46 protein-coding genes (2 of these 46 running past the window's edge) are annotated in these 57,671 nt (G+C 51.4%); 19 read left to right on the top strand and 27 right to left on the bottom strand.

From position 1 onward, the window contains the following. On the bottom strand, positions 1–279 hold the 5' end (the start) of the coding sequence (locus DT73_RS19005; RefSeq protein WP_036113291.1) for a TetR/AcrR family transcriptional regulator. Its footprint begins 300 nt before the window's first position; only the first 279 of its 579 coding nucleotides appear in the window; it begins with the start codon at positions 277–279; its stop codon lies beyond the left edge, outside the window. A 322-nt stretch (positions 280–601) separates the two neighbouring features. On the opposite strand from DT73_RS19005, the gene DT73_RS19000 reads away from it, so the two are divergent. Both DT73_RS19000 and DT73_RS18995 read left to right on the top strand, forming a co-directional pair. Beyond that, positions 602–1,396: an SDR family oxidoreductase gene (locus tag DT73_RS19000; protein WP_036113289.1), complete on the top strand. Its 795-nt coding sequence runs from the start codon at positions 602–604 to the stop codon at positions 1,394–1,396. 69 nt (positions 1,397–1,465) lie between these two features. Next, complete coding sequence (locus DT73_RS18995; RefSeq protein WP_036113287.1) at positions 1,466–2,575, top strand: NADH:flavin oxidoreductase; 1,110 nt, start codon at positions 1,466–1,468, stop codon at positions 2,573–2,575. A gap of 124 nt (positions 2,576–2,699) precedes the next feature. On the opposite strand, the gene DT73_RS18990 is transcribed toward DT73_RS18995, so the two are convergent. Next, positions 2,700–3,287, bottom strand: coding sequence for an RNA polymerase sigma factor (locus tag DT73_RS18990; RefSeq protein ID WP_369792647.1), 588 nt, complete (start codon positions 3,285–3,287; stop codon positions 2,700–2,702). Positions 3,288–3,292: 5 nt separating this feature from the next. Continuing rightward, on the bottom strand, positions 3,293–3,727 hold the full coding sequence (locus DT73_RS18985; RefSeq protein ID WP_036113281.1) for a hypothetical protein: 435 nt from the start codon (positions 3,725–3,727) through the stop codon (positions 3,293–3,295). Between the two features lie 281 nt (positions 3,728–4,008). Between DT73_RS18985 and DT73_RS18980 the strand changes: the two genes are divergently transcribed. Further along, positions 4,009–5,112 (top strand): Fic family protein, encoded by a 1,104-nt coding sequence (locus tag DT73_RS18980; protein ID WP_036113278.1) that lies wholly within the window; start codon positions 4,009–4,011, stop codon positions 5,110–5,112. Position 5,113: 1 nt separating this feature from the next. Here the strand turns inward: DT73_RS18980 and DT73_RS18975 are convergent, their stop codons facing one another. Together DT73_RS18975 and DT73_RS18970 are read right to left on the bottom strand one after the other, a co-directional pair. After that, positions 5,114–6,037 (bottom strand): DNA-binding response regulator, encoded by a 924-nt coding sequence (locus DT73_RS18975; RefSeq protein ID WP_036113275.1) that lies wholly within the window; start codon positions 6,035–6,037, stop codon positions 5,114–5,116. Beyond that, positions 6,034–9,375, bottom strand: a complete 3,342-nt coding sequence (locus tag DT73_RS18970; protein ID WP_036113271.1) for an ATP-binding protein — start codon at positions 9,373–9,375, stop codon at positions 6,034–6,036. Before DT73_RS18970 ends, DT73_RS18975 begins: the two co-directional genes overlap by 4 nt. A 172-nt stretch (positions 9,376–9,547) precedes the next feature. On the opposite strand from DT73_RS18970, the gene urtA reads away from it, so the two are divergent. The 7 genes from urtA to DT73_RS18935 all read left to right on the top strand — a co-directional run bounded on the left by urtA (position 9,548) and on the right by DT73_RS18935 (position 16,497). Next, positions 9,548–10,825 carry an urea ABC transporter substrate-binding protein gene (urtA, locus tag DT73_RS18965; RefSeq protein WP_036113268.1) on the top strand — a complete coding sequence of 426 codons (1,278 nt, stop codon included), beginning with the start codon at positions 9,548–9,550 and terminating at the stop codon, positions 10,823–10,825. Positions 10,826–10,878: 53 nt separating this feature from the next. Further along, positions 10,879–11,811, top strand: a complete 933-nt coding sequence (gene urtB, locus DT73_RS18960; RefSeq protein WP_036113265.1) for an urea ABC transporter permease subunit UrtB — start codon at positions 10,879–10,881, stop codon at positions 11,809–11,811. 4 nt (positions 11,812–11,815) lie between these two features. Further along, positions 11,816–12,931 (top strand): urea ABC transporter permease subunit UrtC, encoded by a 1,116-nt coding sequence (urtC, locus tag DT73_RS18955; RefSeq protein ID WP_051691472.1) that lies wholly within the window; start codon positions 11,816–11,818, stop codon positions 12,929–12,931. After that, positions 12,928–13,677 (top strand): urea ABC transporter ATP-binding protein UrtD, encoded by a 750-nt coding sequence (gene urtD / locus DT73_RS18950; RefSeq protein ID WP_036113263.1) that lies wholly within the window; start codon positions 12,928–12,930, stop codon positions 13,675–13,677. Before urtC ends, urtD begins: the two co-directional genes overlap by 4 nt. Positions 13,678–13,689: 12 nt before the next feature. Next, complete coding sequence (urtE, locus tag DT73_RS18945) at positions 13,690–14,379, top strand: urea ABC transporter ATP-binding subunit UrtE (RefSeq protein ID WP_036113260.1); 690 nt, start codon at positions 13,690–13,692, stop codon at positions 14,377–14,379. A 37-nt stretch (positions 14,380–14,416) separates the two neighbouring features. Further along, the gene (locus tag DT73_RS18940; protein ID WP_036113257.1) at positions 14,417–15,430 is read left to right on the top strand and encodes a formamidase; all 1,014 of its coding nucleotides are present in this window, start codon (positions 14,417–14,419) and stop codon (positions 15,428–15,430) included. Between the two features lie 152 nt (positions 15,431–15,582). Beyond that, positions 15,583–16,497, top strand: coding sequence for a LysR family transcriptional regulator (locus DT73_RS18935; RefSeq protein ID WP_036113254.1), 915 nt, complete (start codon positions 15,583–15,585; stop codon positions 16,495–16,497). A 112-nt stretch (positions 16,498–16,609) separates the two neighbouring features. Here DT73_RS18935 and DT73_RS18930 read toward each other — a convergent pair whose 3' ends face one another. Further along, positions 16,610–16,942, bottom strand: coding sequence for a helix-turn-helix domain-containing protein (locus DT73_RS18930; protein ID WP_036113252.1), 333 nt, complete (start codon positions 16,940–16,942; stop codon positions 16,610–16,612). A gap of 529 nt (positions 16,943–17,471) precedes the next feature. After that, complete coding sequence (locus DT73_RS18925) at positions 17,472–18,812, bottom strand: carbohydrate porin (RefSeq protein WP_036113248.1); 1,341 nt, start codon at positions 18,810–18,812, stop codon at positions 17,472–17,474. Positions 18,813–19,177: 365 nt separating this feature from the next. Between DT73_RS18925 and DT73_RS18915 the strand changes: the two genes are divergently transcribed. The 3 genes from DT73_RS18915 to DT73_RS18905 all read left to right on the top strand — a co-directional run bounded on the left by DT73_RS18915 (position 19,178) and on the right by DT73_RS18905 (position 21,991). Continuing rightward, positions 19,178–20,509, top strand: coding sequence for a glycoside hydrolase family 28 protein (locus DT73_RS18915; protein ID WP_036113242.1), 1,332 nt, complete (start codon positions 19,178–19,180; stop codon positions 20,507–20,509). A gap of 295 nt (positions 20,510–20,804) precedes the next feature. After that, positions 20,805–21,158, top strand: coding sequence for a helix-turn-helix domain-containing protein (locus DT73_RS18910; protein WP_036113239.1), 354 nt, complete (start codon positions 20,805–20,807; stop codon positions 21,156–21,158). Between the two features lie 29 nt (positions 21,159–21,187). Next, the gene (locus tag DT73_RS18905) at positions 21,188–21,991 is read left to right on the top strand and encodes an SDR family oxidoreductase (RefSeq protein WP_036113236.1); all 804 of its coding nucleotides are present in this window, start codon (positions 21,188–21,190) and stop codon (positions 21,989–21,991) included. Between the two features lie 26 nt (positions 21,992–22,017). On the opposite strand, the gene DT73_RS18900 is transcribed toward DT73_RS18905, so the two are convergent. From DT73_RS18900 to DT73_RS18890, 3 genes are all read right to left on the bottom strand, one after another. Beyond that, positions 22,018–22,704, bottom strand: coding sequence for a DUF4405 domain-containing protein (locus DT73_RS18900; protein WP_036113656.1), 687 nt, complete (start codon positions 22,702–22,704; stop codon positions 22,018–22,020). Between the two features lie 13 nt (positions 22,705–22,717). Further along, positions 22,718–23,362 carry a flavodoxin gene (locus DT73_RS18895; protein WP_036113233.1) on the bottom strand — a complete coding sequence of 215 codons (645 nt, stop codon included), beginning with the start codon at positions 23,360–23,362 and terminating at the stop codon, positions 22,718–22,720. A gap of 184 nt (positions 23,363–23,546) precedes the next feature. Beyond that, positions 23,547–24,323, bottom strand: a complete 777-nt coding sequence (locus tag DT73_RS18890; protein WP_036113230.1) for a DeoR/GlpR family DNA-binding transcription regulator — start codon at positions 24,321–24,323, stop codon at positions 23,547–23,549. Between the two features lie 586 nt (positions 24,324–24,909). Here DT73_RS18890 and DT73_RS18885 point away from each other — a divergent pair. Next, positions 24,910–26,247 carry an aspartate aminotransferase family protein gene (locus DT73_RS18885; RefSeq protein WP_036113227.1) on the top strand — a complete coding sequence of 446 codons (1,338 nt, stop codon included), beginning with the start codon at positions 24,910–24,912 and terminating at the stop codon, positions 26,245–26,247. Between the two features lie 76 nt (positions 26,248–26,323). Here the strand turns inward: DT73_RS18885 and DT73_RS18880 are convergent, their stop codons facing one another. The 4 genes from DT73_RS18880 to DT73_RS18865 all read right to left on the bottom strand — a co-directional run bounded on the left by DT73_RS18880 (position 26,324) and on the right by DT73_RS18865 (position 30,911). Beyond that, entirely contained in the window at positions 26,324–26,860 is a 537-nt protein-coding gene (locus tag DT73_RS18880; RefSeq protein ID WP_342768390.1) for an NUDIX hydrolase, read from the bottom strand. Between the two features lie 135 nt (positions 26,861–26,995). Beyond that, entirely contained in the window at positions 26,996–27,838 is an 843-nt protein-coding gene (locus DT73_RS18875) for an MBL fold metallo-hydrolase (RefSeq protein ID WP_036113224.1), read from the bottom strand. Between the two features lie 239 nt (positions 27,839–28,077). After that, complete coding sequence (locus tag DT73_RS18870; RefSeq protein ID WP_036113220.1) at positions 28,078–29,556, bottom strand: MFS transporter; 1,479 nt, start codon at positions 29,554–29,556, stop codon at positions 28,078–28,080. A 182-nt stretch (positions 29,557–29,738) separates the two neighbouring features. Then, complete coding sequence (locus DT73_RS18865; RefSeq protein WP_036113217.1) at positions 29,739–30,911, bottom strand: serine hydrolase; 1,173 nt, start codon at positions 30,909–30,911, stop codon at positions 29,739–29,741. A 275-nt stretch (positions 30,912–31,186) separates the two neighbouring features. On the opposite strand from DT73_RS18865, the gene DT73_RS18860 reads away from it, so the two are divergent. Next, entirely contained in the window at positions 31,187–31,894 is a 708-nt protein-coding gene (locus DT73_RS18860) for an SDR family oxidoreductase (RefSeq protein ID WP_036113215.1), read from the top strand. A 32-nt stretch (positions 31,895–31,926) separates the two neighbouring features. Here the strand turns inward: DT73_RS18860 and DT73_RS18855 are convergent, their stop codons facing one another. From DT73_RS18855 to DT73_RS18820, 8 genes are all read right to left on the bottom strand, one after another. Then, positions 31,927–33,144, bottom strand: coding sequence for an EAL and HDOD domain-containing protein (locus tag DT73_RS18855; RefSeq protein ID WP_036113212.1), 1,218 nt, complete (start codon positions 33,142–33,144; stop codon positions 31,927–31,929). A gap of 246 nt (positions 33,145–33,390) precedes the next feature. Then, positions 33,391–36,027 carry a nitrate reductase gene (locus tag DT73_RS18850; protein ID WP_036113208.1) on the bottom strand — a complete coding sequence of 879 codons (2,637 nt, stop codon included), beginning with the start codon at positions 36,025–36,027 and terminating at the stop codon, positions 33,391–33,393. Then, positions 36,024–40,124 carry a nitrite reductase large subunit NirB gene (gene nirB / locus DT73_RS18845; protein ID WP_084172326.1) on the bottom strand — a complete coding sequence of 1,367 codons (4,101 nt, stop codon included), beginning with the start codon at positions 40,122–40,124 and terminating at the stop codon, positions 36,024–36,026. Before nirB ends, DT73_RS18850 begins: the two co-directional genes overlap by 4 nt. 10 nt (positions 40,125–40,134) lie before the next feature. Next, positions 40,135–40,923 carry an ABC transporter ATP-binding protein gene (locus DT73_RS18840; RefSeq protein ID WP_036113205.1) on the bottom strand — a complete coding sequence of 263 codons (789 nt, stop codon included), beginning with the start codon at positions 40,921–40,923 and terminating at the stop codon, positions 40,135–40,137. Then, on the bottom strand, positions 40,920–41,825 hold the full coding sequence (gene ntrB / locus DT73_RS18835; protein ID WP_084172325.1) for a nitrate ABC transporter permease: 906 nt from the start codon (positions 41,823–41,825) through the stop codon (positions 40,920–40,922). The genes DT73_RS18840 and ntrB overlap by 4 nt, the downstream gene beginning before the upstream one ends. A 10-nt stretch (positions 41,826–41,835) precedes the next feature. After that, entirely contained in the window at positions 41,836–43,086 is a 1,251-nt protein-coding gene (locus tag DT73_RS18830) for an ABC transporter substrate-binding protein (RefSeq protein ID WP_036113202.1), read from the bottom strand. A 257-nt stretch (positions 43,087–43,343) separates the two neighbouring features. Then, complete coding sequence (locus DT73_RS18825; protein ID WP_036113200.1) at positions 43,344–44,597, bottom strand: nitrate regulatory protein; 1,254 nt, start codon at positions 44,595–44,597, stop codon at positions 43,344–43,346. A 196-nt stretch (positions 44,598–44,793) separates the two neighbouring features. Beyond that, complete coding sequence (locus tag DT73_RS18820; RefSeq protein WP_036113198.1) at positions 44,794–46,314, bottom strand: aldehyde dehydrogenase family protein; 1,521 nt, start codon at positions 46,312–46,314, stop codon at positions 44,794–44,796. A 273-nt stretch (positions 46,315–46,587) separates the two neighbouring features. Between DT73_RS18820 and DT73_RS18815 the strand changes: the two genes are divergently transcribed. Both DT73_RS18815 and DT73_RS18810 read left to right on the top strand, forming a co-directional pair. Further along, positions 46,588–48,390, top strand: coding sequence for a sigma-54-dependent Fis family transcriptional regulator (locus DT73_RS18815; RefSeq protein ID WP_036113195.1), 1,803 nt, complete (start codon positions 46,588–46,590; stop codon positions 48,388–48,390). Between the two features lie 330 nt (positions 48,391–48,720). Then, positions 48,721–50,031 (top strand): PAS domain-containing methyl-accepting chemotaxis protein, encoded by a 1,311-nt coding sequence (locus tag DT73_RS18810; protein ID WP_051691471.1) that lies wholly within the window; start codon positions 48,721–48,723, stop codon positions 50,029–50,031. A gap of 269 nt (positions 50,032–50,300) precedes the next feature. Here the strand turns inward: DT73_RS18810 and DT73_RS18805 are convergent, their stop codons facing one another. Together DT73_RS18805 and DT73_RS18800 are read right to left on the bottom strand one after the other, a co-directional pair. Beyond that, the gene (locus DT73_RS18805) at positions 50,301–51,209 is read right to left on the bottom strand and encodes a LysR family transcriptional regulator (RefSeq protein WP_036113191.1); all 909 of its coding nucleotides are present in this window, start codon (positions 51,207–51,209) and stop codon (positions 50,301–50,303) included. Positions 51,210–51,322: 113 nt separating this feature from the next. After that, on the bottom strand, positions 51,323–52,879 hold the full coding sequence (locus DT73_RS18800; RefSeq protein WP_051691470.1) for an MFS transporter: 1,557 nt from the start codon (positions 52,877–52,879) through the stop codon (positions 51,323–51,325). 218 nt (positions 52,880–53,097) lie between these two features. On the opposite strand from DT73_RS18800, the gene DT73_RS18795 reads away from it, so the two are divergent. Both DT73_RS18795 and DT73_RS18790 read left to right on the top strand, forming a co-directional pair. Beyond that, a complete protein-coding gene (locus DT73_RS18795; protein WP_036113188.1) occupies positions 53,098–54,030 on the top strand; it encodes a LysR family transcriptional regulator in 933 nt (310 codons plus the stop codon). After that, complete coding sequence (locus DT73_RS18790; RefSeq protein ID WP_036113184.1) at positions 54,030–55,151, top strand: hypothetical protein; 1,122 nt, start codon at positions 54,030–54,032, stop codon at positions 55,149–55,151. The genes DT73_RS18795 and DT73_RS18790 overlap by 1 nt, the downstream gene beginning before the upstream one ends. A gap of 75 nt (positions 55,152–55,226) precedes the next feature. Here DT73_RS18790 and mdcH read toward each other — a convergent pair whose 3' ends face one another. The 3 genes in view from mdcH to DT73_RS18775 are tightly spaced (at most 2 nt apart) and all read right to left on the bottom strand, a layout consistent with a single transcriptional unit that may run on beyond the window. Continuing rightward, positions 55,227–56,141: a malonate decarboxylase subunit epsilon gene (gene mdcH / locus DT73_RS18785; protein WP_036113181.1), complete on the bottom strand. Its 915-nt coding sequence runs from the start codon at positions 56,139–56,141 to the stop codon at positions 55,227–55,229. Further along, a complete protein-coding gene (locus tag DT73_RS18780) occupies positions 56,141–56,761 on the bottom strand; it encodes a malonate decarboxylase holo-ACP synthase (RefSeq protein ID WP_036113179.1) in 621 nt (206 codons plus the stop codon). Before DT73_RS18780 ends, mdcH begins: the two co-directional genes overlap by 1 nt. Before the next feature lie 2 nt (positions 56,762–56,763). Further along, positions 56,764–57,671 carry the 3' portion of an AEC family transporter gene (locus DT73_RS18775; RefSeq protein ID WP_036113176.1) on the bottom strand. The gene runs 52 nt beyond the window's last position, so 908 of the gene's 960 nt are visible here — the last part of the coding sequence; the start codon falls outside the window, past its right edge; the stop codon is at positions 56,764–56,766.

Below are 57,671 nucleotides of genomic sequence, written 5' to 3'. Positions count from 1 at the left end.
TTCGGAAGACAGGTAGTAATCCACAAACTCATCAAACGTGGTAATGCCGCTTGCTGAGAATGTAGCGCCAGACTCTTCAAAAGCCCGCTGGCAGGCTACGGCTTCAAGCTCATCTTTAGAACTGAAATGGCCATAAAACCCACCGTGAGTCAGACCAACCGCCGCCATGATGTCATTGACACTGACGCCGTCCAGCCCATGTTTTCGGAACAGTTCTGCTGAAGTCTTAATAATGTTTTCGCGATTGAGCTCCATCTGCTCTTTTGATACCCGCCCCATTTTTCCCCCATGATTAATCAAACAATTCAGGCACCTCAGTGCCTGTGAATACAGTGTTACCTTTTTGCACCTGCAATACTGGGTGCAAATATATCCGGCGCCAGTGCTGTTTCCATGAAGCTCTGCAATTGGTTGTGCGGCGTACCGTAATCAATTGCGCAGACATTCTCAAGCCGTTTAACCCACCTGCCAGGCGAAGGTTCAATGGCTGGTAACGCGTAATGTATAGATTATACACATTTACTAAAATAAATGATGGTTGACATTTATTATACATGACATGCATCATTTAAAAAATGTGAATGCAACTGAGGAACATGAGATGGCAGAGAATTCATCGGTGCTGATAACCGGGGCGTCAGCGGGTATTGGCGCAGTCTATGCAGATCGCTTTGCCCGCAGAGGGCACAATTTGATTCTGGTTGCCCGTGATACAGCGCGGCTGAATACGCTGGCAGAAAAGCTGCATACCCAGTACGGCATTCTTGCCGAGGTATTGCCGGCAGACCTGACCTCCCCCGTAGAGGTGGCAACCGTCGCACGGCGACTACGGGAAGATGCCAGAATAGGTGTGCTGGTCAATAATGCGGGAATGAGTCTTTCGGGCACCTTTCTTACCCAAAGTGAGGCCGATATCAACCGTATGGTTGCCGTTAATCTCAGTGCTGTACTTACATTGGCGCATGCGGCGGCTGTAGGGTTTGCAGCCAAAGGCCTGGGCAGCATTATTAACCTGTCGTCTGTAGTTGGGCTGGCACCGGAATTAGGTATGTCAGTGTACGGTGCCACCAAGGCGTTTGTGCTCTACTTGTCGCAGGGACTGGATCTGGAACTCAGCCCGCAAGGAGTCTACGTACAGGCTGTTCTGCCTGCGGCTACACGCACAGAAATCTGGGAACGCTCAGGTGTTGATATAAATACAGTGACCGGTGTGATGGATGCCGGTGATATGGTAGATGCAGCACTTGTGGGGTATGACCGCCGTGAGTCCGTCACTATTCCTTCGCTGCACCCTGAAGAACTGTGGGCACACCATGAGCAGGCACGACAGGCGATGCTGGCTGAATTTCGTCACGAGCATCCGGCTTCCCGCTACCTGAAGAATAATGGTGATTAATTTATTGCCGTTGCAGGCAATACCGTTATAACAACTCTGTTGTGAAACAACTTTAAAAGGATTGTACCGATGTCCGATAACGTACTCTTTTCCCCTTTCACGCTGAAAGGCCTGACTTTGCCAAACCGTATTGTAATGGCACCGATGACCCGTGGCATGGCACCGGAAGGTATTCCGGGGCAGCCTAACGCCAGTTACTACCGCCGCCGTGCGGAAGGCGAAGCGGGCCTGATCCTGACCGAAGGTACTGTGGTCAACCGCCCTGCGTCACGCAACATGCCTGGCATCCCGTTCTTCTACGGCGAACAGGCTTTGGCTGGCTGGAAGCAGGTGGCAGACGCTGTACACGCGGCAGGCGGCAGAATTGGCCCACAAATCTGGCACACCGGGTCCACACGAGCCAGCGGAGAGTGGGAGCCAGAGGCACCAGTTGAAAGCCCTTCAGGCCTGGTTGGTCCGGGCGAGCCGCGAGGTGTCGCCATGACAGAAGAAGATATTGCCGATACCGTGGCCGCTTTTGCCCACGCGGCGGCAGACGCAAAGCGCCTGGGTTTTGACGTTGTGGAACTGCACGGCGCGCATGGTTACCTTATTGACCAGTTTTTCTGGCAGGGTACTAACTTGCGCACGGATGCCTTCGGCGGTAAAACCATTGCCGAGCGCTCCCGCTTTGCGGCTGATATCGTGCGTGCGGTGCGGGCAGCAGTTGGCCCCGACTTCCCGCTTATTCTTCGCGTCAGTCAGTGGAAACAGCAGGACTATTCAGCTCGTCTGGCTGAAACGCCTCAGCAAATGACGGAATGGCTGGTGCCGCTGGTTGAAGCTGGTGTAGACATCCTGCACTGCTCACAACGCCGGTTCTGGGAGCCTGAATTCCCGGAAATTGATGGCAGCGAGGGGCTTAACTTTGCAGGCTGGGCGAAAAAACTCACTGGTGCAGCCACTATCAGCGTGGGTTCGGTGGGGCTGTCTGGTGATTTCTTTGGTGCCTTTGGCGGCCAGGGCTCAGAAACGGCCGGGCTGGATAACCTGTACACCCGAATGGAGCGCGGGGAGTTTGACTTAATAGCGGTTGGGCGTGCGTTACTGTCAGACCCTCAGTGGGCGCACAAAGTGCGTTCAAACCGTACAGCCGAGCTGCTCGGTTTCCGGGCTGAAGACCTTGCTGCGCTGAAATAAGCCGCAGCGTTTACCGGTTCAATTAATACCTGCCGGCTCTGGCCGGCATTATATTAATTCCCGGTTACCCTATAAATGTAATATGCTTTATGTGCCTGTTTTGAGTGACCATTGCACTGGTCACTCAACTTTTTTTGCCCCTGTTCTCTCGCGAATCGGCAGACAAATCACCCCAAAATTCCTGCAGGCGAATACGCAAGTAAAGCACGGCTTTATGTTTTCTCGATAACAGGGCCTGGACACTGACACCTGTTTCTTCTGCCAGAGCCTGGTAGCTGTAACCGCCGAGCTCAGTCTTTTCAAATACCTCGCGTTGAATTTGCGGGAGCTCATCCAGGGCGGCCGCCAGTTCATCCCACAATAATGCTTTCAGGTATTCATCTTCCGGGGTTTGCGGCACACCAAACAATGTTTCTGCCAGTTCATCTTCCGCAAATTCACTTTCATCCCCCTGAATTGCCAGCCCGGAAAAAGGGAGTTCGCGTTTTTTGCGCCCCTGGTCGGTCATTTCATTACGGGCTGCGCGAAACAACCAGGCGGCGACATTCTCGACGGGTTGTTCCACACGAATCAACTGATACGCGATTTCCTGCCAGATATCTTCTACGTCGGCAGCCCCGCGAAGGCGGCCACGAATAAAAGCCTGTAACCGCCCACGGCAAGCCATGAGCGCGGCAACCAAACGTGATGTTGACCCACTACCGCCCTTCACTTCACTCATTGTTTATCCGTGGGTTTTTCAGCTTCAGTACCCTGACTGGTGCTTTCTGGAGTATTGCTCCCCTCGGGGGCTTGCCGTTGGCAGCGGCTGGCCCACTTGCCTTCAAACCAGGAACGGCGCTGGCGGATAAACTCATCACGTTGTTCCGGGGTCATTTGCATCCAGCGCTCATGCATGCGCCGATGCATACCAAACATACCTGGGCGCATTCCCAGCCCGCCAAACAATATCCGGCATAAAACCAATAAGCCCAGCGCCTGCCAGAACCCAATACTTTTCACACCAATAATTGCCGGTAATAAGGCATTCCACAGCGACATAACCATCAGCCCCAGCACGATAACCACAATAGCACCAATGATTAATGGTTTTGCTAAGCGGTGGTGCCTTCTTCTGCCAAAACCCCGGTCATACATTTCAAAGTCTCTCATCTTAAGCCTCATGTGTTAGGTGAACGTTCTGTTAGTGAGGTAGACGAATGAGCCGCCAGAATATTGCTAAAAAAAATTAATCGCCGTGTTTTGGTGTACGGATTTGGTCTGTGATGCCTCTTTTATAACCCTCATTCATGAATCCTGATTATAATTTATGCAACTGCCCAGGGTGTTTTTTGCCCGTTTTATTCGCTATTCCTGCTCATGAGTCAATTACGCTTTATATTCTACTCAGTCTGTGAGTAGAATAATGGTGTTATTTGCCTCAGGAGAACACTATGTGGATATGGCAACAACCTTTGTGGCCTGAATTTACCTGGGATCCGGCCCCGCTGGCGCCATTGCTGCGCGATACTCGTTTTTTACAGGGCAAGCTTTATGGCAGCAGCCAGGTACTGAATTCAGCGCAAACCACGCTGGATACCCTGCTGGCGAATATCCTTTATTCCAGTGATATTGAAGGTGAACGTTTACACGCCGGTTCAGTGCGGTCTTCGCTGGCAACTCACCTGGGCGTGGATGATGAATTAACCTGGCCGGTTGATAAACGCACTGAAGGCCTGGTGGAATCGGCACTGGACGCCATCAACAATCTCGATGAGCCCTTAACGGCGCAGCGCTTGCTGCACTGGCACTCGCTGTTGTTTCCGCCTGAAGAGAAGTTATTTAATGCGATTAAAGGTGGGCAGTTTCGTACTGGCCCGGTGCAGGTGGTTTCCGGGCGAATAGATAAACCGGTCATCCATTTTGAAGGGCCGGATGCCATGCGGGTTCCGGGTGAAATGGAGGCTTTTCTGCACTGGTTCAACACCAGCAGGCACGATGCCCAGGCTGACCCTATCTTGCGGGCAGGTATTGCGCATTTGTGGTTTTTAACCATCCACCCTTTTGAAGATGGCAACGGCAGGATCGGGCGTTTGATCATGGATCTCGCACTGGCTCAGGCCGAGCATAACACGGTGCGTTTATATGCTATGTCGCGCACGATTAATACACACCGTAAAGAGTATTACGCAGTAATAGAACAAACTCAGCGTGGCGATATGGTGTTAACGCCGTGGCTTAACTGGTTTGTGTGTATGTTGCGCGCCTCAATTGAGGAAACTCTGGGGCTGATTGACCAAACCCTGTTTAAAACCCATTACTGGCAGCGTTTTAACCAGGCGGCGCTGAATCATGAGCAGATCAAAGTGATCAACCGAATGCTGGATGGTGATTTCCAGGATGGCATCAACAATAGCCAGTATAAAGCCGTTGCCCGTGTCAGCCGCGCCACGGCAACCCGCCACCTGGCGCACCTGGTTGAGCAGGGTTTTTTGGTGGGGAATGAAGGCGGCGGCAGAAGCACCCGCTATTCTTTGCCTGGTAAGGCGAGTGTTTGAATCACAGCGCACTGCCCTTCCCTGCCAGTGCATTAAGGGCGATGGCCGCCGCCGCTGTGCGGTTGTCTACTGCCAGTTTCGGAAACACCAGTTCCAGGTGTTTATTTATGGTCCGGGGGCTTAAGTGCAGGATATCGCCAATCTCACGGTTGGTTTTCCCCCGGGCAATCCATAGCAACACTTCGGCCTCCCTGGGCGTCAGGCTCAGGTTGGCCCGCAGTGTATCTACCGCACTGTCCTCTTCCCGTGGGTTGATTTCTTCTATGCGCAGCAGGCATTCACCTTCACCGCTCTGGCGAGAAAAATAGAATTTCAGTGGGATATCCAGCCGTGACAGGTCCAGAGCCTGGCGAACGCCCTCGCCACTGTTCAGCCACATCAGCATACGGTTGATAAACTTACGCGTGGGCAGAAAATTTTCATCACAACAGGTGCGCATTAACTGCCAGGCATTGGGTGTCGCCCACAGCAACTGCCCCTGCTGATTCACCACGCACATAGTTTGCCCGACAAAATCCATTGCGCTGTAGGCACTGGTGGTCAGGCGCGAATTACGCAAGTGGGTGCGCATTCTTACCAACAGCTCTTCCATGCGAATCGGTTTCACCACGTAATCTACCACTCCGGCATCAAAGGCACTGACCACGTTATCGGTATCACTCAAACCAGTCATAAAAATAATCGGGGTGTTCCAGAGCGCCGGGCTTTCACGCAGGCGCTTGCTGGTTTCAAAACCGTCCAGATGCGGCATTACGGCATCCAGCAAAATAATATCGGGGGTAATTTGCCGGGTAATAGACAGTGCCTGGCTGCCTTCCAGTGCCACCAGCACGGTAAAACCGGCTTCATCCAGTGTGTCATTAAGCATACTGACGGTATTAATATCATCATCAACAATCAGTACGGTAGGTTTCCCGGAGCTCATGAAGTGCCTCCCAGTTGTTCAAGATAAGACACGATCTCTTCAAATCTGAAACGGTCAGTCAGCTCACTCAGCTTTGCGCTGTCTGCGTCGCTGATAGCTTTATTTGAGGTGTGCCGGCTGAGTAACTCACGAAACCCGCGCACATAGCCTAACAGAGCCAGGTCCTGAAGTTCGCGAATTTGTACGCTGGTCAGGCCGGTTGCCTTTGCTGGTTGCACCGGGCTGGCTGCTAAACGGTGCTCACTGCCCCAGGTTAGCTGCAGGGCTTCGCCTATCGACTCCAGTAACAAAGGCACCTGAACAGGCTTCACCAGGTAGCGCAGGTCTTTCTCCTGCTCACCGTTATGTGATTTGCCCTCGCCAGCTTCGGCCGAAATCATAATCACCGGCCGGGTATTTCCGTTACACTGTAACTTTTGGCGCAATTCCCAGCCCGACATCACTGGCATGGCGACATCGAGCAGAAATAAATCCACCGGGTTATCTGCGGCGATAACCAAAGCCTGGGCTGCACTGTCAGCAGACAACACAATAAAGCCAATTGGGGTAAGCAGGTCATCCATTAACTGGCGGTGAGCCGGGTCATCATCCACCACCAGCACGGTCTGCCTGCGCCCCTGGTAACCTACCACTTTCTTCGGTTCAGCCGGTTGATAACTGGCACCACTGTAGCCGGGGAGCATCAGCGTTAATTTAAAGGTGGAGCCAGTTCCCTGAACACTTTCCACCTGCAAATCGCCCCCCATCACATAAGTTAACAGACGGGTAATTGTCAGCCCCAACCCGGTACCGGTACGTCGGCTGTCCTGTGATACACGTTCGAAGGGATTAAAAATGCGCTCCAGGTTTTCCTGGTTAATCCCAATGCCTGTGTCATGAACTGAGAAAAAAGCCAGTTCGCTGCGGTACTGGAAATCAAGGGTTACCCCGCCTTTGTCGGTAAACTTTATTGCGTTGGACAGCAGGTTGATGAGGATCTGGCGCAGACGTTTTTCATCCGTCATCACGGCATCAGGGAGCCAGTGCGGTGGGTTATAATTAAATGTCAGGCCTTTATCGATAGCCTGTTGTTCGAACATCGCCACCAGTTGTTGCACCAGGTCCCCAACCCGGACTTCTTCCCGGTAAATTTCCAGTTTGCCTGCTTCGATTTTAGAAATATCCAGCAGCCCTTCTATCAGATTCGCCAGGTGTTCTCCGCTACGGCGCATAATACTGATACCCCGCTGGCGTGCTGGCGGAATATCATCAGCACGCTCCAGAAGTTGTGCATAGCCCAGCATGGCATTAAGCGGAGTGCGCAGTTCATGGGTGATACCGGTGAGGTAGCGGCTCTTCGCCAGGTTAGCGTCATCGGCGGCTTCTTTCGCCTGTTGCAATTGCCGGTCGGTCGCTTCGTGGGCGATTATCTCTTTCATTAGCCGGTCGCTCTGCAAACGCAGCTCATCCTGGGCTATTTGCCGGCTCTTATTGGTAAGGACAAACAGCCAGGTGGTGACGCCGGTGACAATCAGCAGAATAAAAAACACTTTCCATAACGTCGCCGCCAGTAAATATTGTTCACTCCCGAAGTCACCGCGCATCTGAGCAAACACCAGCATCAGTAACAAGCCAATAACTGAACTGAAAAGCAGCAGAATACTTAAAAAGCTCCAGACCCGTGGGTCAACACGCAGCTTGCGCCCGCGGAGCATTTTCTTCAGCAGGTTTGCGGCCTGCTCATGGTAACGGGCGTGCGGTTTGCAGGCGTCATTACACTGAACATCAAGGGAGCAACATAGCGAGCAAATGCTTCCCTGGTAAAACGGGCAAAAACTCATCTCCTGCTTTTCAAAATGGTTACCACACACGCAACATTCTGTCGAAATTGCCTGCACCGGGTTACGGGCAAGGTAGAATCGCCCCTGGGTCAGCCAGGCAATCAGCGGCGCGGTACAAAACGCCAGCATCAGTGAAAGCAGAGAAGCAAATACCTGTAGCGGTTGCCCAAACCACCCCATCCAGGCCGATAAACCAAATGCCATGGCAAGCCCCATGGCACCAATCCCCACCGGGTTGATGTCGTAGAGATAAGCCCGGCGGAACTCTATCTTTTCCGGGCGCAGTCTTAACCATTTATTGACAGTAAGGTCTGCAACCACACTGCCGAGCCAGGCAGTGGCTGCCACGGCATACACACCCAGAATATCTTCAAATACCCGGTATACACCTAACTCCATCAGCAACAGCGCAATGCCCACATTAAAGAACAACCAGACCACTCGCCCCGGGTGGCGGTGGGTCAGGCGTAAAAAGAAATTCGACCAGGCGATAGAACCCGCATAAGCATTGGTCACATTAATTTTGAGCTGCGAAAGCACCACGAAAATGCCGGTCAGTGCCAGCAAACCAGAAGAAGAGTGAGTGACATAGCTGAATGCGACCAGGTACATATGAGTAGGTTCACTGGCCAGTTCCGCACCCAGCCCATAATTAAAGGCCAGCACAGCAAGAAACGAACCCAGCAGGATTTTTATCGCACCAATCACAATCCATCCGGGGCCTGCGGCTATCACGGCGGCATACCATTTCCAGCGTGGCCCCTGCCCGTTATCAGGCAGAAACCGTACCTGGTCTACCTGCTCACCCACCTGGCTTACCAGTGAAAGTAACACCGAACACACCGCACCCAGGCGCAGCAAATCGAACTGACCATCTGCAGGCACCAGAAAACCGGGGAAATGTACCCATGCGGTAAAAGAGTGGTTATCGCGCAGCAGGATAAAAATAAAGGGCAATAGTTGCAGCGCCAGCCAGCAGAACTGGGTAAATTGCTGAAACCGCGAGATAAAGGTGAAGCCCCAGGTAACCAGCGGGATAACCACCAGCGAGCTGATTAAATAGCCGAGGTGAAGTGGCAGGCCAAACAGCATATTCAGCGCCATCGCCATGATGGCCGCTTCCAGCGCAAAGAAAATAAACGTGAACGTCGCGTATATCAGCGATGTGACTGTCGAGCCCAGGTAACCAAAACCGGCACCACGGGTCAGTAAGTCAATATCCAGCCCATGGCGGGCGGCATTGACTGCAATCGGCAGTGACAGCAAAAAGATGATAACACTCACCAACCCTACCGCTGCAATCACATAACTGAAGCCATAGGTCAGTGTCAGCGCCCCGCCAATGGCCTCCAGAGCCAGAAAAGTAATCGCGCTTAACGCAGTCATCACCACACGTTTTGCCTGCCAGCGCCGGGAAGACTCAGGCGTATAGCGTAATGCAAAGTCTTCCAGCGTCTGGTTGGTTACCCATTGATTATATTGCCTTCGTGCTTTGAACGCTTTCTGCTGTACCGTCATCCGGACTCCACTGTTTCTCTATGCCGCGCCCGTGAGAATGCCGCCAGACAGCCGCCAGGCCAATACGTCAAATGACGTAATTACTGCGTTACCTCGCGCATTGTTGATTGCCCCACCAGACCGTCATGATGGCCACATCCGAGGGTAAACGTAACTGATGATGAGGGCTACCATGAACCAACAAGTCTTTCCCCCGCAGTACCACCAGCGGGTGAACCGCACGAGCCTGTCCGGGCGCTTCACGCGTAAACTTAAAATGCTGGCAGCCGCAAGCCTGATGCTGGCAGTACATTCAGCAATGGCTGCGCCAGCAACGGCAGACGTTAACACCACCGGGCTGGCGGTAACCGATAACACGGTAAAAGTGGGTATCCTGCACTCATCTACCGGCACCATGGCAATCAGTGAAACAGGTTCTGTCCAGGCAGAAAAACTGGCGATAGAACAGATTAACGCTGCAGGCGGTGTTCTGGGGCGGAAAATAGAATACGTGCAGGAAGATGGTGCCAGCGACTGGCCTACCTTTGCTGAAAAAGCCCGTAAGTTGTTAGTCAGCGACAAAGTTGCCGCTATTTTTGGTGGCTGGACTTCGGCGTCCCGTAAGGCCATGTTGCCCGTGCTTGAACAGTACAACGGCATGCTTTACTACCCTACTTTTTATGAAGGGCTGGAAGAATCCCCCAATGTTATTTACACCGGCCAGGAAGCAACCCAGCAAATTATTTCCGGGCTCGACTGGGTAGTAAAAAACAAACACGCGAAAACTTTTTATCTGCTCGGTTCAGACTATATCTGGCCGCGAACCGCTAACAAAATCGCCCGGCATCATATTGAAAAACTGGGGCTGAAAGTGGTGGGTGAAGATTACTACCCGCTGGGCAATACCCAGTTCAACTCGGTTATCAACAAAATCAAGCTGAAAAAGCCAGACGTGATTTACGCGATTGTGGTTGGCGGGTCGAACGTTGCTTTCTACAAACAGCTTAAAGCAGCGGGTATCGATTTAACCAAAGAGAAACCCCTGCTGTTGACCATCTCAGTTACCGAAGATGAAATCCGCGGAATTGGCGGTGAAAACATCGCCGGTGCCTACGCCTCCATGAAGTATTTCCAGAGTATGGATAACCCGGCCAACAAAGCCTTTGTTGCTGCCTTTAAGAAACGCTGGGGCAAAGACATCGTGATAGGCGATGTAACGCAGGCTGCATACCTGGGCCCATGGTTATGGAAAGCCGCGGTAGAAAAAGCGGGTTCTTTTGATGTGGACAAAGTGCGTAAAGCTTCCCCGGGCATTGAGCTGAAAGATGCGCCAGAAGGTTATGTCCGGGTCCATGAAAACCACCATTTGTGGTCGAAAACGGTGATTGGCCGGGCAAGAACGGATGGCCAGTACGATGTGGTTTACCAGACCCCGAACCTGATTGAACCCAATCCTTTCCCGAAAGACTGACTCCACTCCCACGGGCAACCGTGGGATACCTTCCACTTGCCGAGGAACTCATCATGTTCAGTGGTTACAGCTTTGCTGATCTGACCTCAATATTTGTTATGCAGGGATTTGCCGGGCTCAGTCTGTTTGCCGTATTTGTGCTGATGTCCCTGGGGCTTGCCATTATCTTTGGCCAAATGGGTGTCATTAATATGGCGCATGGGGAATTTATGATCCTCGGAGCCTATGTTACCTGGCTAACCGGGCGTTTTTTCAGTAGCCACTTACCGGCGCTGTTTGGCGGTTACTTTTTTGTCGCCATTGTACTGGCTTTCATTTGCTCGGCACTGCTGGGCGCACTGGTCGAAAAAGTATTGATTCGCCACCTCTATAAACGCCCACTGGATACGCTGCTGGCAACCTGGGGCCTGAGCCTGATACTGCAACAGTGCTACCGCTCATTATTCGGTCCGCGCGAAGTTGGCGTTGACCTGCCTGACTGGATGATGGGGTCATACCATTTCGCAGACAACATCGATATCCCAATTAATGGCGTGTTTGTGCTGGCGCTCACGCTGGTTATCACCTGCATCACCGGCTGGATAATTTACCGCTCAGCCTGGGGAATCAAAGTCCGGGCCGTGGTACTGAACCGGCCAATGGCAAGTGCCGTGGGTATCAATACCTCAAGAGTGGACAACCGCACTTTTGCCCTGGGCTGTGGGATCGCCGGGATCGCCGGTAGTGCCTTCACCATGATTGGTTCAACCGGGCCAACTGCCGGGCAACAGTACATTGTCGATACCTTCCTGGTAGTTGTGTTTGGCGGGGCGCAAAGCCTGCTGGGTACGCTTGCCTCTGCGTTTTCTATCTCGCAGTCACAATCTACCCTGGAGTTCTTCCTGAGTGGTTCTATGGCGAAGGTGATCACGCTGTTGATAGTGGTGGGCATTTTGTTACTGCGCCCTCAGGGTTTGTTTGCCAGCCGTATCCGCCGCCAGGAGTAACATTATGAATCGTTTACGCAGTTTTCCTTTGACTGGGATCGTTATTCTGGCTGGCCTGTTGTTGGTTGCCATGCCCGCCGCTCTGGATATTTTCCGCCTTAACCTGATGGGAAAATACCTGACTTACGCATTTGTGGCTGTCGGGCTGGTGTTGTGCTGGGGTTACAGCGGCATACTCAGCCTGGGGCAAGGTATTTTCTTTGGGCTGGGCGGTTATGCCATGGCGATGTTCCTGAAGCTGGAAGCCTCTACGGTGGCCGACACCAAAATGCAGACCACGCCAGGTATTCCGGATTTTATGGACTGGAACCAGCTGACTGCCCTGCCTTCTTTTTGGCAGCCGTTTCACTCTTTTCCCTTAACCGTGCTGGCTATTCTGCTGGTTCCCACGCTGTTTGCCTGGGTGCTTGGCACGGCCATGTTTAAACGCCGGGTTGGCGGGGTTTACTTCGCTATTATTACCCAGGCTATCTCAGCTATTTTAACCATTCTGATTATCGGCCAGCAGGGATACACCGGCGGAATTAACGGCATAACCGACCTGCGTACATTACTGGGCTGGGATATTCGTACCGATTCTGCCCATTACATCCTGTATTACGCCAATGCCTGTTTGCTGATGCTGGTTGTGCTTGCCGGGTATTTTGTGGTTAACAGCAAGCTTGGGCGGTTGATGGTGGCCATTCGTGACAGGGAGGACCGCGTGCGCTTTTCCGGGTATGACGTCGCCAATATCAAAACCGTTGTGTTTTGCATCAGTGCCCTGTTCTCGGCCATTGGTGGTGCAATGTTCACGCTCCAGGTTGGGTTTATGTCGCCGGGTTTTATTGGCACCGTAGCCTCTATTGAAATGGTGGTGTTCTGTGCGGTTGGTGGGCGGGGTTCATTACTGGGCGCAGTCTACGGCGCATTGCTGGTTAATGTAGCCAAAAGCAGTATTTCCGAATCGTTTCCTGAACTATGGACTATTGCCATGGGCTGCCTGTTTATTGCCGTGGTTTTAGTCTTTCCCAAAGGGCTTGCCGGATTATGGCAGCAATATATCCAGCCTCACCTGTCATTCAGGGCACGCAAAAGCGAATGGCTGAAAGCCAAAACAGATTCGGAGGCGGCAAAATGATTAAGCCCATTAAAGAAATTATTCTCGCGGTAGAAGGTTTAACCGTTTCGTTCAATGGGTTTAAAGCTGTCGATGACTTTTCTATGTATATCGATGAAGGGCAAATATACGTAATTATTGGGCCAAATGGCGCGGGGAAAACAACCGTTCTTGATTTAATCTGCGGTAAAACCCGCCTGACCAGCGGCAGCATTAAATTTGATGGCAAAGAATTAAGCCGTATGAAAGAAAATAAAATCGTTCATGCCGGTGTGGGGCGGAAATTTCAGAACCCGTCTATTTATGAAAACCTGACCGTATTCGAAAACCTTGAATTGTCGTACCCGAAAGCACGTACTGCCACTGGTGCCCTGTTTTTTAAACGTACCGAAGAAATAGTTCGGGCAGTGGAAAATGTCGCCCAGGAAATATTCCTGGATGAGTTTCTGCATATCCAGGCGGACTTACTGAGCCACGGGCAAAAACAGTGGCTGGAAATAGGCATGTTGCTGATTCAAAACCCCCGGTTGTTGATGCTGGATGAACCGGTCGCGGGGATGTCTGTCACGGAACGCCAGAAAACGGCTCAGTTACTGCGGCGCATTGCTGGTGGGCGTTCGGTACTGGTGATTGAGCACGACATGCAGTTTGTCGAAGACATCGCCGACCACGTCACCGTGATGCATCAGGGCAAAGTGCTGTCAGAAGGCAGTATCAGCAAAGTAAAAAATGACCCACGGGTGATTGATGTCTATCTCGGCCATTAATAAGGAAAAAATATGCTGACACTTTCTGATTACAGCGTGGCATATGGGCAAAGCCAGGTGATTAATGGCATGAGCCTGAGCCTGCAACCCGGAGAAATTGTGGCGGTTGTTGGCCGCAATGGTATGGGCAAAACCACATTAATGAAGTCACTGATTGGCATGATCCCGGCCAGTCGTGGTGATCTCCAGTTTGACGGACAGTCGCTGGTGGCTGTTCCCGGCTATGAGCGGGTGCAACGCGGTATGGGGTTTGTTCCCCAGGGGCGGATGGTATTTTCTTCAATGACTGTCGAAGAAAATATTAAAACCGGCATTCATAGCGGTAAATCACTGACCATTCCCGAATATTTGTATGAATACTTCCCGGTATTACGTGAATTTCGTAAGCGCATGGCCGGGAATTTATCCGGCGGGCAACAACAGCAATTAGTTTTAGCCAGAGCACTGGCTGGCAAACCTAAGCTCCTGTTACTTGACGAACCAACGGAAGGAATTCAGCCGTCAATTATTAAAGAAATAGCAAAAATATTACGCCAAATCCGTGATGCGGAAGGACTAACCATATTGGTTTCTGAACAGGTGTTAAGTTTTGTTATGGATGTGGCAGACAGAATTATTGTTATCGAAAAAGGAAATATTGTTCATCAGGAAGACCGCCTGAGTGCGGACGTGAAGAAAATAGCATCATACCTTGCTGTTTAATGTATTACCCACCCACTATTAATGAGAGAGGTCGATTATGGCTAGCACCGGAAGTGTAAGTTCATGGGATGAAGCATTATTAATTGCGGCGATTCAGTACCCTGTGCCGGTAATTAAAGGGCCTGAAGATATCCAGGTTCAGGTGGATAAAATATGTAAAGCCGTTGATACCACTAAAGCGGGTTATCCGGGCCTCGATGTGATTGTCTTCCCCGAATATTCCACTCAGGGGCTGAACACCAAAATCTGGACTTATGATGAAATGCTGTTGACCCTGCAAAGCCCGGAAATTGACCAGTTCAAACAGGCTTGTGTGCGAAATAAAGTGTGGGGTGTGTTTTCACTGATGGAGAAAAACGAAGACCCGGATTTACCCCCTTACAACACAGCCATTATTATTAATGACCAGGGCGACATTGCCCTGCACTACCGCAAATTGCAGCCCTGGGTTCCCATTGAACCCTGGATGCCTGGTAATATGGGAATGCCAGTGTGCGACGGACCAAAGGGTTCAAAACTGGCGGTGTGCATTTGCCATGACGGTATGTTCCCTGAACTGGCGCGCGAAGCGGCCTATAAAGGCTGCAATGTCTATATTCGTATTTCAGGCTATTCTACCCAGGTCAATGACCAGTGGATCTGGACCAACCGCACCAATGCATGGCAAAACCTGATGTACACTGTATCTGTTAACCTGGCAGGCTACGATGAAGTGTTCTACTACTTTGGTGAAGGTACGGTGTGTAATTACGACGGTAATGTCATTCAGCAAGGGCACCGTAACCCATGGGAAATTGTCACCGCAGAACTGTTTCCCCGCCTGGTAGATAAAGCGCGTGAAAACTGGGCACTGGAAAATAATATATTCAACCTTGGGTGCCGTGGTTATGTTGGTAAGCCCGGTGGTGCACGGGAAAATTACCTGACATGGGTGCGGGATCTGGCCAATGGCGAATATAAACTGCCATGGGATGAGAAAATCAAAATTCGTGATGGCTGGGAGTATTACCCTGATGGTGTAAAACTGGGGCCATTACCTGAAAGTAAGTAACCTGGTATTTTCTCTCTGCTGTGTTGTTCAGTATTAAAATGCCCCTGCGGGGGCATTTCCCATTTGTGCGATTAACACATTGCGCTTAACCGTTGGCATTATTTGTCAGGTAAACTGTGACAGTTTTATGAATTGCAAATGGAATACCTCAAATGGATCGACTATCCAGCATGGCAATATATGTCAAGACCGTTGAACAAGGGTCTTTTGCCGCGGCTGCCGATATGCTGAATATGTCCTCTCAACTGGTTGGGAAACATGTTGCAGCTCTGGAGAATCACCTGGGTGTCAGGCTGATTAATCGCACCACTCGCCAGCACAGCCTCACAGAGGCGGGGCAAAATTTTTATGAGCGCGCCAAAATTATTCTGGCCGAAGTTGAAGCTGCGGAATCATTCGCAGAAGAAACCCGCATGGAGCCACGGGGGCGTTTGAAAATAAACGCACCACATACTTTTGGTATCAACGCCCTTTCACCGTTATTACCTGAATATATGGCACGTTACCCGGAAGTGTCGGTCGAACTGACGCTCACTAACCGGATGATAGACCTGATTGATGAAGGTTATGATGCCGTTTTTCATGTGGGTGAACTTGAAGACAGCAGCCTGATGGCGCGGGTACTGGCTCCTTACCGGTTAATTACTTGTGCTTCACCCCACTATCTGGATAAAGCCGCGCCTCTGAATCACCCTGCAGATTTACAGCACCATGAATGCCTGGTATTCGCGCATACCTCCCTGCGGACCCAGTGGGAATTTGAAGGGCCCAATGGGCTGATAAAGCAGCCCATTTCCGGGCGCCTCATGATGGACAACGGCGAAGCACTGGTGAGTGCCGCTCTGGCTGGGTTTGGGGTAACTACCCAGCCATCTGAGCTGGTATTACCCTATATTCGCTCCGGCAAGCTTATCAGTGTGTTGCCGGATTACAGTGTGCCGGAGCGCCCTTTATATATTGTATATGCTCAGGACCGGCGCCTTACTCCCAAATTGCGTAGCTTCCTTGATTTTGCTGTTCAACATTTTGGCGAAGACAGTAACCTGTCAGGTGTGCCGCTGGCGTAGCCCCCGGGTGGCTGTACCAATAAAAAACCACTGTATCAGGCAATACAGTGGTGGCCCAGGAGGAGGCAAAACCAGATAACACATATGAGTGGCTGAGAGTATTGAGTAACGTTTATTTTCGTTGTTCTTTGCGCCAGCGTCCGGGCGGCACATTGAAATAGTGTGAAAAAATACGGGTGAAGGTCTGTTGGCTACTGAAACCATACTTAGTGGAGATGGTTAAAATAGAGACTTCATCGTTGGCCAAATCGTTAGCTGCTTCTTGTATCTTCTTCTTACGAATATAATCCCCTACTGTCATCCCTGTTTCTTCCCGGAACAGTCGCTGAATGTGCCAGCGTGAATATCCTGATATTTCCATGACATCAGTTATATTGATGGGATCATGGATATTTTCATCAATCCATTTAACTAAATCGCGAATAACATTTTTATGCAGTAACATACGTCGTACTCTAAAGATAAACCAAAGAAGATATACCTGTGGTCATTAACACAAATCTGCCAGAGTTTTCGGCAGCAGCAGAACACATGGAGCCAGTGCTCTTTACATGACCAGTGTGCGTAACACTTTTACGCAGGTATAAGGCAATCACCCATGGTTTTATCAACCCATCAGGTGCCATGGGAGGCAGAGGTTCTTGAAAATCAATTGAATTTGCGCTGGGTTATAATTTCATGCAGGTTGTGACCTGTCTCTTTAATGCGCAATTATTATAAAAGAGTAAATTCTGTAACGTAAATTCTACCCAAATTCACATTGTGGATAAATGGAGGTTTTATTTCGATACTCAAAACAAATTGTTTTGAATCTCTTTGGGCTAAGAAGATTCCTGGTTAAGAAATCAATAAAGAAATATTTTTTCAGGAATAAAACAGTAATTGGTTGTTAATGGCACATATTGCATAGACAATTCTGACAATGTGTATGTAAAAAAGGCCTGCATATAAGCAGGCCCTGGAATAATAAATAATCAGAAGCTGAGGTTAGCACTAATACCGCCAACAAAGGCATCATCCACTTTGCTCACAGCGCCTGGTGCGGCAATGTATTGCAGATTGGGGCGGATTTGCAGCCAGTTTGTTGCCTGGACGTTATAATAAATTTCGTAATTATATTCAGACCCTTTTTGGATCGGTAAATAGGTCGGGCTGTTATACGACGTTTCACCATTGTAGTGGTTGGTGTCACGCAGCATTCTGGTGTAGGACGAGTTGATATGAATACGCCCGGCACCAATACCAATTTCATCCTGCGGGCGGGCGTCAAACGGCCCTTTCCACGTCAAAGCAACAGACTGGTAGTTATCAGTTTTGGACGTTTTATGGTCATTCATTACTGCCTGAACAGTTAATGTGATACCCCGGTCTGCAGAACCACCCTGTGCGGTCAATTGTTGTTGGGCAAGGATGTAGCCGCCATATGCATGGGCTGTATCATTGTAACCACCCTCACGCCATGAGCCATACACATCGTCACTGGCTGAAGAGTAGTAGTAACCAATACGGTAATTACCCGGTAATTTGTCAGCGCCAAGTTTAGGCTGCCAGCCCAATTCTACCGGGACCAGGTTGCCTTCTGTTGGGCTGAACTCAAACCGGAAGCCATCGCCTTTGTCATAGTTATACGGGTTCTGGTTATAGAAACCGACCTGCATAAAGATTTCCGGGGTAAAGTTCAGACGAACACGGGCACCCCATTGTGATACTGGCCAGTTGTACCAGTGGTCACCACGCCAGTTCCCTGCCTGACCACTCCCAAACGCCAGGTTTTGGAATTTACTGTCGAAGTTGTCAAAATCTTCCCCAACAGTCAGCCGCCCGGCTTTAACATCCAGGGTGTGGTCAAAGAAGCCTTTACGCAACCAGAATTGAGTTAAACGCCATGTCTGGCCACGACCATACACTTCCTGTACAGAAGACAGTGTTCCGGTACGCGGGTCGCCAACTTCATCTGATAAGTTCTGCCCGTCACGGTTGGTAATAGTTAACTGGAATTCAGTGTCGTTCCAGTCGAGGAGTTTTTGCAGATCCAGGTTAACCCCAAACGCCCACTGGTCACTGTAACGTGCGGTGGTCGATGTGTTATAGCCGCCTGCCAGGTTAGATGCACTTTCCATGGTGTAGCCAACATTGAAGTTCACACCATCCTGCTGTAGGTCTGTACGTAACCCGTTCCAGTCCCCGAGCATCCAGGGTGAATCGACGCTGAATGCATCGGCTGCCTGAGCAATTAATGGTTGTGCGGAGAAGAGGAAAATGCCGGGTATGACTGCTTTTAAAGAGCAGCGCGCCACTATCTTGAATTTTTTCATGGTATTTATTCTTGTTAAAATCACTAAAGGAGAACTGAGTGTAATTAGCAAGCAGGCTAATTATTTATTATTTTGTGCCGTGAAATATATCTGTATTCAGAAAAATGATCTGCTCCACAAAATAAGAAACTGAGGTGAGATTTTTCGCAAAACTCGCATGTTTCATGCTTACTCAACAGAAAGTGTTGTTTTGCCATACCCTGCTGCACCATAGAAAAATCGCACTTCTGAGTTATTCCAGGCCATATTAAACAGGCAAATGCCTGTATCAGCAGTGGATGCACTGTGCACCTGCACAGTAGTGCAGTTTGTATCCAGCAGGTAAAGTGATTTGTTATACATTTGTGTTAAGGACAAACGAACGGATGAAAAAAACATTACTGGCGGTTATCTGTTGCGCGGCTCTCACCCCTGTTCTCTCTTATGCTGCCCGGTCTGCAACCTGTTCACCGGTAACATTTGGTGGTAAAGGTGACGGAAAAACCCTGAATACTCAGGCCATTCAGCGGGCACTTCAGCAGTGCCATGACCTTGGCGGCGGCACGGTTTCATTAACACCGGGTATCTGGCTGAGCGGCCCTTTACAGTTACTCAGTAATACCACTCTGGATATCCCCAAAGGGGCTGTGCTGCAGGCCAGTAACCAGGAAGGTAAGTTTGTCCCGGCATTTATTGGCCATCCGGCAAAGGTGAACGAAGCGTTTATTTTTGCCAGCCATGCCAACCACGTTAACCTGACTGGCGGCGGAACACTCAATGGCGATGGTGAGCAGACCTGGTGGCCAGATGCTCTGGCAATGCGGGCGCAGGTGCGCAGCGGTAATAAAAAAGCCTTCACAGACCGTTTCCCGGGGATCCCTGTCGCCAATGGTTTCCCCCGGCCGTGGTTTGTTGAATTTAATGATGTAACACAGGGCCGGATTGATGGCCTGCACCTGACCAATTCACCCATGTGGAATATCGTAATCCGCAATAGTGCCAATATTGCCATTCATAAAGTGAATATTACCAACCCGGTAACCTCCCCCAATACCGACGGAATTGATATTGTTTCATCACATGACGTGACGGTGTCACATGCTGATATCCGCACCGGGGATGACAATATCGCCATCAAGTCCGGGTTGGTGCCTGGCAGCGCCGCATCCGCCAGCAACATCACGGTCTCAGACTCCGTGATGCGTGACGGGCACGGTATCTCTGTGGGCAGCGAAACGGCCAATGGTATTGGGAAAGTCACAGTGCAGCGTATCACCTTCCTCAAGACTGAAAATGGCATCCGCATTAAATCCGCACGGGATCGCGGGAATCAAATCGGGCCACTGGTTGCCAGCCAACTGACCATGACGAATGTTGCCACTCCCATTCTGGTGACTGACAGTTATGGCGGCCAGTCCGGAGCTCTGGGGCATCAGGAAATAGCGCCGATTGCATCTGCCCCGCGGACGGCCACCACGCCGAAGATTGATGGTGTACAGATTACAGAACTCAAAGCTACCGGGGCGCAGACCGCTATGATCCTCAGTGGGTTGCCTGAGTCTATTGTGAACGGTATACGGTTCGACAAGATTCAGATTGAATCACAAACCGGTATTCTCACCCGTTATGTGAATGGCGACCTGCGTCGCGTCCGGGTGATGGCGGCAAACGGTAAACCGCTGGAAAAAGGCCCGGCTGTTTCTCTGGAAATGCGCTAAACCGCCTTAAAGGCCTGTTGATTACTGGCGCTTGTAGCCAGTACAACAGGCTCCAGTGAGTGCTTCTCGCCTGATTATGCTCTTTCTATACCAACAGAATAACCTTATGACTGAGTTTCATTAATCAATACACTCTTCCAGACTTTCATGGCTATATAACGCATTTAAACTCTAAAAATTAATCAGATTAATGAGCGCAGTTCATATCAACAAGCAGGTTGAATACCTTAATCCCCGCCACAGACCTCTGTAGTATTTACCAGGTAAGCCAATATGTAACTACAGGTAATACGCAATGTTAAAACTGGAAAACCTGATACAGGAACTCACAACCTGGATAGATGAACATATCCATGAACCACTAAAAATTGATGACGTTGCCGTCCGGGCCGGGTATTCAAAATGGCACTTGCAACGTGTGTTCTTTGAAGTGCAGAACATCCATCTTGGGCACTATATCCGTGACAGAAAACTGGCCTGTGCAGCGCAGGATCTGCTCAATACACAAGAGTCGGTGATTGATGTCTCATTGAAGTATGGTTTCGATTCTCAACAGTCATTTACCCGTACTTTTTCGCGTAAATACAGCCTTCCCCCTTCCAGATACCGCAGGCAGCAACTATCTGAAGCCCGTGGCTGGCAGCAATGATAATTCTTAATACCAGGCAAGACAGAAAAATGACATCACAACTAAGAACAGTATTAATCATTGGTGCCACTGGCAGTATTGGCAGGCATGTTGTCGCCCAGGCGCTGGGTAAAGGCCTGGAGGTGAGAGCCTTAACTCGTAACCCGGCAAAGGCCACAAGGCAACTTCCTGCTGGTGTACGCATTTTTTTTGGCGATGTAACCCGGCCTGAAACGTTGCATGAAGCTGTTCAGGGCGTTGACGCACTGGTATTCACACATGGTTCTGATGGTATGGGTAAAACGGGTGCCCGCGAAGTGGATTATGGCGCAGTAAAAAATACGTTATCTGTACTGGCGCACCCGGTGCGTATTGCGTTAATGACAGCAATTGGTGTGACTGAACGACTCGGCAGTTATAACCAGCGTACAGAAGCTCATGACTGGAAACGGCGAGCAGAACGGCTGGTGCGTGCCAGCTGGCTGCCCTACACTATTGTGCGGCCCGGGTGGTTCGACTATAACGACCGTTCAACGCTGCGCATGTGTTTTTTACAGGGAGACACTCGTCACAGCGGTACCCCTGCTGATGGAGTGATTTCCCGCAGGCAAATTGCACAAGTGTTACTGGCAAGCCTTGAGAACGAATCTGCCATTAATAAAACGTTTGAACTGGTGGCCGAACAAGGTGCTGCACAGACAGATCTTACGCCCCTGTTCAGTGCACTGGTTGCCGATGGTAAGACCAAAAACGACGGTGTTTTTGATTGCGAAAATATGCCCATTGCGCAAGAGCCGCAGTATGTAGTTGATGATCTCACATCTGTTACCCACTGGGTTGCTACTGCGGGTTGACGAAACAGGCTAAAGCCGTATACGCCTTATTCTGTTTTTATTGGCTGCCGCCAGAGCAACAAGCTGACTAAATAGCTGGTTGCCACGGCGGCCAGTACAATAACCGCCAGGTAGTCAAGGTAAAACAACCAGGCGGGTTCGCCATAGTCGAAAAAAGCAAAATCTACAGCCATTAATAAATATGGCAGCATGTTTCGTGCCCAGAACACCACACCACCATAAATAGCAATGCAAATAAAACAGGCGGGGAAAAAATACCCGGCGATAAATCCTGCTGGGGAAAGCCGGAACAAATAACAAAAATACTTCGCCAGCATTTTCCAGTGCATACCTAAATGAACACCAATGATAATTTGCCCCCAGTGAACACTGGTCATATGGACTTTGCGTGCCAGGTCGGTATTACTGTGGAATACCCAGTCAGGTATCACATGCCGTGACAACACCAAACCGGAAATAATTGCAGTGACAAACACGATAACTGTTACCAGATTGACACCTGTTTTCAGAATGCGAAACAGTGAGTACTCGCCCTGGGTTAATGCGCTGAACCAATGAAGATTAAGCGCATTATGCAGCATAACAAGTAATAAAATGGTAACACCCAGCCATTCATGGATAACTTCACCCCATAAGTGAAACCCCATTAATGTTAGTAGCATCACCAGCAAAACCACATCCTGAACCACCTGGAAATGGTACTTTTTTCTCATGCCCGCCATGGGATTAATACCCCATATTCAGTTGGTTAACCCATTGTTTGACTTGTTGAATGGTTTGTTCATCTGCCACTTCAGTCCGGTACACAGCCAACCCCTGGGTTATTACATTTGCATTCGGTTGCAGGCGTTTTATTTCCTGAATTGACCCGGTAAAGCGGCTCCCGCCATGACTGGTGAAAGGAATAAGGGTTTTACCGCTAAATTGGTTTTGTTCAAACAGGCTGTACATAACCATTGGCATCTTGTACCACCAAATCGGGTAGCCAACGAAAATAGTCTGGTAGCCGGATAAATCAGGTAAAGCTGTTTTAATGATCGGTCGGGCATTTTCGCGTGATTCTTTCTGAGCAGCATCAAGTAATGGCTGGTGTTCACGTGGGTAAGGCGTAGTGGTTTCTATTCGAAATAAATCACCGCCAGTCTGTTGTTGAATGAGGGTCGCCAGGTATTCTGTACTCCCCATTTGCTGGTTATTTTTCTCAATAACACTGGCTCCGGAAAAACCATCAACATCACCTGGTGCTACTGTTTCCGGCTGCGAAAAATAAATAATCAGTGTTTTCTGACCGGCAGAAAAAGCCGGAAATGTAACCGCCATGAACAGTACTAAAATGGCGGAAATAAGTGCCTGGTAGCTATATTTTTTCATCCTTTCTCTCCCCTTGTCGCGGCATAATCAGATCCCTGAATTTGGGCATGTTTTGCGCAGGAGGAAACAGTTTAGGGCGTCGTGCCTGACAAAAGGCTGACACCCGGATAACAATTTAGTCAGCCGGGGTAATAAATAAGGCGATGGATCAATAAAATCAGCAGGTAGCCTGGTTGGGCAAGATTCAGACAGCAATAGCCTCTTCACAACTGGCCTGCAGTGCCGCCCAGTCATCACGCGAAGACGCCGCTTCATCAGAAATAATCATATCGATATCCGCGATACGGGCATAAACCATTCGGCTGGTGACACCTATTTTACTGTGGTCTGCCAGAATGATGCGCTTGTTAGCATTACAGATCATCGCTTCGGCAATTGCCGCTTCGTGGTGAGTGAAACTACTTGCACCTGATTTACTGGAAATACCAACGGGCGACAGCAATGCCACATCAGCCCGGAAGCGCTGCAGTTCACGAATGGTCATCACACCGCAGGTTGCCTGGGTGACCGGGCCCATCTCCCCACCCAGTAAAATGACTTCATGGTTGAGTGAACGGGCATAGTCAGATTCGGTCAGCCGGGAAGCTACACTAAGGCTGTTGGTAATAATTGTCATGCCCGGCATGGAAACCAGTTCATCAGCGACAACAGATGTAGTGCTGCCAGCGTCAATAAAAACGGTTTGCCCAGCGCGAAGTTGCTGTACTGCGGCACGGGCAATAGCCAGTTTCTCTTTGCCGCGCACTGTTGCCCGCACAGACAATGGTGGCTCAGGTTCAGCCCCGAGCGCGACAACGCCGCCATGAACCCGGCGCAACTCACCTAAGTTTTCCAGCTTAACAATATCGCGCCGCACGGTTTCCCGCGAGACATTCAGGTGCTGAATCAGTTGCTCTGTGGAAATACGGTTAAGGGTCGAGAGTAAGGCCCGGATACGGTGTAAGCGAGTTTCTTCTAACATATTATTCCTTAATGATTTCCGGCATGAGGCAGACAACCTTTATTCGCCGGGAAACCAGGCCAGTAAACAGAGCACCTGGCCTGGTCGTGCCATTATGTGCAAATAACAGGTAACAAGAGCAATTTTTCTGCCAAAAAATAAACTATATAAAAACAATCAGATAGGTTGCTCTTTAACATCATACCTGCGGCAATCTGAGAATAACACCCTGTGTAATTGTATTTTATCAGCCCGGTGTGCACATTTGTGTAGTTTACCGCACCAGCCTGCCAGCCATCATCATATTTAGCAATACGGGTAATTAAATCTTCATGGCTAATTTTTACTGGAATATTAATCGCTTGCGCCTGATGAAAAGCGGTTGAATGGCCTGGATGTGTGGTTTGGTACCCAGGCCAGGGCTGAATAGTGCATTCTGCTCTGGCATCGACTGAGTTAAAAAACCTTTATTATCATTCAACTAAATAGCATAAGGATTTTGTATGGATTCTTTTGCTGTGCTTTTGTGTGCTTTTGTGTATTTTATTGCAAAAGGCACGGTAAGGTTGCCGGTCAACAACACAGACATGATAAATGAGAGGCTTTCATGGCGACGCGCTCCACCATTATGGATACCAACAGCTTTCGTGCAGAACATGCGGCAGCACTGGATGAACAAACACGTACGTTAACTGAAAAACGCGCGCGTTTACTGGGTGATTCTTACCGCCTGTTCTATCGTAACCCAGTACATCTGGTGCGTGGTGAGCAGCAATATTTGTGGGACGCGCAGGGTAACAAATACCTGGATGTCTATAACAACGTAGCCAGTATTGGTCATTGCCACCCTGCAGTTATTGACGCTGTACAACAGCAGATGAGCCAGCTTAATACCCACACCCGCTACCTGCATGAACGTATTCTGGATTACACCGAATCATTGTTGAAGTACGTTCCGGGTGAAGTCAGCAAAGCCATGTATATGTGTACCGGTTCAGAAGCCAATGACCTGGCCATTCGTGTTGCCCGTGCCTGGAGCGGCGGAACCGGGATTATTGTTACCCGTGAAGCCTACCATGGCACCAGTGAACTGACTTCTGGCGCTTCTCCAGCGCTGGGCAGCGGTCAACCGCTGGCGGCGACAACTCGCCTGGTTCCTGCTCCCGACCGCTACCGTGTGGATACCCCGGATATTGGTGCCTGGTTTGCCGCGCAAATTCAGGAACAAATTGATGATATGGCCGCACACGGTATCAAATTCGCCGGTTTGCTGGTGGACTCAATTTTCTCATCAGATGGTGTATTGCCGGGCCCTGCTGGTTACCTGAAGCCAGCGCTGGATGTTGTGCATCGCAATGGCGGGATCTTTATTGCCGATGAAGTGCAGCCGGGCTTTGCCCGTACCGGCGAAAGTTTCTGGGGTTTTGCCCGCCACGACATTGTGCCGGATGTTATCACCATGGGTAAACCTATGGGCAACGGTATCCCGGTTTCGGCAATGCTGGCAAAACCTGAAGTGCTGGCGGCGTTTAGCGACACCATCCCTTATTTCAACACATTTGGTGGTAACCCGGTGTCAATTGCTGCCGCTCAGGCTGTACTGAAAGTGATTGAAGATGAAAAACTGCAACAGCACAGCCTTACCGTGGGCACGCAGTTGCAAAAAGAGCTGGCTGCACTGGCAGCTCAGCATGATTGTGTGGGTGATTTTCGCGGTGCCGGGTTGTTCATTGGTTTCGAACTGGTTACGGATAAAGCCAGTAAAAACCCGGACAAACAGCGTGCGCTGGATGTGATTGAACGCTTGCGTGAAGACCATGTGCTGACTTCAGTTGCCGGGCCACATGGTAACGTTCTGAAGTTACGCCCGACTCTGGCTTTCCAGGCTCATGATATTGACTGGCTGGTAGGTTCACTGGATAAAGCGCTACGCGCTGGCCGTTAATTCAGTTCTTTACTGGCTGTCTGACAAAAAATCCGCCCCGTACTGGCGGATTTTTTTATGTTATATGGCGCTGGCGCTATACCAGGCCTTTCAGCCGCGCCAGCAAAAATGCGCTAACCGATGTGGCATCGGTAATTTCACCACTGGCAATACGCCCGGCAAATTCACTGACTGGCATGTGCCTGCACACCAGCCCGATTTCTTCGGCATCCAGTGCCTGTGCGCCCTGCTCAAAGTCGGATGCCAGCCAAATATGGTACCCCTGAGTGGAGTAGCCCTGCGCCAGTTTCTGGTAACCTACCCAGGTCAGTGTCCTGGCCCGTAACCCGGTCTCTTCTGCCAGTTCACCCCGGGCCACCGTTTCTGGTGCTTCACCGGGGCTCAGTTCCCATGCCCCCTGCGGGAGTTCCAGAGTGCGGACACCAAGAGGATAACGGTACTGCTCAACCACATACACCTGGTCACCTTCAACCGGAAGAATAACGGCGAAATCAGGCTTTTCCACCACTGAATAAATCCCCTGCGAGCCATCTTTCCGCTCAATACTGTCTTCACGCAGGCGCATCCACTGGTTCTGGTAAACCGTTCGCGAGCTTAAGGTTTTAATTTCCACTATCAGGTACCTCCCGGACTTCGTGTCATTGTGTTGTGGTATTCCAGAACAATCATTCCAGCATATTGAGCGCCCTGTTGACAGCACCGGGGGTTAATTTAGGACGATGGACTGGTTTGCAGGGGCAATTTTTTGTTAACCCTGAAGATATTCAATACGGTAACCATTTTCTGACGGGTGGATGTGTGCAAAGCCTGCATGCGCGAAATGCATTCCCGCCACCAGCAGTTGCTGAGTGGCTGCCTGGCTGAAAATCTGTGCCCGGGTCTGTTCCGCCTGGATGTGGTCCACATCAAAAGCGACAAAGACATCCGGGTGCATCGACTGGATATAAGGAAAGTGAACAATGTCGCCCCAAATCAACAAACCGCCATTTTCAGCCTTAATGTGAAACCCTGTATGGCCTGGCGTGTGGCCGGCCAGCAGTACAGGGGATATACCCTCAATAACATCGCCATCACTGAAAAATTTCCGCTGTTCCCCATAGGTTTTCAGAACCTGCCGGGCAAATGCAAAGTTGCGTTTACCCCGCTCTGTAGCTGCTTGCTGGTGAGTATCATCCAGCCAGTATTCTGCTTCTAAAGGATGCAGAAATAGCGTTGCGCGATTGAACACTTTATTCCCGTGTGAATCGAGCAGGCCACCAATATGGTCGGGGTGGCAGTGGGTTAATAATATTGTGTCTATATCATCCGGTGTTACTCCGGCTTTTTGCAGGCTCGGCAGCAGTTGCCCTCCTGCGTTGTTTATTCCACCGGTTCCGCTGTCTACCAGAATAGTGTGACCCCTGCCACGAATCAGAAAGCCGTTGATTTCGATATTGCCTGGTGCGGCGATACCCGCTTCAGTTTGAATGGCCTGGGCATCAGTTTCGCCAATACCAGAGAGCAGACTCAGGCTGGCTTCCATATATCCGTCACTCAACACAGTGACCAGGTAGTCACCAATACGGCATGACGCAGGCTGGGTTGAACTCATCACATCACCTTTATTTGTTAGTTTCTCATGATGACCGGTTTCGGTAACCGGCCGCCCGGTTGCATTGATATGGCTTTATAAAAGCTGGCTAAACGGTTCTGTACGGTAAAACCCGCAGGTGCCGGAAATGAATGATACTGCGCAGGGTGTTTTCGAGGAATGCCAGGTTGGCGAGATAAGCTCGTAACGTGAAAAAAGAAACACTTCAGCGCCCACCATGGCGCTGAAGTGCCAGTCGGTTAAGGTTGTTGCCGGGCGAAATCTTCGGCGTCGATATCGTAACCTGATGGTTCCCAGCGAATCAGCAACAGCGCCAGAATACCAATGACAGGCGACAGCGCAATCACCCAGAACAAGCCCTCACCCAGCGTGCTGATAAGTATCGGGAACAAGAATAACGCCAGCGTTGAACTGACCCGGGTAATAGTCTGGTTTAACCCCACGCCCACGCCACGAATGGAAGACGGATAGCTCAGCGACGCATACACCATGGTATGCGCGCCCGGGCCAAATCCCTGGCCAAGCAGGAACAGCGCCAGTAAACCAAAGCACAGTACTGCCTCCTGAGTTCCTTCTGGTTTGCCGACCAGAGCCAGCCCAATCAGGGCCACTAACTGGCAGCCATACCCGGCCAGCGTCATTCCTCGCGAACCCAGGTAAGGCACCAGTTTCACCGCCGCAATGCCGCCGGTAAAGGCAAAACACAGGTTCAGTACCAGCGAGGCCAGGATAGTTGTCAGCAACGATTGCTCAAACAGTGTGGAAATAATAATTGGCAAACCAAACGCAATGGCTGAATAAGCAAAAGGGGAAACAAACGACATGACGCTGGTCAGCACGGTGCGTGAACGGAAATGGTTGTCCCACAGTACAGCATAGTTTTTCCAGCTTGCTGTGCGTTTGGTGGGTTCTTGCGCCGTTGTATCTGCATCCGCAGCCACTTTCACCGGGATATTCCATGCACTGCGCAGGATCTTCGCGGCACCTTCTAAATCACCCTGTTGTGCTGCCCAAATAGGCGATTCCGTCATATAGCGTTTACGGATCAGAATAATGATCAGTGCAGGAACGGCACCAAAACCAACAATGTAGCGCCACAAATATTCGTTATGGCTGGGCGGCAGTGAGTAAAACAGCGCCAGAACCAGGATATAGGAAACGGTGATCGCCGCATACCAGGTTGGGCACCACATAGCAACGCTGGCTGCTTTATTCCCCTTACCCTTAAGGCGAGAGAATTCGGCAAGAAATGCCATGGCAACCGGTAAATCAATCCCAATCCCCAGACCCATAATAAAGCGGCTGATACCCAGCACTTCTGCATTAGGGGCGCAGGCACCTAAAATGGCGGCGAAAACAAAGAAGAACATATCGGCCATAAATACCCGGTAACGGCCAATTTTATCTGTCAGGTAGCCGCCAATAATGGCACCAATAATTGCGCCAAAGGTAATAGCGGACAGAACCAGACCAAGCCCTTTAGGGCTGAGATTAAACTGGTGGGTGATGTCTTTTACGCCAAAGGCCAGTGCGCCGAGATCATAGGCATCAAGAAATACGCCACCCAGCGCGATAGCCATAATGATGCGGGCATTATTGCGTGCCTGTGTGGAGTTATTGACCAGGTTACTGACATCAGCGGCATTGCTGATGGTATGCACTTCCTGTGATGGTTCTCCGGCATACTCCCTGTCTGAGTAAAGTGGAAATTGCGTCATGTGTTTTGCTCTTGTAATGGACGTTTGGATGTCTAAGCATCCAGACTTTCATTTTTAGTTGTTGCGAGCAAGATTTTTGATAGAGCGATAGTCGATAACTAATAACCAAAAGAAATAAGTCAGTATGGAATGAGTATAATAAAATGAGCCGGTGGTCACGGTTTACCACCGGCTTTGCGCTGTTATGCTGCGGAAATATGGCCTGCATTAAGAGCTGTATAGACAGCATCCCGTACTTCGAGGGTCAACAACCCACACATCCCTTCATAGGCCGTATTGGTCATCAACACCACAGTCAGGTCGTTTTGCCGGTCAATAAACCAGTTGTGCCCGTAAACACCACCCCAGGAGAGTGTCCCGGGGCTTTGTGGCGTGCCCGTTGCCTGCGGGTCAACTAACACAGCCCCACCGTAACCAAACCCCCAGCCGGGGCCTGCGCATTCAGCTTCCGGGCCACAGTGTGCCTGGTAAACAGCACTTTGCAGGCTGGCTGGCAGCAGGCCCGCACCAGTGCGCAATGCTTCTAAAAAGTTCAGAATATCCGGTGCGCAGCCATACATACCCGCCCCACCAGAAGGGTACGCCTGGCTGTTTGCTACCCGTGATGGCGCAAAACGCACGCTTCCCCCAAACCCTTCAGGTAATGGGATCTCTGCATTTTCACCAATAATAACCGGCCCCTGTTCACTGTTGGCATAAGCGACGGCAATGTTATCCAGCCCCGCAGTCACAAAGCCTGAATGGCTCATTCCCAGTGGCAGAGTCACCAGTTCAGCCACCGCCTGCGGCAGTGATTTCCCGGTCGCTTTCTCAATAACAGCCCCCAGAACATCCATACCCAGGGAATAAGCCCAACTTTCTCCAGGGCGAAACAGCAAAGGAACAGAACTCAGACGGCGTAAATTTTCAGCCAGGTCAAAATCAACATGGTCCAGGCCATCGGAAATCCCTGCTGAGATATAAGGCCCGTCATTGCCCTGATTGAACCCATACCCCAGCCCGGCCGTGTGCGTGAGTAACTGGTGCAGCGTCATATTTACCGCCTCACCTTGCGGGCCAGTGGGAGTGAAGTCTGGCAACCATTGAGTTACCGGCGCATCCAGTTCAAGGATACCTGCGGCGACCAGGCGCAGGGCGGCCAGTGAGACAATGGGTTTGGTCACTGAAGATAACCGAAAGCCTGTACTGGGTAACATAGGGCGCTGGCTTTCCCGGTCGGCAAAACCATGAGCACTGATATGACGAAGTTTGCCCTGGTGAGCAACGGCACACACAGCACCCACCACTCTGCCCTGTGCTATTGCCCGGTCAAAGATGCCCGGCAAGGATGCATTAAGTGCATCTTCTGCTTGCATGAACTTTCTCCTGTATTTTGGTGAAACCGCAGGTGTCTGTCAGTTGCCTTCAGCCACCCAGGCTTTTCGGAAACATGGTTTAACCCACTATTGATTACTATTAAAACAATTGATTTTAAGCAAGGTTTTTATCACTGAGGCATTAATTGCTTACATTATTCATTTGCCTGCCGGTAATTACACGGGTTTACCGGGCGAGTTTATCTGGTACAACAGTGACATATTGTGAGTGGTTTTATGTAGCCAGCTATAACTGATTTTCTCGGGAGAAAGACATGCAACTTAAAAATGCTGTTGTGTTTGTAACCGGAGCTAACCGTGGGTTGGGAGAAGTGTTTGCCAGAGAAGCTCGCGCGCGCGGCGCAAAGAAAGTTTATGCCGCAGCGCGCAACCCGCAGGCTATTAACATCGCCGGTGTTACCGCTATTGAGCTGGACGTAACAGATACCGCCGCTATTACTCGTGCAGTAACTCAGGCGGGTGATGTCACGCTGTTAATTAATAACGCAGGGATTGCACAAACCGGGAGTTTGCTTGATGCCAGTGCAGAACAGCACATTCGCCAGCAGATGGAGACAAACTTGTTTGGCCCGTTACGTTTAGCGCAGGCCTTTGCACCTGTGCTGGCTCAGGCAGGCGGCGGTGCCATTATCAACGTATTATCCGTAGCGTCCTGGATTAGTAGCGCCATGCTACCCACGTATTCGGTGAGCAAATCGGCCGCCTGGTCTTTAACCAATGGGTTGCGTCTGGCACTGGCTGAACAAGGTACGCAGGTGCTGGGTCTGCATGCAGGGTTTATTGACACAGGGATGACAAAAGATTTTGATGTGCCAAAAACCTCGCCACTGGATATTGTCACGGCAACCTATAACGCACTGGAAGCCGGGCTGAGTGAAATACTGGGCGATGACATTACGCGCCAGGTACACCAGGGGCTTACTGCTGGCCAGCCGGTTTACCTTGCCCCACTGGTGCGTTAATCACGCTCAGTCAATTATGCCGGAGAGAGTGGCTAATAGCTTTCGTCGGCCCAGTTAGTGGCGCTGGTCATGATCTTGATGATTTGTGGGTCGTTCAGCCCCAGTTCACTACCCAGCCGGTGTACATCTAACCACTGCATGGTTTCATAGTGGCGAGCCAGGTCGAGTATTTCGAACAACACGCCTTTGCTATCGACCAGAGCTGCATGAATACGGGGTGATAAGGTAATTTGTTCAAGCAGCACATGCAGCGGGTGATCCAGTATGGCGTCGAGCAATGAAAACAGGCCACACAGGAAGGCATCGCCCTCGAGGTAAGTCATATGCAGTTCTGTGGCAATCAGTTCACAAAACCGGCCACGAATAACGCTGTTTTTATACAGTTCAACGGGTTTTTCATCATCAAGGCTGTACAGGCTCACCAGTGAGACAAAACGGCGCAATTCATGGTCGCCAATATATAACGCGATATCGCGCAGCGACATGGTATTCACTTCCACCGGGAAACTGGTCTGGTAGCGAATATTCTTGATATAACGCATAAATTTGTAGGCAATAGACACATCACGGTTGATTAAATTGCCCACCTTTTCGTAATCGATTCGTTGCTGGTTCACTTCACGCATCAGTTCAATTAACCAGGTAATATTCAGTGCCAGTTTCTTGTTGCGTAAAATTTCTGGCCGGCGGTAAAAATAGCCCTGGAAAAGTGAAAAACCTAATGACTTGAATGCCTGGAACTCTTCCTGGCTTTCTACTTTTTCCGCCAGTAATGTCATTTTTTCCAGTTTGTTACGGGAAATATACTGAGCAATGAGCTCCGCTGAATGCTGGCGGACATCGAATTTCAGGATATCCACGTAAGGTAAAAACCGCGCCCAGCCTTCTTCCATGGTGAAATCATCCAGCGCGACGGTAAAACCTTTGTGATGTAATTCATTGATAGCGCTAAACAAATCATCATCGGGTTGCGCATCTTCCAGCACTTCAATGACCACACTCTCTGGCGGCAGGCTGAAAACCTGGCGATCAATAATCATTTTGTGGGGAAAATTGATGAATGATACGTGGTTTTCCGTCACGCTTTGCAGTGGTGAGCCAAGGAACTGGTCTGAAATAACCTGACTGGTAGCGTATTCCGAAGAAACATCAGGAAACGCATTGCTGAGCCCATTACGGTACAACAATTCGTAAGCAACGGTATGCATATCCTGATCAAAAATAGGTTGCCTGGCAATGAAAGAGTACATAACTGCTCCTGAATAGCGTGATATACCAGAACCGCCAATACGTTGCGCCATGTTTACAGGCGCGTAAGCAATACACGTTTTCCAACAGGTTTATCGACTGATACTGTTTCTAGTTTAGATAACTGCGCAAGAAGTGTGATGTATTTTGATAGAAATCAAAATAATACCTGGGGAGTAGATAAGTGGTTTCAAAAGGATAATCATGCCCCTGACCAGGCTTCCCTGCCCGTGAATTATAGCGGGTGATTATAGTGCGTGCTGTGACAGCAGGCTTTTTAGCTCAGGAATGCAGGAGCCGCAATTGGTGCCACAGCCAAGTTGTTTACCCAGAGAGCTAACAGTATGGCAACCGCTGGCAATAGCCTGGGAAATATCCCGGGCCTGGGTACCAAAGCAACTACACACCGTTTGGGCTCCCCGGATATCCCCCAGAGAGCGCCCGGCAAGCAGCTGGTCGCTGGTTTGCTTATCCACTTTTTTGCCAAGGCTTGCGCAAACCAGTGTGGAGTCTGGCTCTGGTGCTGACGGGCTGGCATAGAACGCCACATTCAGCGCCCCGTGGTTAAACCCCAGTAAGTGGCAGGCAATATTATTGTCCGTGGCCTGGCGGCATTCGAGCCCGGCCAGCCAGGTTTGTTGTTGTAGCCAGTCCGTAATACACCCTTCACCTGCAACCCAGAATTGCCAGCCACCGGGCACCGGAGCACGGGCCCACCATTGCACGCCAGAAATAGTGACACTGTCACTGGCATATAACACGCCCTCCCAGTCACTGGTCACGGGCTGGGCCCGTACCGGGGTGAATTTACTTTCTGGCTGGCCGGATATTTCACAGTGATGCGCAGTAATTAGCGCCCCTGGCTGGCTTTGCAAGGCAAACTGGCTGTTCCAGTGCATTGGCACAAATACCTGGCCGGCAGGTTGCGCATCGGTTATCACAGCCCGGCACAGCATCCAGCCTGTGGCAGACTGTAACCGCACCAGGCTGTTTTCAGTGATCCCCACCAGGCTGGCGTCTGCCGGGTGGATTTCGCAATAAGGTTTATTGCGATGCTGCAACAGGCCCGCAACCAGGCCGGTACGGGTCATGGTGTGCCACTGGTCGCGGATACGGCCAGTATTCATTACCAGAGGGTAATATTTACTGGTGGTACTCCTGGGCGGCTGTGGGTGAACCGGTACCAGGCGGGCTTTACCATCCGGGAAAGCAAATACGCCATCCTGAAATAACCGGGGGCACCCTGCCGGGTGGTGTGAATTTACCGGCCACTGAATAGGTTGCAACTGTTCCCATTCAGTGCGGGTTAAACGGCTTAACCCACTGATATCAAACAGGCGCTCTCCCTGGTTTTCAAAACCGGTAAGCGCCGCGTGTTCACTAAAAATCTCATGAGGATGAGACCAGTCAAAAGCTTTCTCATACCCCATACGCCGGGCGATTTGCGCAATTATCCACCAGTCTGGACGGGCTTCACCGGGTGGTTCGGCAAAGCGCCGTTGCCGTGAGATGCGGCGTTCAGAATTGGTGACCGTACCCTCTTTTTCTCCCCAGCCCTGGGCCGGGAAAAGAACATCCGCAAAGGCTGCCGTCGTGGTGTCTGAGGTTATGTCAGAAACTATCACACACTCACATAGCGCCAGCGCCCGGGCAACCTGGTTGGTGTCTGGCAACGATACCGCCGGGTTGGTACCCATAATCCAGATGGCTTTGATGTCGCCCCGTTCAACAGCCTGAAACAGCTCCACCGCTTTATAACCCGGCTTATGCGCTGTGCGGCTGCTGCCCCAGAACCTGCCCACCCGCTCAATGGCTTCCGGGGTAAAATCCATATGGGCGGCAAGCTGGTTTGCCAGCCCCCCCACTTCACGCCCGCCCATGGCATTGGGCTGGCCGGTAAGAGAAAAAGGGCCACATCCGGGGCTGGCTGTTTGCCCGGAAACCAGGTGGGCATTAATTATGGCATTGCATTTATCTGTACCTGTGGCGGACTGGTTAATGCCCATACACCACAATGTCACTACCCGGCGTGGTTTACAGTAAAGCTGGTAAAAGGCTTCAACCTGGTTACGTGAAAGGCCACAATATTCAGCGACTTTGTCTGCAGTCCAGGGGGCGGCTGCCTGGGCCGTTTCGGCGCGCCCCACAGTTCTGCTGCGCCACTGAGCATCGTCTTTTCCTTCTGTTATCAGCCAGTTTACCAGGCCAGTAAACAACGCGCTGTCGCTACCGGGCGTGATAGCCAGGTGCAGGTCTGCTTCCGCACAAGTTGTGCTGCGCCGGGGGTCGATGGCAATAATTTGCATATCAGGCCTGGCCGCCCGTGCCGCCGCCAGGCGTTGCCACAATACCGGATGCGCCCAGGCAAGGTTACTCCCCACCAGGACTACGACATCTGCCAGTTCAATATCTTCATAGTTGCAGGGCACGGCATCTTCGCCAAAAGCGCGTTTATAGGCCGCGACAGCGGAAGACATACACAACCGTGAATTGGTGTCGATATTACCGCTGCCGATAAACCCTTTCATAAGCTTGTTGGCAGCATAGTAGTCTTCAGTGAGTAATTGCCCGGAGGCGTAGAACGCAACTGAATCCGGGCCGTGCTGTTGAATAATGTCAGCAAGCTGTTGGGCAGCATGGTCCAGTGCCTGCTCCCAGGACACGCGCTGGTGTTTGATGTGCGGGGCGAGCAGCCGCCCCTGTAACCCCATTGTTTTATCCAGTGCACTGCCTTTTACACAGATGCGCCCCAGGTTTGCCGGGTGTGAGGTATCGCCCTGCACTTTTATTGCCGGTATCTGCCCGGCAACATTTGCTGATGCCCCGGAAACCCGCAGACCGCAGCCGGTACCGCAATACGGGCAAGTGGTCCGGGTTTCATTCATACAGTAGCCTCGGCAACAGGTTCGCTGTGCGTTGCCGGTTCACTGGCAACCAGTACCTGCCCATTCACGACATGTACCGGCCAGCTGCGCAGGTGCGTTTCCCCTTCTACCGCGCGTCCGTCAGCCAGGCGAAAACGGTGCTTATACAGTGGCGAGATCACAATCAGTTCTCCCGCGTTGTCTCCCAGTAAACCGCGCGACATCACGCAGGCCTGGGTGCCGGGTTCAATGTCGTCCAGTGCCCAAACCTGTTCCCCAATACGGAACAGGGCAATACGGTGGCTGCCCAGGCGAGCGCCAATGCCAGCATTATTGGGGATAGCGGAAACAGCGCACACCGTTTGCCAGGGTTCCGCAGGCAGGCGCGACGGGTGTGTGACTAGTGCGGTGGTGGGTTGTATTTGCCCGCGGCGGGTATCCCATTGCACAGATTCATCCGGGGTATCGCTGTTGATGGTGGCGGTGAACCGGCTGAGTTGCTCCGGGTCGTTCAGCGTGGTTTGCCATTCACACTGCCAGGTGTCAACAATGTGCGCCATGTTGGCTTCCAACTGCGCGTTGATGCCGAGTTTGTCGTCAATGACCACCTGGCGGAGATAATCCAGCCCGCCTTCCAGATTATCAAGCCAGACACTGGTGCGGGTTAAACGCCCGGCGGTACGGATATAGAACATCAGTACCCGGTCGATGTAGCGAATTAATGTTGCGCTATCAAGATCAGTGGCAAACAGATCTGCATGGCGAGGTTTCATGCCGCCATTACCGCAGACATACAGGTTCCAGCCTTTGTCCGTGGCAATCACACCAATATCTTTGCTCTGCGCTTCTGCACATTCACGGGTACAGCCTGAAACCGCCATTTTAATTTTGTGCGGCGAGCGCAATCCTTTGTAGCGTTGTTCCAGCTCAATCGCCATGCTGGTTGAATCCTGGACACCATAACGGCACCAGTTTTCGCCGACACAGGATTTCACCGTACGTAATGACTTGCCATAAGCGTGGCCGGTTTCAAAACCTGCATCAATCAGTTCCTGCCAAATAAGGGGTAACTGTGCAAGACTGGCACCAAACAGGTCAATGCGCTGGCCGCCAGTAATTTTGGTATACAAATTGTAGCGTTGAGCGACTTCACCAATGGCAATTAAGCCCTGGGGCGTTATCTCGCCTGCCGGGATCCTTGGCACAATGGAATAAGTGCCGTTTTTCTGAATGTTGGCAAAGTAGCGGTCATTGGTATCCTGCAGTGGCAAGTGTTCTGGTTTCAGCAGGTAGTCATTCCAGGCCGATGCCAGCAGTGAGCCCACCAGTGGTTTGCAAATTTCGCAGCCATGGCCACTACCGTGGCGCTGGATCAGATCATCAAAGCTGCGGATGTTTTCAACCTGAATCAGGTTAAATAATGCCTGGCGCGACCAGGGGAAGTGTTCGCAGATATCATCACTGACTGCAACCCCGGATTCTTCCAGTGCCTGCTCCATCACCTGTTTAACCAGAGATGTGCACCCGCCGCAACCCGTGCCAGCTTTAGTGAATGATTTCACTGCGCTGAGATCATGGTGGCCTGCGGTTACGGCTGCGCGAATTGCACCTTTGGTTACGTTGTGGCACGAACACAGAACTGCGCTGTCCGGAAGCGCTTTGCTGCCCTGAGCGGCAGGTTTATCGCCAGTTGCCGGCAGAATCAATTGGGCAGGTGCATCTGGCAAATCGATGCGGTTGAGCATCAGTTGCAGCAAATTACTGTAGTCGCTGGCATCACCCACCAGAACGCCGCCCAGTAGTTGTTTTTTATCGGCGCTGACCACTATTTTCTTGTAGATGCCATCCGGGCCGTTGTGCCACTGGTACACCAGGCTACCGGGTGTTTTGCCATGGGCGTCACCCAGCGATGCAACTTCCACCCCAAGCAGTTTCAGGCGGGTACTCATGTCTGCACCAAGGAATTGGGCTTCCTGCTCGCCGGACAACCGGGCGGCAGCAATACGCGCCATATCATAACCCGGGGCTACCAGGCCAAAAATGGCGCCCTCCCAGAGCGCACACTCTCCAATGGCATATACCGCCGGGTGGCTGGTACGGCACTGGTTATCGATAACAATGCCGCCGCGCGGCCCGATGGCCAGCCCGGCTATGCGCGCCAGGTCATCACGCGGGCGGATCCCGGCGGAAAACACCACCAGGTCGGTATCCAGTGGTTCACCACTGCTGAACTGCAATTGCAAGCCACTGGCGCTGGAGGCGATTTTAGTGGTTTGCATACCGGTATGGACATGGACACCCAGAGCCTGAATTTTGCTGCTGAGCAGCGTGGCGCCTTCATCATCCAGTTGAACCGCCATCAGGCGTGGTGAGAACTCAACCACGTGAGTTTCCAGGCCCAGCGTTTTTAACGCATTGGCGGCCTCCAGGCCAAGTAAGCCACCACCGATCACCACACCCCGGGTGGCATGGCTGGCACAGGCTTTAATTTCATCCAGATCATCCAGCGTACGGTAAACAAAGCAGCGCTGGTCATCATGGCCTTCAATGGGCGGTACAAAAGCCCGTGAGCCGGTTGCCAGCACCAGGTGGTCCCAGGCCAGCTCCCGGCCCTGGGAGTCCGTCAGGCTGCGCCGGTCAGTATCAAGCGCGGTTACCTGGCTGTGGGTGCGCAACTCAATACCATGTTGAGCAAAAAAATCGGCATCGGTGAGGCTCAGCGTGGTGGCATTCCCGGCAGTAAAATAGTCAGTTAAATGCACCCGGTCGTAGGCCAGGTGGCGTTCTTCACCGTAAACCACGATATGCCATTGCTGGTGCATACCTCGTTCAACCAGTTGCTCAAGAAAATACTGGCCGACCATGCCATGGCCAATAACAACCAACGTTTTTTTGGCGTGCGTGTTGATATCCTGCATTGCTTCTGTCCTTGCGGTTGGCGCCGCTTCCGGGGAAAGAACACCTGGAAGGAGGGCGTGAAAATGAATAGGTTGGTGCATCAGTGCGCTGATGCGCGCTGCTTCGCTGATATCGCCCCACAGGAACGCTCCTGTCAGGTGCCCGTTGCAGGTATATAGCCGCTGGTAGTCGCCAGTGGAGCTGTTCTCACTGATTAAAGGCGGAGTATTTTCCTGCTCCTGACGGGAGCCGAGACAAAACAGCTGCAATCCCCGCACTTTCAGGCGGGTGCCCTGAGGCTCGGGGTGGTAATCCGCGATGGCCTGGCCTGCCAGGCGATGAGCGAGTACCACTGCCTGCGCCAGGCAAGGTGCCAGCAAGCCAGGTACTTCACCGTTAAACTCGCTACACTCCCCAAGAGCACTGATGGTGTGGTCGCTGGTCTGGAGTTGCCCGTTAACCTGAATTCCGCGCCCACAGGCCAGGCCTGCTTCGCGGGCAAGCTTTATGTTTGGCCGGATCCCGGTCGCAATCACCACCCGTTTGGCTGGCAAAAGTTGCCCATCGGCAAGCCTGACGGCATCAGCTGTAATCGCCGTAATACCGTTGTTCATCAGGCAGTGAACCCCCTGCTGTGACAGTGCACTGAGTAGCCGTTCGCCACATTTTGCATCCACCTGGCGCTCAAGGGGCCAGCCATGGCGGTGAACCAGCGAGACTTGCCTCCCCTGCTGAGCCAGTGCTGCTGCGGCTTCAACCCCAACAAACCCGCCACCCAACACGATAACCGGTGCTCCGGGAGGATCATTTTGCAGCGCGAACAGATCCTGCTGGTGGCGGAACCCGCAGACATGGGGCAACTGAATTCCGGTGACAGGCGGCATTGCAGATTGTGACCCGGTGGCAATAACTAACTGGTCCCAGACAAGTGTGCGTTTATCTGTCACCACCTGGCGGCTTTCCCGGTGAACTGAAAGTACTGTTTCACCAGTGAGCAAGGTGACCCCCTGCTCCAGATACCAGGATGACGGGTGCAGCGCGATTTCAGCGAAGCTTTTGTCACCGTTAAGAACTGAAGGCAACTGAACCCGGTTGTAGGTTGCATGTTGCTCATTACCAATCAGCGTAACCTTAAAACGCCCGGGCGCGAGCGCCAGCAGCGTTTCCACCAGTTTCAGCGCCGCCATTCCATTGCCTGCCACCACCAGATGCGGTTTCATTTGTGTGTCCTCAGGCAACTGCAGGCTGTTTTTCGTACAGGAACTGCAATATCTGCTGGCGCAGCTGGTGGTAGCGCGGGTTATCCGCCAGTGCAACCCGGTTGCGTGGCCGGGGAAGATCGATTTCCAGGATCTCGCCCACAGTTGCTGCCGGGCCATTGGTCATCATTAACACCCGGTCTGAAAGCAGTACGGCTTCGTCTACATCATGCGTTATCAGAACCAGTGTGGTGTTCAGGCGTGCCTGAATTTGCATGACGGCGTCCTGCAAGTGTGCGCGGGTCAGTGCGTCCAGTGCGCCAAAAGGTTCATCCATCAGTAAAACCCGTGGGCTCATGGCCAGCGCCCGGGCGATGCCGACACGCTGCTTCATCCCGCCGGATATTTCGTCTGGCCGTTTATCCATGGCGTGGCCCATTTGCACACGCTCAAGGTTATGTTCGGTCCATTCGCGCATTTCAGCTTTGGTTTTGCTGCCTTTGAATACGGTTTCTACAGCCAGCGCAACGTTCTCACGCGCGGTAAGCCAGGGAAGCAGTGAGTGGTTCTGGAAAACCACCGCCCGTTCCGGGCCTGGCCCGGCAATTTCTTTGTTGTCGCACAGCAACCCACCACTGCTTGGCAGTGTCAGACCGGCAATCAAATTCAGTAAGGTGGATTTACCGCACCCGGAATGGCCAATCAGGCTGATGGTTTCACCTTCAGCTATGTCGAAACTAACCCGGTCCAGGGCAAGAAACGGGCCACCGGCAGTCATAAACTGCTGGCTGACATTTTGAACCTGAATGATTTTGTTCATTTATCCTCCCGGCTTTCCCAGGTGAAGCGGCGTGCTATCAGCAGTAATGCCTGTTCAAGTAACAGCCCTACTGCCCCAATGATTAAAATGGCGATCAGAATGTTTTCCACATTGAGGTTGTTCCATTCATTCCAGATCCAGAACCCTATACCCAGGCCGCCGGTAAGCATTTCAGCAGCCACAATCACCAGCCAGGCAATCCCCATGGACAGGCGTACCCCGGTCATTACGGCGGGCAACACGGCAGGAAACAAAATGCGGCGCATAATGGTCCATTCACTGAGTCGTAATACACGGGCGACATTCAGATAGGTTTGTGGAACCCGGCGCACGCCTTCAGCGGTGTTGATGATCATCGGCCAGATAGCACAGATAAAAATGGTCCAGCTGGATGCCGGTTCAGCACGCTGGAACAGCAGCAAACCAATAGGCAACCAGGCCAGTGGGCTGACCGGGCGCAGTAAGGCAATTACCGGGTTAAACATCCGGCCGAGAAACTGAAAACGCCCCAGCAGAAACCCTGCGGGAATACCCACCAGCGCTGCAAGGCTGAAACCAACAGCGACACGCTCCAGCGATGCCAGCACGTTCCAGCCGATCCCCTGGTCATTCGGACCATTGTTGTAAAACGGGTCGGCAAAAAGGGTTTTGGCCGCTTCCAGCGTGGTAACCGGCCCGGGGAACCCCTGGCTGTGAAGTGCTGCCAGTTGCCACACCACGGCCAGTAATCCAAGCCCGGCCAGAACAGGAATAATTCGTTCCAGTAACTGGCGCAGCGTGTGAGAAATGCGATGTGGACGGCGAACGGGTTTGACCGCCAGGTTCACAACTTCACCCTGTATCTGTTTTTCTGCCCCCGGGTGTTCAGCTTTCAGGGGAGTTATCTGTTGTGCTGTTTTCATGTCCCGGACCTCATTGTTTGATGGCGAAACTGTCTGCATACGCCGCGGGGTTGGTACCATCCCAAACCTTGCCGTCCATCAGTGTGCTTTTGCGCAGTGAACTTGCCGGAATAGAGACGCCACCTACCGTGGTGGCCGCGGCTTTGTACACATCCACACGGTTAATCTGGCGTGCAATAGCGAGGTAATCTGGCGCGGTTTTAATTAAGCCCCAGCGCTTGAACTGGGTCAGGAACCACATGCCGTCTGAATCCCATGGGTAACTCACTTCGCCATCATGGAAAAAGCGCATAGCGTGGGCATCCTGCCAGGTTTTACCCAGGCCATCTTCGTATTTCCCCAACATGCGCCCTTCAATGATTTCTGGTTTGGTGTTAATCCACGGGCGCTGGGCGATAACCTGCACGGTTTCGCGTTTGTTGGCATCGCTGGCGTCTATCCAGCGCGCGGCATCCAGTACCGCAGCAGTAAGTGCTCTTGCCGTGTTGGGGTGTTTTTCTACCCACTCCTGGCGGGTGCCGAGGATCTTTTCCGGGTGATCGGGCCATACAGACTGAGATGTGGCAGCGGTGAAGCCAATATTGTCGCTGATAGCTCGCTGGTTCCAGGGTTCACCAACACAGCAACCCACCATGTTGCCTATCTTCATGTTCATCACCATTTGTGGTGGTGGAACGACAACGGTGCGCACGTCAGTAAAGGGGTTAACGCCTGCACTTGCCAGCCAGTAATAGAGCCACATGGCGTGGGTACTGGTTGGAAAGGTGTGGGCGAAGGTCATGGAACCAGCCGGTTTGGCATCAATGGCTTTTTTTAGTGATTCAACATTGGTAACCCCGGCAGCCTTGAGCTGGTTAGATAGTGAAATCCCCTGCCCGTTGTTATTCAGAGTCATCAGGCTTGCCATGTTACGTTGCGGGCCAGCGACGCCCAGTTGCAGGCCATAAATTAAGCCGTAGAGAACGTGGGCGGCATCCAGTTCGCCAGACAGCAGTTTATCCCGTACCGCTGCCCAACTGGCTTCTTTGCTGGGCTGGATACTGATGCCATATTTTTTATCAAATCCTTTGATGGCGGCCATCACCACTGGCGCACAATCTGTCAGGGGAATAAACCCAACTTTCACCGTGGTCAACTCTGGCGCATCGGACCCCGCAGCCCAGGCTTGCTGGCGAATACCGGGCAGGATCAAGCCGGCTCCCAGGGCGGCACTGCCTGCCAGAAACTGGCGGCGGGAAAGCGTAAAATGCGTTTTGCTCATCAAGGCGTCCTGTTCTGAGAATAAAAAAAAGGCGTCCGTACTCCGGCCAAAGCCAAAGTAAGGACGCCTTTATCCAAAGCACTCGTTTCACCGCCATTGGCGAAACAAATGCGTAATTGTCAGAACTTATTTTGCAATTGCTGTGCCATATCTGTTTGCCCTGAAAATACTACCCTGAGCGCAGTCCAGCCCCTTCTTTGGGGATAACTACGCACAGCAACAGAGCAAGATACGCACAATTCTTGTGCAGGTACTCATTAAGGGGTAGAGGTAAATACGGTACTGACATCCAGCATTGCCTGAGCGATTTCCACCACTTTCTTATTTTGGTTCATCGCTGTTTTGCGCAACAGGTGCCAGGCCTGTTCTTCCGTTAACCCCTGGTACTGCATTAACAGCGCCTTCGCCTGCTCAATGGTTTTGCGTTCCATGAGCGTTGCGCGAAGACCTGCCAGTTCATTATCAAGCGTTTTGAGACGATGAGCCTGGTGCTGGATCAAGTTAAGTAAAGAACGGTTTAATTGCGGGGGAAGGCCGGTATCTTCGTCAGCTTCATTGTGAGGCGTGGCAGCAAAATAGGCAGCGACGGGTTTCTCCGCAGGAACAATAACGCCTGCCAGGGTTTGCGGGTCATCGGTATTCGATGACTGTACGCGCAGCAAGCTTTGCTGGCACAGATGCATCACTTTGTTAATCAGCTTGTCTTCAACAATTTTCATCAGGTCGAGGCGTTGGGATGCCAGGGCAAACCAGTTCAAAACGGTGTCTTCTTCACCTGGTGCGCCGGTGCAGGCCAGGCGGCGCAGGCGCTCAAACTCACTGCTTTTCCCCTCTTGCTGGAGCCAGGTCGCGAGGATCCCGGTATCAGCAAAACCAGCAAAACTGGTCAGGCAGCTTTCCTGTGCGGCTATCAGTTCGACCATGAGCTGGCGCCCGCTGTCGGAAAAGTTTCGCGACGCAAAGCCTGCCGAGGCCAGTGCCCTTTCCTGCCCGGCATACTCTTTGCCCTGCATAAAGGTAAACAGCGCCACCAGTGCACTGGCTACCTGGCCGTCGGCATCAATGTCCGCCACTTCATACACCAGGTTCAGTACCTGTTGAATAATAGTGTTGAAACTTTGCATTGCCTGCTGATGGCTGATAGTGCGCTGGTGTATTTGGTTACGCAGTTCAGGCAGGCTTTCCAGCGCCATCAGCATTGAACCAATTCGGTGATATACCCGAAAAGCGCCGGGCTGCAGCGCACTTGCGGGTGGGAGTGCCGGTAAGTCAGCGAACAGATTGTTCATGGACTGGCTGACAGCCGCCGCCCGGTGAGCCAGTTCTTCACCAAACAGCAGGCCTTCTGAACACAGCCAGATATTGGAGCTACCGCGTTCGCGTTGCAGTACATGGACAAAGTGGCTTAATTGCCCAATCAGTTTCCCTGCCTGCAGGACATTATCCAGACGAGAGATTTCACACTCTCGCGCGGCAAGGAAATAGTGAACAGCATGCGGTGACTGGCTCATGAGAGTGCGATCCTGAAAGATAGGTCATTCTTAATGAGCAATACCTATGCCAGAAACCAGTGAAAAATAACATCGATTTTTCCCGGGATAACCAGAAAATTTGTGTTAAGCAACCTGGTATTTCACGAGAACAATAATAGAAAAGGCCAGGCGTAGAGAGCGCCTGGCCCGCGAGCTTTAACGGCTGGTGCTGTAATTAATACAGGCCAAGTGGTTTATTGTCATAACTGACCAGTAAATTTTTCACCTGCTGGTAGGCCAGCAGTGCCATTTTGTGGGTTTCACGGCCAATCCCGGATTGTTTGTAACCACCAAATGCTGAGTGTGCCGGGTAGAGATGGTAGCAGTTGGTCCAGACGCGCCCTGCTTTTATCGCCCTGCCCATACGCCAGGCGCGGTTGATGTCCAGCGTCCAGACGCCTGCTCCCAAACCATACTGGGTGGCGTTAGCCAGTTCAATTGCTTCAGCTTCGTCTTTAAATGTCGTTACACCAATTACCGGCCCGAAAATTTCCTCCTGGAAACAGCGCATTTCGTTGTGGCCTTTAATCAGGGTTGGGTTGATGTAAAAACCATTAGTGAAAACATCGCCATGGCTGAGGTGATTCCCACCAGCCAGAATTTCGCCGCCTTCATCCCGGGCGATATCAATGTAGGACATGATTTTATCAAACTGCTCTTGCGAGGCCTGAGCGCCAATCATGGTATCGGTATCAAAGGGGTCGCCTTTACGGATGGTTTCAATACGTTTGAGTACCCGGTCAACAAATTCCGGGTAGATAGATTCCTGAATCAGAGCGCGGGACGGGCAAGTACACACCTCTCCTTGGTTAAAGAAGCCGAGCACCATCCCCTCAACCGCTTTATCAATGAAGCTTTCATCACCACGCATCACATCTTCAAAGTAAATATTGGGTGATTTTCCACCCAGCTCAACGGTACTGTGAATGATGTTTTCCGCAGCACAGGAAAGAATGTGGCGGCCAATGGAAGTAGACCCGGTGAAGGCAATTTTTTCAATACGCTTGCTGCGAGCCAGTGGTTCCCCGGCTTCTGTACCGTAACCATGCACCACGTTTACCACACCCGGCGGCAGCAATGGCCCAATCAGTTCCATCAGTACACTGATACCGAGTGGTGTTTGCTCAGCAGGCTTCAGCACTACAGCATTCCCGGCAGCCAGTGCCGGTGCCAGTTTCCAGGCAGCCATCAGGATGGGGAAGTTCCACGGGATAATCTGCCCCACCACACCCAGTGGTTCATAGATGTGATAAGCCACAGTACCACTATCGATCTCTGCCGCACTGCCTTCCTGGGCACGAATACAGCCTGCGAAATAACGGAAATGATCCACCGCAAGAGGAATATCGGCATTCAGTGTTTCGCGTACCGGTTTGCCGTTATCCCAGCTCTCTGTCAGTGCCAGCAGTTCCAGGTTTTCCTGAATACAGTCGGCAATTGCCAGCAATACATTAGAACGTTCCTGAACGCTGGTTTTTCCCCAACTGTCTGCAGCGGCATGTGCAGCATCCAGAGCCTTATCAATGTCACGGTAGTCTGACCGCGGGAATTCGCCTGCAACCTGGCCGGTAACTGGTGTGGTATTCGTAAACCAGGTACCTGAAACCGGCTCGACAAAAGCGCCGCCGATATAGTTGCCATAACGGGCTTTCACTGAAACGCGTGAACCCGGCAAACCTGGATGGATATATTTCATATTATTCCCCTCAGTCGGTTTTGCGATGAATCCAGAGCTGTTGGCTCTGTTGTGTTGTGCTTCAACATAAGCATGTCTTATGCCAGTTATGTTATGAAATGGTTAAAATTAACTATCATATTGTTTTTTATTAAGATAATTCATGGTGGTAAATTCGCCAGGCGCAGTGAACTGAGGTAACTACCAAAGACTGTCTTATTTTTGTGTCGCGCGTCGCAACAGATGGGACACTTAGGTGCTACAAATAATTAACATTTCTATTGAGGCCTGCTTATGCGCAATCTGCCACACGACACGCCGTTGCTATCTTCTGCCAGTGTATTGAGTGATTCATGGCTGCGCAGCCGGCATTACGGGCTGACGCGAGAAGACGATTACCGGCCAGTGGCAGGCCATGATCAGTTAGGAGAGAGTCGCCACCAGTATGACTGGATTGCGCGTTACGCCTCGCCACTTCTGGCACAACTCACACCACAATTCCGTACCCGTGCCGGTGTTCTGGTTTTGTCAGACCCGGGAGGAATGGTTCTGGAAAGCACCGGGAATAGCGGTTTTCTGCAGAGGGCTGAGTTGTTAGCTCTGGCGCCAGGAAACTTGTGGAGTGAAGATGCACGCGGCACTAACGCGATTGGTACTGCGCTGGCTCTGGGGCGTTATTGTGAAGTGAGTGGTAAAGAACATTTTCTCAGCCGCAACGCAGCACTGTTTTGTGCAGCAATGCCGGTTTACTCCCCCCGGGGGGAACTGGCTGGTGTGATTGACATTTCTTCACCTGCCAACCTGCCCTGGCAGGATGCAACACATTTATTAACCCGTGCCGCATGGCAAATTGAGCAGCATTGGGTACAGAAGCAGATCACCGCAGGCCAGGTGTTAGTGCAATTGCGCCAGCAAGATCAGCCTGAACTGGCACCTTTTACCCACTCACTTATATTTGAAGACGGAATTTTACAGGGCGCTAATTCGCTTGCCTGCCGTGATCTTGGCATACAACCGCAGGATTTTGGTCAACGCCACCAGGATTCGATTTTTGCGAATGGCGTAGAGAACGGAGCACTGACCCGGGCGCGCGATAACGCCTGGCAGGTGCATATTGGCCGCGCACAAAAACAGCCCGGGGTAACGGTACCAGGCAAACGCCCGGCCAGGCCCACACCAGAATCCCAGGCGTCATTTGCTCCTTCAGGCGTTAATCTGGAAAAGGCGCTGCGGGTAGTCAACGCCGGTATTGCTCTGTGTATTAATGGTGAGACTGGGTGCGGGAAAGAATACCTCGCTCAGCAGCTTTATCGGCAAAGTAAATGGGCTACCGGTAACTTTGTGGCAATTAACTGCGCGGCACTTCCTGAGCACCTGATTGAATCTGAATTATTTGGTTATATGCCTGGCGCATTTACGGGTGCCAGCTCCCGTGGCTATGCCGGTAAATTCCGGGAAGCCAATGGCGGCATGCTGTTTTTAGATGAAATTGGCGATATGCCACTGGTTCTGCAAACCCGGCTGTTGCGTGTATTACAGGAAAAACGTGTTGTGCCGCTGGGGGGAAACAGTGCCTTTCCGGTCGATTTTTCTCTGGTGTGTGCAACGCACCGTAATTTGGTGGAACAGGTTGAGCGGGGATTGTTTCGCGAAGATTTACTCTACCGGATCCAGGAGTTTACGGTTGAAATACCGCCACTACGCCAGTGGCAGGGTAAGAACCAGTTTATTGAGCAGTTATGGTGTGAGTTGGGGGCAACCGCGCGTGGAATACGGCTATGCCAGTCTGTGGTGCGTTACCTTGCCGATTGCCCGTGGCCCGGTAATGTGCGGCAATTGCTGAGCCAGTTAAAAGTATTACTGGCATTAAGCGATGACGGCCAAACTGTTACTCTTGATTGCCTCCCGGCAACCCCTGTTAGTAGTTTTGGCGCAACTTCGCCTGCGTCTTCTCAGGTTGCCCCCTCACCCTCTGCGCCAGGGATGCGTGAACTGGAAGCAATACGCGTTTGCCAGGGGAATATGAGTGATGCGGCAAAGCATCTGGGTATTTCGCGTAGTACGCTATACCGCAGGTTGGAAAAAAAACGGGCGTGATATTGCTCTACTGTTTTTATTCAAAGCAAAGATAACTCATTGATGGAGTAATAATCTACCACTCTGTGGGTATAAATATTTTTCTGAAAATAAATTTAGATTAAGAGTGATTATTTTCCACTGGTTAACGCAATGATTGGTGAATTTCCTCATGTCTATGAAATGCTTGCGAGATCACACTCACTACCTTGAATTAAAGGCGCTCTTAAGTATATTTTAAGGTAATGGATTTATTATTTATCCAGTTAAAAAAATAATATCCAATGTAATTAATAAAAGGATGAGTTATCGCCAAATTTAACTTTGCTTATTACCTGTGAGAATATAATCATGAGCCTGCTAAACTTGTTATTTTCCACCAGCACTACTGCGCGAGTGTCTTCTGATGCCGATTTGGTTACAGCAATACGTAACCATGTAGCAATCATCGAATTTACTCCGGAAGGAATTATAATTGGTGCGAATGATATTTTTTTGCAGGCAGTGGGTTACCAGTACCATGAAGTTATCAACCAACATCATCGATTGTTTTGTTCTCCACAACTGGTTAACAGTGAAGCGTATCGCCACTTTTGGCAACGACTGGCAAGAGGTGAGAGTTTTAGTGACAGGTTTTTGCGTTATAAAAAAGATGGTGGAAAAATATGGCTGGAAGCAAATTACCTGCCGGTTAAAAATAAATCTGGCAATGTGATAAAGGTCATTAAAATAGCCAATGACATTTCTGCGGTGGTTGCAAAAGCAGAAGAAAAAGAAGCACTGTTAAAAGCTGCAAACCGCTCGCTGGCCATTATCACCTTTCAGCCGGATGGTATCATCATTAATGCGAATGAGAATTTTTGCCAAACCGTTGGATACACGCTGAGCCAGATAGTGGGAAAACATCACCGGATGTTTTGTGAGCCTGCATACCGTGACAGCCAGGAGTATGCTGAGTTTTGGGCCAGGTTAAATCAGGGGGAATTCTATAGCGGTGTATTTAAACGCATGGATAAAAAAGGCAACATCATTTGGCTACAGGCCAGTTATACACCAGTATTTGATGTTGATGGTAAACTGTATAAAGTCGTGAAATATGCCCATGATGTTACTGCCCAGGTCTCGAAAAATGAACGAGAACGTCATGCTGCAAATAAAGCCAGTGAAGTGGCAATAGCAACAGTAAATAATGCAAAACACTCCAGTGAAACCATTGCTAAAAACCTGAATGCTATACAAAGCGTTGACAACAATATGCAACTTATCAGTAATGAGTTGCTTGAGCTCAACAGTTACACCTCAAGTATTTCCACAATTTCCTCAACCATTAGTGATATTGCCAGCCAGACTAAAATGCTGTCGCTGAATGCCACCATCGAGGCCGCCCGGGCAGGAAGCCACGGCAAAGGTTTTGCCGTTGTGGCAGAGGAAGTTCGGCGCCTGGCAGACAGTATTAACCAGGCAACTGTAGAAATTCAGAGTATTACCGAGAAAAATAACGAGCTTTCTGGCCGCTCTCTGAGCCTGGTTCAGCAAAACCAGTCAGTGATGAGCGAGGCTGTCAGTTTATCGGCCTGCGCTTCTGAACTTATAACGGAGATAGATGCAAACGCACAGAGTGTGTTGCTGGCCATTGATGAAATGAACACGGCTTTAGCCTGAACCATGTTCATCGCTTCGCGGCCACGGATGGTAGCGGCTAAACAGGCCCGGGCACTACATTTGTAGTGCCCTTTGCTATTGCTGCGTTGCTTATAATTTTTATGTTAGAGCTGTGATCCTACCCACGTTACGCGTTTCCCCTGCCTGTACCCACAGATTGGGTTATTCCATGAGACAAAGCTGCCTGCAACCATGTAGTCCGGAAGTGTGGAGTTGTTTCCCGGGGCACCGGTGTTTTTAAGTAAATTCAGTATGTCCATTCAGGCCAGTTACAGGGCAAGGCTTTCTGGCAATGTAGCCACCAGGTAATCAAGAAAGACACGAATGGCGGGATTCATAAATTTACGGCTGGGGAATACAGCGTGGATGATATGGTTATGCGTGGTCCATTCCGGCAGCAACTGTATAAGCAACCCCTGGCGGATAGACTCCCCGGCAATAGAGTGCGGGATCAACCCCACCCCAATCCCCTGAAGAGCGGCTTCAAGTTGTACCCGTGGGTTGAGGCAGAAAAGTACCGGCCGGTGACGGACAATTTCGAGATTGCCATCCTGGCAGGATAGTTCCCAGCGCAATTCTCCTTCGTGCCGGTCAGTTACCGCGCTGATGGTACTCAGGTTACCGATATCCTGTGGGTGTCGGGGCAAACCATGGTGGGACAAAAAGTCAGGGCTGGCCACCAGCACCAGATGGCTGGCAGCAATAACCCGAGAAATTAACCCGGGTTCATCATCAATAAGCTGGTGTGCGCGCAAAGCGAGATCAATCCGCTCCTCAATGACCTGCACCGGGCGGTCCGTCGCGTCAAGAAACACCTGCACTTTCGGGTAGCGGCGCATGAAGCCGGGTAAAATCGGAGCCAGGTGATATTGTGCCAGCACCGTAGGGCTGCTGATTCGAATCATGCCAGAAGGTTCAGCAATATGTTCCGAAAGGGATTCATAAGCCGCCACCCCGTCTTTTACCATATCGCTTGCATGTTCATGCAGCATCCGGCCCGCGGCAGTTAAGGAAAAATGGCGTGAGTTGCGTTGTATCAAACGCACATTGAGCCGCTCTTCCAGTTTGGCAACCCGGCGGCTCAGAAGTGATTTCGTCACGCCTGATGCTTTTTCTGCCGCAGTAAAACCGCGGTGTTCCGCAATCAGATAAAAATAGTAAAGGTCGTTGAAGTCCATACGTATTCCATACTGGTGGCGATGTCTGCTTAGCCACAGGTAAGCCGTGAATCATCAAATAAAACTCACGGGAAATCAAACCATTGATTTAGACAGCCGGGCAGACATTGCAGTTAACGCATGATTTTCTGGCACCCCATTGCAATTGCCAGAACCAGCCCGGTAATACAGATGGCATGGCCAAAATCGAGGCTTGCCAGGATAACGGACTGTTGCTTCACCTGGTTTGCCACCCACACTAAAGCTGCCCTGCTCGCCTGGTCTGCTCCCAGCCACTGGTTATATTGCTGGCTGACTGTGTGCACCGCCGCCTGGTAGAGTGGATTGGTGGTTTCAACTCTGTTGTTGAGCACATTGTAATGGGCAGTGGTACGCCATTGCATACCGATATTTGCTACTGTCAGGCCAATTGCTGTGGCAAATTGCGCCGCCATATTTTTTATTTGGTTGGCATGGGAAAATACCGTTTCGTTGTGCTGTATTTCGCGAAATGTCTGCATGGCTGTAGTCGCCATGACCAGCATAATAAATGCCCCATAACAGCCAATGGCAGGCACAATGTTGACTACCAGATTCGCCTGAGGGGATAAATCCCCCATAATGCCACCATAGAGCGCCAGTAAGATAAAACCTGTAATGAAGAACTTTTTGGCGCCTGGCCGCTTGGGCAAAATGTTCCCCATGATCAGCCACGCTATCAGTACACCACTCAGGCCCACGCCATACCAGGTTCCTACCGTTCCCCAGGAGTAGCCCAATCCCGCACGCAGAAGTTGAGGCAAAAAATAGTTATTCAGCCCAATCATAATGTAGCAAAAGGAAAACAGGCTCACCCCGAGGATGTAAGACGGGCGGGAAAACAGCTCGCGTACCATCAGCAACGGCACACCGTGAAACCGGACAACACTCGAAAGAAAGTAATACAGTGCGGTGATACCCAGCAGCAGGATCAAACCAAGGACCACCAGATCACTGAAGAAGCGGTAATCGGAACGCTGCAATACCCAAAGAACCGCGAACGCGCCTGCCGCCAGCGCCATCAATAAAAACGGGTGTGACTGGCTTTTGAGGCGCTCTGGTGGCGTTTCATCGGGCAGACAACTGACCGAAAGCATAAAAACCACCGCTGCAAGCAGAATTAATATCAGGAAAATACCTGTCCAGCGCGCATCTTCTACTGACCATGCCGCCAGAAACGGAGCCAGTGCAGTGCCAGAAGCCAACCCTGAGGCAAAGGCTTTAATGCCGGAAAAACGGCGTGGGCCGGGAGGGATCAGGTTCACCATCACTCTGGCACCAGTCAGGAACGATGCGCCACCTGCTGCCATTACAATACGGCCGGTAAGCAGGCTGTGATAAGTACTGCTGCGGCTGCACATGAAGGCACCGGCTGCAAAAATCATCAATGAAACAGCAATGTATAACCGCCATCCGGTGCGTTCAACTATCCAGCGTTGTTTGGAAATCATCAGAATAGCCACGCAGGCGTAACTGGCGGTGATAAAACTGTATTGTTCCGGAGACGTGCCGGTTTCACCCATAAGTGGGCCGGCCGCAAATGCCATCATTCCGCTTTGCAACATGTCTGTCAGTGTCAGCAAGAAAATAATAAGCAATAAAATACGTTGTTTACCCGGTGTGGTTATAAACCAGGGGGTTTGTGTTTCCATGCAGGTGTCGTTCCGAAGATGGCAGGTTTGGTGACTGCTCGAGTTGTCATTATCCGACGCGGAAGAAAAATCATACCGTCGTCATAAAATTATAACAATAATGAAAAATGCGACAAATTATCCCAAATTCAGGATGACGGTTCTCTATAAAAGGCCATCATCATTAAACGATTCCTGATATCCTTCAGCCAGCGCAGTGAGAAAGAGTGTTATTCCAAATGGCAATAGATAACGAGATTACGTTTCGTAAACTTGCAGTTTTTAAAGTTTTTATGGAAACCGGGAATATTGCCCGTACTGGTGAGGCTTTAGGGCTGAGCGGGGTCAGTGTTCACCGTGCCCTGCACTCCCTTGAGGAGGCAATTCGTTGCCCGCTGTTCAGCCACAAAGGGCGCAACTTAGTGGCTTTGCCCGCTGCCCGCAAATTGCTGGAATATACCGAAGAAGCAACCGGTATACTGGAAAAAGGAATTGAGGAAACACGCAAAATTGCCGGGATTGGCCAGGGGCGTTTACGTATTGGCACCCTCTATTCATTGACACTGGAGACAGTACCCCGGCTGATTATGGGTATGAAGTTACGCCGCCCGGAAGTGGAAATGGACCTCACGATGGGTTCCAACCAAATGCTGCTCAGTCAACTGGATAACGGTACGCTGGATGCCATTCTTATCTCCGTTAACGCCGGTGAACTGGACAAAACCCAGTTAGAAGTCCTGCCCTTATTTCATGATGATATTTACCTTGCCGCCCCTTCCAGCGCGCATTTGGCAGGAGTACAACCTGCCGATTTACGGGATTATCACGACCAAAAATTTGTTGCGCTGGCCGAAGGTTTTGCCACCTATGCCGGGTTCCAGGATGCATTCCATGTTGCCGGGTTTGAGCCGGATATTATTACCCGGGTGAATGATATCTTTTCGCTGCTTAGCCTGGTTCAGGCGGGCGTTGGCTTTACTCTGATACCCGGGCGGATGCGTAAAGTTTATGAGCATGATATTAACCTGTTGCGCCTGGCTGAGCCCTACCAGATGCGCCAGCTTATCGCTATTGTGTTTGCCCGTAACCGCGAACGGGATCCTAACTTACTGGCACTGGCCGCTGAGGGAAGAATGTATGCGCGCAGCCTGGGGGATATGGAGGCGCAATAATGGCTACCCGGTTGTATAAGCTGTGCCTGGTTACCACGCTTTTACAGGCTTCCCTGGCAGTAACTCCGTGGCCTGCTGCTGCACAAAACTTGTCGCCTCCTGCTCAGGCGTTACCGCAATGTACGAGTCATTCCTCAGCACAGATTTGCCTGCAAACGGTCGCGTTGGCACACCATGGCGGAAATTTCTCGTGGTATGTCGCCAGCACTAATGGCACGGGGGCTCCCCATGCGGCGCTGATTGTCGTTCATGGCTACCCACATGATGCCAGATACAGCCTGCAGGCGGGAATCGCGGCAATTAAAGCCGCCCGCATTACTACCCCAACACGGGTTATTGCACCAATATTTCAGGCGCAGAAAGGCGCACATTGCCAAAAGCCTGGTGAGGTAAGTGCGAAACCGGGTGATGCCCGCTGGTCTTGTGGCGGCTGGATGAGTGGTGAAGTATCTCTGGGGAATCCACCTGGTATCAGCTCATTTCACGCCATGGATACGTTAGTTCGCCAACTTCACCAGCAGTGGCCAGATTTACACGACATCACTGTGGCAGGGTTTTCTGCCGGTGGGCAGTTTGTTCAGCACTATATAGGTGTTGCTGCACCGCCACCTGGCAGGCTGAACCTGCGCTACCTGGTGGCTTCACCCGGGAGCTGGCTTTATTTTGATGCACAGCGCCCTGTCGCCTTCCTCAACAACAAGCCAGTTGCTGACTCGCAATGTAGCCCTGCCGGCAGTTACCCGGCCAGGTGCCAGATCACGATGGCTTTACCTGACGCAACCGCCTGCCCGGATTACAACAGCGGGAAATATGGTGTTGCCAGGTGGCCTTTGGCGAAAAGCCGCGCGGCACGTATTCGTTACCAACAGGCGGATATCAGCTACATGGTTGGCGCACAAGATAGTGGCACCGGGCCGGGAACAGCAAGCAAACGCCTGGATAAAACCTGTGCGGCTATGCTCCAGGGGAGTTACCGGTTACAACGCGCACAGAATTACCTGGCCTGGGAGCGGGCCCGCCTTCCCTCACTACACCCCGGAACCTTAAGTGTTATACCCAGTTGTGCGCACGATGTAGCCTGTGTGCTGCCAGGTTTTGCCGCAAAGCACCCGTTATTTTAGATGGCCTGCCACATAATTTCTGCCCTGTACTGAGGACGTTGCCCGGGCAGATTGTTATTTTTCTGCATCTTCGGCTTATTCCCCTTTCACCCGTTGTGCCAGGCGCTGAATTGTCGCGAGCGGTGTTGTGGCAAACGCCACACATTCACCCTGGCTCACCGCCTGGCGGGTTAGCCCTGTCAGTGTGCTGCCGGGTTGCATTTCAATAAACAACCGTGCATCACGCTCCATCGCTGCTACCATGGCATCCCGCCAGTTCACTGTGCGTGCCATGTTGAAAGCCAGGTCGTTTGCCAGAGCCGGGCCTTGCCAGACGGCACGGGCTGTACTGCCACTGAGCCAGGTGCAGCTTGGGCGTGACACTGTCACTGACTGCATGGCCTGAGCCAGTTTTTCTGCAGGTGCATCCAGCAACGGGCAGTGAGACGGAACACTGACATCCAGTTGTTTCGCGCGTGTTGCACCCAGTGCCAGAGCCTGCTGTGCAACCTGTGCCATTGCTGCTGTGCCGCCAGCAATGACAATCTGGGTTTCAGCATTGATATTTGCCACCCAGGTTGTCTGGTTATCCACCAGTTTTTCCACCTGCCCCAGGCTAAGGCCCATAATTGCGGTTAGCCCGTAACCATCTGGCCAGGCTTCTTCCATTAACGAACCACGTAACGCAACCAGCCGGACGGCATCTTCATATGCCAGTGCTCCGGCCACTACGGCTGCAGGGTACGCGCCTATTGATAATCCACACACCATGTCCGGGCGCACGCCAGCGTCAGCAAGGGAGCGCGCAGTTGCTACCGCAGAAATTAACAGGCAAAGCTGCACTGCTCTTGTGTGCTTCAGTGCTTGCGGGGTATCCAGGTTATCAAATTCACTACCCAGAATTACCCGGGTTTGAGTAAACAGTTCACGGGTTGCCGGGGTGCCCGGGCAATCAGCCAGCATGCCCGGGTATTGCGTTCCCTGCCCGGGGAAAGTAAACATAACTTTCATCAGAACCTCTCTCCTGTTACTGGTTGCCAGGGGTGCGATGTATTGTGTGGACCGGTGCTGGTCTTCAGTAGTACCCGGCCATCGCGCAGCCATTCATTCAGTGAGAAGCCGCCATAAGGGGTTTCTACCTGGGTGTCTGCGCGGCAGCCCAGTTGCGCGACCACCTGTTGCCAGGCAATGAGTTGTTCACGCTCTATCGCCACTGGTGCGCGAATCACAAGGTCAAGGTCGCTGTCGTTGTGTAATACGGCCTGCCCGGTAGCCAGCGCAAACCCCGTGCTACCAGTAATTCCCCACACCCACGGCCAGTTGTGCTGGCACAATTGGGCGGCAGCCAGCAGCGGTGCCTGTTTTGCAAAAGGGGAATTGCCGATATGCGCCGGGGTTGCCAGAGCCTCGGGAGGCAGGTAACCGACCACCTGCTCTGGCATCACCCACCCGGCAGCGCGTTCTCCGCGCCCTTTCCCACGCACGCCGACGGGAATCGCCCCGTCGTTACGCCAGTCCCGCCGCACGACAACCGGTTGTGCCAGTGACCAGCGCTGGTGTAGCCAGTTATGTTGCTGGGTAAATACAGGTTCACTGTTGAGCCACAAAAGATCGTGCGGACGGTATTGCATAGTTAAAGTCCTGAAGTCAGGGAAATAAATAACGGTAATGACAGAATGCACAGCACGGAGCTAATCAACAAGACAGCTTCAGCGTCTGGCGACTGCACCCCAAAACGGTTACCGAACACCACACCAAAGAAACCGGCAGACAGTGCAATCATCAGCACCCCGGTGATAGCGACTTCACCATGCAGACCCAGTGCAAGGACAATGACAAAAGCAATTGCTGGTTGGATCAGAAGCTTAGTGATGCTGGAGATAATCACCATGCTGTTAATTTTTAGTTTGCGGGCAGACAGAATCACCCCAGTCAGGAACAGTGCTGCAGCAGTTGCAGATAACCCCAACGGTTTAATTGATGACAGCAACAGTTCTGGCATATGAATGCCAATAGCTGACAGGATAACCCCCAGTAACGGGCCCCAGACAATAGGTTTCTTCACGGATCGCCACATCAGAACCGGCAGCATCGCCATTGTTGAGCGGGTATTTTCCCCGGACTGGCGTGCTTTTTCGCGTTCCAGAATCAGCAGACACAGCGGTGTTAACAGCACAGAGCCGCAGGCAATTGACACAGCAACAGACAAAGAAGTGGACGGCCCCTCACCTAATACACTGCCAAGGATTGGCAGACCAAGTGCCGCATAGTTTGGCAGGGCAACAGTCAGAGTCAGTACAGCTGCATCCTGAGGGCTTTTCTTAAACACACCAACTGCGAGGAAGTAGATAGCAGCGTAAGTTACCCACATTGCTAATACCAGGATAAGAATGAGTGGGGACTGTTTCACAATACCAACCCATGGAGTCTGCACAGTTGCACTAAACAGCGCTGCAGGTAACGCAAAGTCCATCACAAAGATATTCAGCAGAGAGACATTCTTGTTATCGACCATTTTTGTTTTACCTGCCATGAAACCCA

This window comes from Mangrovibacter sp. MFB070, from assembly GCF_000705335.1.
In the GTDB taxonomy this organism is placed as follows: domain Bacteria; phylum Pseudomonadota; class Gammaproteobacteria; order Enterobacterales; family Enterobacteriaceae; genus Mangrovibacter; species Mangrovibacter plantisponsor.
Note: the sequence above shows the minus strand (reverse complement) of the source record. Positions and strands in the feature narration are given on the sequence as shown.

Bases quoted from the DNA above. Each gene is read 5' to 3' on its own strand.
- DT73_RS19000 (WP_036113289.1), top strand. From the start codon at position 602: ATGGCAGAGAATTCATCGGTGCTGATAACCGGGGCGTCAGCGGGTATT.
- DT73_RS18995 (WP_036113287.1), top strand. From the start codon at position 1,466: ATGTCCGATAACGTACTCTTTTCCCCTTTCACGCTGAAAGGCCTGACT.
- DT73_RS18985 (WP_036113281.1), bottom strand. From the start codon at position 3,727: ATGAGAGACTTTGAAATGTATGACCGGGGTTTTGGCAGAAGAAGGCAC.
- DT73_RS18980 (WP_036113278.1), top strand. From the start codon at position 4,009: ATGTGGATATGGCAACAACCTTTGTGGCCTGAATTTACCTGGGATCCG.
- DT73_RS18975 (WP_036113275.1), bottom strand. From the start codon at position 6,037: ATGAGCTCCGGGAAACCTACCGTACTGATTGTTGATGATGATATTAAT.
- DT73_RS18970 (WP_036113271.1), bottom strand. From the start codon at position 9,375: ATGACGGTACAGCAGAAAGCGTTCAAAGCACGAAGGCAATATAATCAA.
- urtA (WP_036113268.1), top strand. From the start codon at position 9,548: ATGAACCAACAAGTCTTTCCCCCGCAGTACCACCAGCGGGTGAACCGC.
- urtB (WP_036113265.1), top strand. From the start codon at position 10,879: ATGTTCAGTGGTTACAGCTTTGCTGATCTGACCTCAATATTTGTTATG.
- urtC (WP_051691472.1), top strand. From the start codon at position 11,816: ATGAATCGTTTACGCAGTTTTCCTTTGACTGGGATCGTTATTCTGGCT.
- urtD (WP_036113263.1), top strand. From the start codon at position 12,928: ATGATTAAGCCCATTAAAGAAATTATTCTCGCGGTAGAAGGTTTAACC.
- urtE (WP_036113260.1), top strand. From the start codon at position 13,690: ATGCTGACACTTTCTGATTACAGCGTGGCATATGGGCAAAGCCAGGTG.
- DT73_RS18940 (WP_036113257.1), top strand. From the start codon at position 14,417: ATGGCTAGCACCGGAAGTGTAAGTTCATGGGATGAAGCATTATTAATT.
- DT73_RS18935 (WP_036113254.1), top strand. From the start codon at position 15,583: ATGGATCGACTATCCAGCATGGCAATATATGTCAAGACCGTTGAACAA.
- DT73_RS18930 (WP_036113252.1), bottom strand. From the start codon at position 16,942: ATGTTACTGCATAAAAATGTTATTCGCGATTTAGTTAAATGGATTGAT.
- DT73_RS18925 (WP_036113248.1), bottom strand. From the start codon at position 18,812: ATGAAAAAATTCAAGATAGTGGCGCGCTGCTCTTTAAAAGCAGTCATA.
- DT73_RS18915 (WP_036113242.1), top strand. From the start codon at position 19,178: ATGAAAAAAACATTACTGGCGGTTATCTGTTGCGCGGCTCTCACCCCT.
- DT73_RS18910 (WP_036113239.1), top strand. From the start codon at position 20,805: ATGTTAAAACTGGAAAACCTGATACAGGAACTCACAACCTGGATAGAT.
- DT73_RS18905 (WP_036113236.1), top strand. From the start codon at position 21,188: ATGACATCACAACTAAGAACAGTATTAATCATTGGTGCCACTGGCAGT.
- DT73_RS18900 (WP_036113656.1), bottom strand. From the start codon at position 22,704: ATGAGAAAAAAGTACCATTTCCAGGTGGTTCAGGATGTGGTTTTGCTG.
- DT73_RS18895 (WP_036113233.1), bottom strand. From the start codon at position 23,362: ATGAAAAAATATAGCTACCAGGCACTTATTTCCGCCATTTTAGTACTG.
- DT73_RS18890 (WP_036113230.1), bottom strand. From the start codon at position 24,323: ATGTTAGAAGAAACTCGCTTACACCGTATCCGGGCCTTACTCTCGACC.
- DT73_RS18885 (WP_036113227.1), top strand. From the start codon at position 24,910: ATGGCGACGCGCTCCACCATTATGGATACCAACAGCTTTCGTGCAGAA.
- DT73_RS18875 (WP_036113224.1), bottom strand. From the start codon at position 27,838: ATGAGTTCAACCCAGCCTGCGTCATGCCGTATTGGTGACTACCTGGTC.
- DT73_RS18870 (WP_036113220.1), bottom strand. From the start codon at position 29,556: ATGACGCAATTTCCACTTTACTCAGACAGGGAGTATGCCGGAGAACCA.
- DT73_RS18865 (WP_036113217.1), bottom strand. From the start codon at position 30,911: ATGCAAGCAGAAGATGCACTTAATGCATCCTTGCCGGGCATCTTTGAC.
- DT73_RS18860 (WP_036113215.1), top strand. From the start codon at position 31,187: ATGCAACTTAAAAATGCTGTTGTGTTTGTAACCGGAGCTAACCGTGGG.
- DT73_RS18855 (WP_036113212.1), bottom strand. From the start codon at position 33,144: ATGTACTCTTTCATTGCCAGGCAACCTATTTTTGATCAGGATATGCAT.
- DT73_RS18850 (WP_036113208.1), bottom strand. From the start codon at position 36,027: ATGAATGAAACCCGGACCACTTGCCCGTATTGCGGTACCGGCTGCGGT.
- nirB (WP_084172326.1), bottom strand. From the start codon at position 40,124: ATGAAACCGCATCTGGTGGTGGCAGGCAATGGAATGGCGGCGCTGAAA.
- DT73_RS18840 (WP_036113205.1), bottom strand. From the start codon at position 40,923: ATGAACAAAATCATTCAGGTTCAAAATGTCAGCCAGCAGTTTATGACT.
- ntrB (WP_084172325.1), bottom strand. From the start codon at position 41,825: ATGAAAACAGCACAACAGATAACTCCCCTGAAAGCTGAACACCCGGGG.
- DT73_RS18830 (WP_036113202.1), bottom strand. From the start codon at position 43,086: ATGAGCAAAACGCATTTTACGCTTTCCCGCCGCCAGTTTCTGGCAGGC.
- DT73_RS18825 (WP_036113200.1), bottom strand. From the start codon at position 44,597: ATGAGCCAGTCACCGCATGCTGTTCACTATTTCCTTGCCGCGCGAGAG.
- DT73_RS18820 (WP_036113198.1), bottom strand. From the start codon at position 46,314: ATGAAATATATCCATCCAGGTTTGCCGGGTTCACGCGTTTCAGTGAAA.
- DT73_RS18815 (WP_036113195.1), top strand. From the start codon at position 46,588: ATGCGCAATCTGCCACACGACACGCCGTTGCTATCTTCTGCCAGTGTA.
- DT73_RS18810 (WP_051691471.1), top strand. From the start codon at position 48,721: ATGAGCCTGCTAAACTTGTTATTTTCCACCAGCACTACTGCGCGAGTG.
- DT73_RS18805 (WP_036113191.1), bottom strand. From the start codon at position 51,209: ATGGACTTCAACGACCTTTACTATTTTTATCTGATTGCGGAACACCGC.
- DT73_RS18800 (WP_051691470.1), bottom strand. From the start codon at position 52,879: ATGGAAACACAAACCCCCTGGTTTATAACCACACCGGGTAAACAACGT.
- DT73_RS18795 (WP_036113188.1), top strand. From the start codon at position 53,098: ATGGCAATAGATAACGAGATTACGTTTCGTAAACTTGCAGTTTTTAAA.
- DT73_RS18790 (WP_036113184.1), top strand. From the start codon at position 54,030: ATGGCTACCCGGTTGTATAAGCTGTGCCTGGTTACCACGCTTTTACAG.
- mdcH (WP_036113181.1), bottom strand. From the start codon at position 56,141: ATGAAAGTTATGTTTACTTTCCCCGGGCAGGGAACGCAATACCCGGGC.
- DT73_RS18780 (WP_036113179.1), bottom strand. From the start codon at position 56,761: ATGCAATACCGTCCGCACGATCTTTTGTGGCTCAACAGTGAACCTGTA.